48 protein-coding genes and 2 tRNA genes (1 of these 50 running past the window's edge) are annotated in these 57,671 nt (G+C 40.0%); 32 read left to right on the top strand and 18 right to left on the bottom strand.

Annotation, left to right across the window (positions count from 1 at the left end; genetic code table 11):
* The coding region (locus LU635_RS00410; RefSeq protein ID WP_240095214.1) for a T9SS type A sorting domain-containing protein at nt 1-1,642 on the top strand (1,642 nt) is incomplete at its 5' end.
* 70 nt (nt 1,643-1,712) lie between these two features.
* Here LU635_RS00410 and LU635_RS00415 read toward each other — a convergent pair.
* On the bottom strand, nt 1,713-2,855 hold the full coding sequence (locus LU635_RS00415; protein ID WP_240095215.1) for an acyl-CoA dehydrogenase: 1,143 nt from the start codon (nt 2,853-2,855) through the stop codon (nt 1,713-1,715).
* A gap of 92 nt (nt 2,856-2,947) precedes the next feature.
* On the opposite strand from LU635_RS00415, the gene LU635_RS00420 reads away from it, so the two are divergent.
* The 8 genes from LU635_RS00420 to LU635_RS00455 all read left to right on the top strand — a co-directional run bounded on the left by LU635_RS00420 (nt 2,948) and on the right by LU635_RS00455 (nt 9,890).
* Nucleotides 2,948-4,012, top strand: coding sequence for an anhydro-N-acetylmuramic acid kinase (locus LU635_RS00420; protein ID WP_240095216.1), 1,065 nt, complete (start codon nt 2,948-2,950; stop codon nt 4,010-4,012).
* 65 nt (nt 4,013-4,077) lie between these two features.
* The gene (locus tag LU635_RS00425; protein WP_240095217.1) at nt 4,078-5,304 is read left to right on the top strand and encodes a Glu/Leu/Phe/Val dehydrogenase dimerization domain-containing protein; all 1,227 of its coding nucleotides are present in this window, start codon (nt 4,078-4,080) and stop codon (nt 5,302-5,304) included.
* Between the two features lie 114 nt (nt 5,305-5,418).
* Entirely contained in the window at nt 5,419-6,120 is a 702-nt protein-coding gene (locus LU635_RS00430; RefSeq protein WP_240095218.1) for a MotA/TolQ/ExbB proton channel family protein, read from the top strand.
* Nucleotide 6,121: 1 nt separating this feature from the next.
* Entirely contained in the window at nt 6,122-6,514 is a 393-nt protein-coding gene (locus LU635_RS00435; protein WP_240095219.1) for an ExbD/TolR family protein, read from the top strand.
* Nucleotide 6,515: 1 nt separating this feature from the next.
* Nucleotides 6,516-7,340, top strand: coding sequence for an energy transducer TonB (locus LU635_RS00440; protein WP_240095220.1), 825 nt, complete (start codon nt 6,516-6,518; stop codon nt 7,338-7,340).
* Entirely contained in the window at nt 7,341-8,561 is a 1,221-nt protein-coding gene (locus LU635_RS00445; protein ID WP_240095221.1) for a bifunctional folylpolyglutamate synthase/dihydrofolate synthase, read from the top strand. It begins immediately after the preceding gene.
* A gap of 182 nt (nt 8,562-8,743) precedes the next feature.
* A complete protein-coding gene (locus LU635_RS00450) occupies nt 8,744-9,565 on the top strand; it encodes a hypothetical protein (RefSeq protein ID WP_240095222.1) in 822 nt (273 codons plus the stop codon).
* A 250-nt stretch (nt 9,566-9,815) separates the two neighbouring features.
* Nucleotides 9,816-9,890: transfer RNA gene (locus tag LU635_RS00455), tRNA-Val, on the top strand.
* 815 nt (nt 9,891-10,705) lie between these two features.
* Here the strand turns inward: LU635_RS00455 and LU635_RS00460 are convergent.
* A complete protein-coding gene (locus LU635_RS00460) occupies nt 10,706-12,283 on the bottom strand; it encodes a PAS domain-containing hybrid sensor histidine kinase/response regulator (protein ID WP_240095223.1) in 1,578 nt (525 codons plus the stop codon).
* Between the two features lie 167 nt (nt 12,284-12,450).
* On the opposite strand from LU635_RS00460, the gene LU635_RS00465 reads away from it, so the two are divergent.
* The 3 genes from LU635_RS00465 (at nt 12,451) to LU635_RS00475 (ending at nt 14,409) form a co-directional block, all read left to right on the top strand.
* Nucleotides 12,451-12,525 (top strand) — tRNA-Val (locus tag LU635_RS00465).
* 155 nt (nt 12,526-12,680) lie between these two features.
* Complete coding sequence (locus LU635_RS00470) at nt 12,681-13,082, top strand: Dabb family protein (protein ID WP_240095224.1); 402 nt, start codon at nt 12,681-12,683, stop codon at nt 13,080-13,082.
* 106 nt (nt 13,083-13,188) lie between these two features.
* Nucleotides 13,189-14,409: a CapA family protein gene (locus LU635_RS00475; RefSeq protein WP_240095225.1), complete on the top strand. Its 1,221-nt coding sequence runs from the start codon at nt 13,189-13,191 to the stop codon at nt 14,407-14,409.
* A gap of 17 nt (nt 14,410-14,426) precedes the next feature.
* On the opposite strand, the gene LU635_RS00480 is transcribed toward LU635_RS00475, so the two are convergent.
* Nucleotides 14,427-15,725: a UDP-N-acetylmuramoyl-tripeptide--D-alanyl-D-alanine ligase gene (locus LU635_RS00480; protein ID WP_240095226.1), complete on the bottom strand. Its 1,299-nt coding sequence runs from the start codon at nt 15,723-15,725 to the stop codon at nt 14,427-14,429.
* Nucleotides 15,726-15,793: 68 nt separating this feature from the next.
* Complete coding sequence (gene gldJ, locus LU635_RS00485) at nt 15,794-17,485, bottom strand: gliding motility lipoprotein GldJ (protein ID WP_240095227.1); 1,692 nt, start codon at nt 17,483-17,485, stop codon at nt 15,794-15,796.
* A 419-nt stretch (nt 17,486-17,904) separates the two neighbouring features.
* Between gldJ and porV the strand changes: the two genes are divergently transcribed.
* The 9 genes from porV (at nt 17,905) to LU635_RS00530 (ending at nt 27,241) form a co-directional block, all read left to right on the top strand.
* Nucleotides 17,905-19,053: a type IX secretion system outer membrane channel protein PorV gene (gene porV / locus LU635_RS00490; protein WP_240095228.1), complete on the top strand. Its 1,149-nt coding sequence runs from the start codon at nt 17,905-17,907 to the stop codon at nt 19,051-19,053.
* Nucleotides 19,054-19,135: 82 nt separating this feature from the next.
* Nucleotides 19,136-19,618 carry a cytidine deaminase gene (gene cdd / locus LU635_RS00495; RefSeq protein WP_240095229.1) on the top strand — a complete coding sequence of 161 codons (483 nt, stop codon included), beginning with the start codon at nt 19,136-19,138 and terminating at the stop codon, nt 19,616-19,618.
* Between the two features lie 108 nt (nt 19,619-19,726).
* A complete protein-coding gene (pdhA, locus tag LU635_RS00500) occupies nt 19,727-20,728 on the top strand; it encodes a pyruvate dehydrogenase (acetyl-transferring) E1 component subunit alpha (protein WP_240095230.1) in 1,002 nt (333 codons plus the stop codon).
* A 3-nt stretch (nt 20,729-20,731) separates the two neighbouring features.
* Complete coding sequence (locus LU635_RS00505; protein WP_240095231.1) at nt 20,732-22,387, top strand: pyruvate dehydrogenase complex dihydrolipoamide acetyltransferase; 1,656 nt, start codon at nt 20,732-20,734, stop codon at nt 22,385-22,387.
* Nucleotides 22,388-22,450: 63 nt separating this feature from the next.
* On the top strand, nt 22,451-23,419 hold the full coding sequence (locus tag LU635_RS00510) for a M28 family metallopeptidase (RefSeq protein ID WP_240095232.1): 969 nt from the start codon (nt 22,451-22,453) through the stop codon (nt 23,417-23,419).
* Nucleotides 23,419-24,102, top strand: coding sequence for an SDR family NAD(P)-dependent oxidoreductase (locus tag LU635_RS00515; protein WP_240095233.1), 684 nt, complete (start codon nt 23,419-23,421; stop codon nt 24,100-24,102). The genes LU635_RS00510 and LU635_RS00515 overlap by 1 nt, the downstream gene beginning before the upstream one ends.
* 3 nt (nt 24,103-24,105) lie before the next feature.
* Complete coding sequence (locus tag LU635_RS00520; protein ID WP_240095234.1) at nt 24,106-24,705, top strand: SprT-like domain-containing protein; 600 nt, start codon at nt 24,106-24,108, stop codon at nt 24,703-24,705.
* Between the two features lie 4 nt (nt 24,706-24,709).
* Nucleotides 24,710-25,801: a mannose-1-phosphate guanylyltransferase gene (locus LU635_RS00525; protein WP_240095235.1), complete on the top strand. Its 1,092-nt coding sequence runs from the start codon at nt 24,710-24,712 to the stop codon at nt 25,799-25,801.
* A 3-nt stretch (nt 25,802-25,804) separates the two neighbouring features.
* Nucleotides 25,805-27,241 (top strand): DUF389 domain-containing protein, encoded by a 1,437-nt coding sequence (locus LU635_RS00530; protein WP_240095236.1) that lies wholly within the window; start codon nt 25,805-25,807, stop codon nt 27,239-27,241.
* Between the two features lie 3 nt (nt 27,242-27,244).
* Here the strand turns inward: LU635_RS00530 and LU635_RS00535 are convergent, their stop codons facing one another.
* Both LU635_RS00535 and LU635_RS00540 read right to left on the bottom strand, forming a co-directional pair.
* Nucleotides 27,245-28,006, bottom strand: a complete 762-nt coding sequence (locus LU635_RS00535) for an ABC transporter ATP-binding protein (protein WP_240095237.1) — start codon at nt 28,004-28,006, stop codon at nt 27,245-27,247.
* Between the two features lie 3 nt (nt 28,007-28,009).
* On the bottom strand, nt 28,010-28,747 hold the full coding sequence (locus LU635_RS00540; RefSeq protein ID WP_240095238.1) for an MlaE family ABC transporter permease: 738 nt from the start codon (nt 28,745-28,747) through the stop codon (nt 28,010-28,012).
* Nucleotides 28,748-28,863: 116 nt separating this feature from the next.
* Between LU635_RS00540 and pafA the strand changes: the two genes are divergently transcribed.
* Nucleotides 28,864-30,492 carry an alkaline phosphatase PafA gene (gene pafA / locus LU635_RS00545; protein WP_240095239.1) on the top strand — a complete coding sequence of 543 codons (1,629 nt, stop codon included), beginning with the start codon at nt 28,864-28,866 and terminating at the stop codon, nt 30,490-30,492.
* Between the two features lie 3 nt (nt 30,493-30,495).
* On the opposite strand, the gene LU635_RS00550 is transcribed toward pafA, so the two are convergent.
* From LU635_RS00550 to gcvP, 4 genes are all read right to left on the bottom strand, one after another.
* Entirely contained in the window at nt 30,496-31,344 is an 849-nt protein-coding gene (locus LU635_RS00550) for a glycosyltransferase family 2 protein (protein WP_240095240.1), read from the bottom strand.
* Nucleotides 31,345-31,396: 52 nt separating this feature from the next.
* Nucleotides 31,397-31,918: a class I SAM-dependent methyltransferase gene (locus LU635_RS00555; RefSeq protein WP_240095241.1), complete on the bottom strand. Its 522-nt coding sequence runs from the start codon at nt 31,916-31,918 to the stop codon at nt 31,397-31,399.
* Nucleotide 31,919: 1 nt separating this feature from the next.
* The gene (locus tag LU635_RS00560; RefSeq protein WP_240095242.1) at nt 31,920-32,978 is read right to left on the bottom strand and encodes a 3-oxoacyl-ACP synthase III family protein; all 1,059 of its coding nucleotides are present in this window, start codon (nt 32,976-32,978) and stop codon (nt 31,920-31,922) included.
* 120 nt (nt 32,979-33,098) lie between these two features.
* Nucleotides 33,099-35,948, bottom strand: a complete 2,850-nt coding sequence (gcvP, locus tag LU635_RS00565; protein ID WP_240095243.1) for an aminomethyl-transferring glycine dehydrogenase — start codon at nt 35,946-35,948, stop codon at nt 33,099-33,101.
* A 132-nt stretch (nt 35,949-36,080) separates the two neighbouring features.
* Between gcvP and LU635_RS00570 the strand changes: the two genes are divergently transcribed.
* Nucleotides 36,081-36,920 carry a UbiA prenyltransferase family protein gene (locus LU635_RS00570; RefSeq protein WP_240095244.1) on the top strand — a complete coding sequence of 280 codons (840 nt, stop codon included), beginning with the start codon at nt 36,081-36,083 and terminating at the stop codon, nt 36,918-36,920.
* Here LU635_RS00570 and LU635_RS00575 read toward each other — a convergent pair.
* The 5 genes from LU635_RS00575 to LU635_RS00595 form a co-directional block, all read right to left on the bottom strand.
* Complete coding sequence (locus LU635_RS00575) at nt 36,889-37,146, bottom strand: hypothetical protein (protein ID WP_240095245.1); 258 nt, start codon at nt 37,144-37,146, stop codon at nt 36,889-36,891. The two genes, LU635_RS00570 and LU635_RS00575, sit on opposite strands and share 32 nt — an antisense overlap.
* Nucleotides 37,147-37,157: 11 nt before the next feature.
* Nucleotides 37,158-37,709: a sigma-70 family RNA polymerase sigma factor gene (locus LU635_RS00580; protein ID WP_240095246.1), complete on the bottom strand. Its 552-nt coding sequence runs from the start codon at nt 37,707-37,709 to the stop codon at nt 37,158-37,160.
* A gap of 97 nt (nt 37,710-37,806) precedes the next feature.
* Nucleotides 37,807-39,837, bottom strand: a complete 2,031-nt coding sequence (locus LU635_RS00585) for a M3 family metallopeptidase (protein WP_240095247.1) — start codon at nt 39,835-39,837, stop codon at nt 37,807-37,809.
* A gap of 193 nt (nt 39,838-40,030) precedes the next feature.
* The gene (gene purE, locus LU635_RS00590; protein ID WP_240095248.1) at nt 40,031-40,528 is read right to left on the bottom strand and encodes a 5-(carboxyamino)imidazole ribonucleotide mutase; all 498 of its coding nucleotides are present in this window, start codon (nt 40,526-40,528) and stop codon (nt 40,031-40,033) included.
* Nucleotides 40,529-40,532: 4 nt separating this feature from the next.
* Nucleotides 40,533-41,696: a 5-(carboxyamino)imidazole ribonucleotide synthase gene (locus tag LU635_RS00595; RefSeq protein ID WP_240095249.1), complete on the bottom strand. Its 1,164-nt coding sequence runs from the start codon at nt 41,694-41,696 to the stop codon at nt 40,533-40,535.
* A gap of 122 nt (nt 41,697-41,818) precedes the next feature.
* Here LU635_RS00595 and LU635_RS00600 point away from each other — a divergent pair, with 122 nt between their 5' ends.
* Genes LU635_RS00600 through LU635_RS00610 form a run of 3 tightly spaced genes read left to right on the top strand, consistent with a single transcriptional unit; the run spans nt 41,819 to nt 44,526 of the window.
* Entirely contained in the window at nt 41,819-42,931 is a 1,113-nt protein-coding gene (locus tag LU635_RS00600; RefSeq protein WP_240095250.1) for an adenylate kinase, read from the top strand.
* A 6-nt stretch (nt 42,932-42,937) separates the two neighbouring features.
* A complete protein-coding gene (gene obgE / locus LU635_RS00605) occupies nt 42,938-43,945 on the top strand; it encodes a GTPase ObgE (RefSeq protein WP_240095251.1) in 1,008 nt (335 codons plus the stop codon).
* Between the two features lie 59 nt (nt 43,946-44,004).
* Nucleotides 44,005-44,526, top strand: a complete 522-nt coding sequence (locus LU635_RS00610) for a DUF4136 domain-containing protein (RefSeq protein WP_240095252.1) — start codon at nt 44,005-44,007, stop codon at nt 44,524-44,526.
* A gap of 88 nt (nt 44,527-44,614) precedes the next feature.
* Here the strand turns inward: LU635_RS00610 and LU635_RS00615 are convergent, their stop codons facing one another.
* From LU635_RS00615 to LU635_RS00625, 3 genes are read right to left on the bottom strand one after another with little or no spacing between them, the layout of a single operon-like run.
* Nucleotides 44,615-46,291 (bottom strand): OmpA family protein, encoded by a 1,677-nt coding sequence (locus LU635_RS00615; protein WP_240095253.1) that lies wholly within the window; start codon nt 46,289-46,291, stop codon nt 44,615-44,617.
* Nucleotides 46,292-46,303: 12 nt separating this feature from the next.
* On the bottom strand, nt 46,304-47,236 hold the full coding sequence (locus LU635_RS00620; protein ID WP_240095254.1) for a PorP/SprF family type IX secretion system membrane protein: 933 nt from the start codon (nt 47,234-47,236) through the stop codon (nt 46,304-46,306).
* A 24-nt stretch (nt 47,237-47,260) separates the two neighbouring features.
* Entirely contained in the window at nt 47,261-52,306 is a 5,046-nt protein-coding gene (locus LU635_RS00625; protein WP_240095255.1) for a T9SS type B sorting domain-containing protein, read from the bottom strand.
* Between the two features lie 180 nt (nt 52,307-52,486).
* Between LU635_RS00625 and LU635_RS00630 the strand changes: the two genes are divergently transcribed.
* The 6 genes from LU635_RS00630 to LU635_RS00655 form a co-directional block, all read left to right on the top strand.
* Nucleotides 52,487-53,365, top strand: coding sequence for a tetratricopeptide repeat protein (locus LU635_RS00630; RefSeq protein WP_240095256.1), 879 nt, complete (start codon nt 52,487-52,489; stop codon nt 53,363-53,365).
* A 51-nt stretch (nt 53,366-53,416) separates the two neighbouring features.
* Nucleotides 53,417-54,769 carry a UDP-N-acetylmuramate--L-alanine ligase gene (locus tag LU635_RS00635; RefSeq protein ID WP_240095257.1) on the top strand — a complete coding sequence of 451 codons (1,353 nt, stop codon included), beginning with the start codon at nt 53,417-53,419 and terminating at the stop codon, nt 54,767-54,769.
* Between the two features lie 60 nt (nt 54,770-54,829).
* Nucleotides 54,830-55,528, top strand: coding sequence for a RadC family protein (gene radC / locus LU635_RS00640; RefSeq protein ID WP_240095258.1), 699 nt, complete (start codon nt 54,830-54,832; stop codon nt 55,526-55,528).
* An 81-nt stretch (nt 55,529-55,609) separates the two neighbouring features.
* Nucleotides 55,610-56,830 (top strand): polysaccharide deacetylase family protein, encoded by a 1,221-nt coding sequence (locus LU635_RS00645; protein WP_240095259.1) that lies wholly within the window; start codon nt 55,610-55,612, stop codon nt 56,828-56,830.
* Nucleotides 56,817-57,506: a YjjG family noncanonical pyrimidine nucleotidase gene (locus LU635_RS00650; protein ID WP_240095260.1), complete on the top strand. Its 690-nt coding sequence runs from the start codon at nt 56,817-56,819 to the stop codon at nt 57,504-57,506. Before LU635_RS00645 ends, LU635_RS00650 begins: the two co-directional genes overlap by 14 nt.
* 41 nt (nt 57,507-57,547) lie before the next feature.
* On the top strand, nt 57,548-57,671 hold the 5' portion of the coding sequence (locus LU635_RS00655) for a hypothetical protein (protein ID WP_240095261.1). 428 nt of this gene lie beyond the right edge of the window; only the first 124 of its 552 coding nucleotides appear in the window; the start codon lies at nt 57,548-57,550; its stop codon lies off the right edge, out of view.

Consider the following 57,671-nt stretch of genomic DNA (forward strand, 5'->3'; position numbering starts at 1 on the left):
ATATATCTTTAAATATACTGTGACCCCTGCAGACCAAGATTCAGAATGTGATGATGATGATGCCTTGGTGACAATAACTATAGACGATCTTCCACCCACTCCAACACCACAGGTTGAACCCGCGGATTGTATTAACGATAATAGCGACCCTCAGTCTGATCCTGTATATTTAGGTTCTGTAGCCTTTACCTATCCTGGAGATAGTGGAATTGATTCTTTCTATTATATCTATAAAGAATCAACAGAGACAGATTATTCAGATCCACCAATATTATATCCAGGACCAATCAGTCTTCCTGCAGGAACTTATGATTTTAAATTCTTATTGGAGATAGATGGATGTGAATCAGATCCTTTACAGGTTACCATAAACCAGTTGCCATCCGACCCACTTGATATAACTTTAAATCCAATTCAGCCAGATTGTGCGACAAACTTAGGAGGAATTGAAGTGACTCATATTGGTTTATTAGGTGGAGCTGATGTAAATGTTGAAGATTACTTGTTCAGTCTTTTTGATAATGATGCAGATCCATTGGATCCTCCATTAGAAGGTTATGATGGTATTGAATATCCAGAGGGTGGATTTACCAATCTTCCACCTGGAAATTATAGAGTATTTGCTTTAGGAAAGAATGGATGTAATTCAGGTACAGCTATTACTGAACTTCTGGTACCGGAATGTATGGTTTGTGAGACTGCCTTTGCTAAAAGAAATGATACACCAGACAGTCCAAATAGGTCATATTGTTTTATTGATGAGAGGCCTGATGAAACTAACTTTAACTGGACGTTAGATTTTGATGCCAATCGTTGGGGATGGACCAATTTTATAAGTATATCAGAATTTACTGTGGATAATGATTATACTTTTTCAATGGATCTCTATGCCGCCGCAGGACAATGTGATATTAATAAAGGAACATTGGTAGGATCTGTCGATGTCACTTATACTGGCGATGAAGAGGGAGGAACAGTTAGTGTTTCATATAATATGCTGCCAGGTTACTGGCTTGGAGGTGTTCATGTATATGTAGGGCAAGAACCATACATGTGGAGACAGCAGGGTAATAAAGAAGGAGAGTATACTGTGGCGCCTGGACAATATCCATTTAATTCGGATAATGCTGGGGAATATACATATTTAGAAACTATAGAACCTATAAGTGTAGAAGGTGTGACAGGATTTTACGTTATAGCACATGCTGATGTTTGTACAACAAATACTGAAGAATATAATCAGAGGTTATTAACAGAAGCAGAACCTATAACTATTCAACTCAATGAGAGAAAAAATTCAATGATTTATTCTCCGAGTTCCCGTGACAAACAGCAAAAAACAACGATCACAAGTTCAACTTCATTAGTTGAATCTGCAGACCCATTGTTCTATGTAGCTCCTAATCCGTTTACTAATAGCGAGCTGAATTTCTATTATATGTTCGACTATACTTCAAATGTGACTATTCAGATCTATGATTTGAACGGACGTTTGCTAAGGACATATACTGATACTTTGGTGAACTCGACGTCTACTTCAACATTTAATGTAGACTTTAAAACGAGGTCGGGGCAGGTTTATATTGTTAGACTGGCTACAGATAGAGAGATCTTTACTTCAAAGATCCTTTCAGGAAATTAATTATTAACCAACCAAAAAAGAAAGAGCAGCCAGATGGCTGCTCTTTTGCTTTATAATATTTCCGAAATATTTAGTCTTTTAGAATACTTCTCGAAATAACGATCTTCTGAATTTCAGAAGTTCCTTCGTAGATCTGTGTGATCTTGGCATCACGCATCAATCTTTCTACATGATATTCTTTTACATACCCGTTTCCTCCGTGAACCTGAACAGCCTCAATGCTTACATCCATCGCTGTTTGAGAAGCGTGAAGTTTTGCCATCGCACCTGATAGGTCATAGTTCTGTCCCTGGTCTTTATCCCAGGCTGCCTTCATTACCAGATGACGGGCCGCTTCTATCTGTGTATGCATATCGGCCAGTTTAAAGGCTATCGCCTGGTGGTTGGAGATTTCGGTTCCGAAAGCTTTTCTCTGTTTTGAATAAGTTTTTGCCAGTTCATAAGCTCCGGAAGCAATTCCCAGCGCCTGTGCGGCAATACCAATTCTTCCACCTGAAAGGGTCTTCATTGCAAATTTAAATCCGAATCCGTCTTCTCCAATTCGGTTCTCTTTTGGAACTTTTACATCGTTGAAGTTAAGAGAGTGGGTGTCACTTCCTCTAATTCCCAGCTTTTGTTCCTTAGGACCAATCTCAAAACCTTCCCAGTCTTTTTCAACTATAAAGGCATTAATCCCTTTATGTTTTTTCTCCTTATGAGTTTGTGCGATCACCAGGTAGAAATCTGCAGAATTACCATTGGTGATCCAGTTTTTTGTTCCGTTTAATATGTAATGATCTCCCTTGTCTATGGCCGTGGTGCGTTGAGAAGTGGCATCACTTCCTGCTTCCGGTTCAGAAAGACAGAAGGCTCCCAGTTTTTCACCTGTAGTAAGTTTGGAAAGATATTTTTTCTTTTGCTCTTCGGTTCCGAAAGTATCCAGTCCCCAGCAAACCAGGGAATTATTTACAGATATCATTACAGAAGCTGATGCGTCTATCTTTGAGATCTCTTCCATGGCCAGAACATAAGATATGGTATCCATCCCACCTCCACCATATTCCGGAGAGGCCATCATTCCAAGGAAACCAAGATCACCCATCTTCTTGACAAGTTCCTTTGGGAATTCCTGTTTCTCATCTCTTTCGATAACACCTGGCAGTAATTCGGTTTTGGCAAAATCACGGGCCGCATCGCGTATCATTATATGTTCTTCGGTAAGTTTAAAATCCATCTGAAAAGAAATTTGTAAAAAACTAATTTTTGGATGGCAAAGATAGCCTTTTGATGCCTATTTTTCAATTGATATTGATTATTTTTACGAATATGAAAAAAACGGACTATAGATTGATCGGCGTGATGTCTGGTACCTCCCTGGATGGTATAGACCTGGTACTCACAGAGATCAGTTTTTTGAATAAAACCAGTTTTAAGATCATTATCTCTGAAACCTTTCCCTATTCCCGGGAATGGCAGAAAAAGCTGGAAGCAGCTATTAACCTGGAAGCAGCTGAATTAAACAAACTTGATAACGATTATACATTGTATCTCGCGGAAGTTATTAAACGTTTTATTCAGAAATATGATATAGATCTCATTGATGCCGTATGCAGCCATGGCCATACGGTAAAACACAGGCCCGATCAGGGCGTGACCTTTCAGATAGGTAACCGCCCAAACCTTGCAAAACTCATAGATGCTCCTGTGGTTTGTGACTTCCGTGTACAGGATGTTGAGCTAGGCGGGCAGGGAGCCCCTTTGGTGCCCATAGGAGACAGATTGCTTTTTAACGAGTATAAATACTGTATAAATCTTGGTGGTTTTGCCAACGTTTCCTTAGAACATGACTCTCAAAGGATAGCTTATGATATTTGTCCTGTAAATACGGTTTTGAATTTTTTTATGCGGAAACTTCAAAAAGATTATGACGAAGACGGTAAACTCGCCAGGGCAGGAGAGCTTGATGAAGAATTATTACAGAAACTTGATTCTTTGAATTTCTATAAAAAAGATCCGCCGAAATCTTTGGGGATTGAATGGGTTAATTGTGAAATTATCCCTCTCATTGAAAGAACCACCCATGAAATTCCTAATATCCTGAGAACCTTTACCGTGCATGTAGCCCGCCAGATCGCGAAATGTCTCGATAATGATCCGGAATCAAAGGTATTGCTTACAGGAGGAGGTACTTTTAATTCTTTCCTTATTGAAGAACTCAGGTCTCTGTCTAAGTGTGATTTTATAGTTCCCGATAAGGAACTGATAGATTTTAAAGAGGCGCTGATATTTGCACTTTTAGGAGTATTAAAATTACGAGGAGAAGTGAACGTTCTTCATTCGGTTACCGGGGCTAAAATTGATCATTCTTCAGGGAGAATCTATATGCCTTGAAAATTTTATCAAATTCGGAATTTAGCCTGCCTAGTTTTTTATATTTGCTGCAAAATACTCCAAAAATGAAAGAATTACTCAAATTATACGAGAATAAGGAACCTGAAATTGTTTTCAACTGGAAGGATTCTGAGACAGAGGCTGAAGGCTGGACCGTTATAAATTCTCTTCGAGGCGGTGCCGCCGGCGGCGGAACCAGAATGAGGCTGGGATTGGATCAAAATGAAGTGCTTTCATTGGCCAAGACTATGGAAGTAAAATTTACGGTCTCAGGTCCACCTATTGGAGGTGCGAAATCCGGGATTAACTTTGATCCCGCCGATCCTCGTAAAAAAGGAGTTCTGGAACGCTGGTATAAAGCTGTATCCCCGCTTTTAAAAAGTTATTATGGCACAGGAGGAGATCTGAATGTTGATGAAATAAATGAAGTGATCCCAATTACCGAAGACTGTGGGGTGTGGCATCCTCAGGAAGGGGTTTTTAATGGACATTTCCGGCCAACCGAAGCAGATAAGATCAATAGAATTGGTCAGTTAAGACAGGGTGTTATAAAAGTTCTGGAAAACACCAATTATTCTCCTGATGTGACCCGGAAGTATACCGTGGCCGATATGATCACTGGTTATGGTGTAGCCGAGGCTGTACATCATTATTACAGCATCTATGGAGGCGATATTAAAGGGAAAAGGGCCATAGTCCAGGGATTTGGTAATGTTGGTTCGTCGGCTGCATATTATCTGGCCCAGATGGGAGTGAAAATAGTTGGGATCATAGATCGGGATGGCGGACTCATAAACGAGCAGGGGTTCAGCTTTGAAGAGGTAAAAGAATTGTTCCTGAACAAAAAGGGAAATACTCTGAGTCATAAAGACCTTATTCCATTTGAGGAGATCAACGAAAAGGTATGGAAGCTCGATGCCGAGATATTTGCGCCCTGTGCAGCTTCCCGTCTTATTTCACAAGACCAGATCACCAGCCTTATAGATCGAGAGCTGGAAGTTATTTCCTGTGGAGCCAATGTTCCTTTTGCCGATAAAGAGATATTCTTTGGGTCCATCATGGAATATACCGATGAACGTGTAAGCCTGATTCCCGACTTTATTTCGAACTGTGGGATGGCAAGGGTATTTGCATACTTCATGGAACGAAGGGTGCAAATGACAGATGAAGCTATTTTCAACGATACTTCCATGACCATAAAAAATGCCATCCAGAATACTTTCGACAACAATAGCAGCAAAACGAACATCAGTAAGACTGCTTTTGAGGTCGCTCTTAAACAACTTGTTTAAAAGTTTGTGTAAACATTCTTGAAATATTGCTATAAGCGTCCTGCTGATTATTTAAATTTGGTTTACAATTAAAATCATATTAGCACGTTACATTAAAAAACCTATTTAAATCATATGCTTAACTTTTTTCAGGAGGACGACGTGGCTGATGTTGCTCAGGCAGCAGAGCCGGTCGTAGAGGAAAAGACCCTATCATTATTTGAACTGATGTTTAGCGGCGGTCTTGGAGGCCAGATTATTATTATCATCCTTTTTGTTTTATTATTTGCCGCAGTCTATATCTATTTTGAAAGGCTCTTCGCAATAAAAGCGGCTGGTAAGATTGATAAGAACTTTATGCTCCAGATCAAGGATAGTGTTCTCAACGGCAATATCGAATCTGCCAAGATAAGATGTGCACAGAGTGATTCTCCCGTTGCAAGACTTACCGAAAAAGGGATCTCCAGAATTGGAAGTCCTTTGGAAGACATTAATACCGCCATAGAGAATGCCGGCCGTCTTGAAGTATATAAACTGGAAAAGAATGTAAGTATTCTGGCGACTATTGCTGGTGCTGCGCCTATGATTGGTTTCCTCGGAACCGTAATTGGTATGGTGCTTGCATTCCATGAACTGGCCACAAGCAGTGGTCAGGCTCAAATGGGAGCGCTTGCTGAAGGAATCTATACTGCGATGACAACTACCGTTGCCGGTCTGATAGTGGGTATTATAGCCTACATTGGTTATAATCACCTGGTTGTGAAGACCGATAAAATGGTTCATCAAATGGAAGCTACCGCGGTTGATTTCCTTGACCTTCTAAACGAACCTGCTTAATATGAATCTAAGAGGAAGAAATAAAATAAGTCCGGAGTTTAGCATGAGCTCGATGACAGATGTGGTTTTCCTTCTGCTCATCTTTTTCATGCTAACCTCGCCGGTGATCACTCCAGAGGCTTTGGATCTTATCCTTCCAAAAGCAAAAGGAAAGACGACCACCAAACAAACCCTTTCAGTAAGTATAACCAAAGACCTTCAGGTATATATCAATAGTGAACGAATAAGTAATAGCGCTCTGGAAAGTACTTTAAAAAGCCGTTTGGCCGGAGAAGAAAATCCGACTATTATACTAAGAGCTGAGGAAGGAGTGCCGATTGAAAAAGCGGTGAATGTGATGGATATTGCAAACAGAAACAAGTATAAGATCGTACTGGCCGTAAAACCTGAGTAAAATGTCGATGCTGGAAACAAAACATGAGAAGAAATCTTTTACGATCACGGTAGTTATACATGTGATACTGATACTTCTTTTGATTTTTTTCGGACTTACCTATCTTGATCCACCCCCGGAGAGTGGAATAGCTATCAATTTCGGAACTTCTGAGGTTGGTTCAGGAAATGAGCAACCCAAAGAGCCGGTGAAATCTGCTCCCAAACAAAGTACCGCGCAGCCTGTGAAATCAGAGCCGGTGATAGAAAAGGAAGTGGTGACACAGGATATTGAGGAGGCTCCGGTTATTGAAAAAAAGAAAAAAGAACCAACACCTGTTGAAACTAAACAACCAGAACCTCCAAAAGAGGAGCCTAAGCCGGTAAAGAAACCTGATCCGAAACCAGATAAGTCTACCAACGATGCTTTGAGTAGTATTCTTAACGGGCCGGAAAAATCGGGAACTGCTACCGGAGGTGAAGGAAATGATAACGTTGCAGGGGATAAGGGAAGTCCTGATGGCGACCCGAACGCAAGTTCTTATTACGGGCAGGGAGCCGGCCTTGACGGTGATGGAAATTACAGGCTTGGAGGAAGAAAAGCCCTGAACAAGGAGAAATTTGTTCAGGATTGTAATGAATCTGGGATCGTGGTTGTTCGTATCGAAGTGAACAGAGAGGGAAGGGTAATAAATGCCACTCCGGGTGTAAAAGGCACTACCAATAATGTTCCATGTCTTACCGATCCGGCCAGAAGAGCTGCTATGGCTACCAGGTTCAATAGTGATGAAAATGCCCCATCAAGACAGGTTGGAACAATTATTTACAATTTCAAACTCACCGAATAAGTGAAATCCTATAAAGAAACTGTTGAATGGATGTTTCAGCAGTTGCCTATGTTTCAGCGAATAGGGAAAGATGCTTTTAAAAAAGACCTTTCCAATACTATAAAACTGGCTGAGGAACTTGGGCATCCCGAGAATAAGTTTAAAAGCATTCACGTAGGTGGCACTAACGGAAAGGGATCAGTTAGTCATATGCTGGCTTCCGTATTTCAGGCAACCGGATATAAGACAGGGCTTTATACTTCACCACATTTAATAGATTTCAGGGAAAGGATGAGGATCAATGGCCAGGTGATATCCCGGAAGGAAGTGGTCTCATTTATTGAAGAAAATCAAAATTTCCTCGCTTTTAACAGGCTGAGCTTTTTCGAAATGACTGTAGGGATGGCATTTGATTATTTCGCCAGGGAAAAAGTGGATATTGCAATTATAGAAGTGGGCATGGGTGGCCGCCTGGACTCGACAAATATTATTAAACCTGAACTATCGGTGATCACTAATATAGGGCTTGACCATACTGCCTATCTTGGAGATAACCTTGCCGAGATTGCTCATGAAAAGGCTGGTATAATCAAAGAAGGGGTACCGGTAGTGATTGGTGAGAGGAGAAAAGAAACCACTCCGGTTTTTGAGGAAACTGCAAAAAAAATGAAGTCAGGCCTTTTCTTTGCCCAGGACCATAAACTTCCACACTATTATACCGATCTGAAAGGTGACTACCAGAAAAAGAATTTAAGGACAGTTCTTACTTCTTTAAAGTTACTGAGAGACAATGGCTGGAATATTTCTGAAGAAGCCATAATGAATGGTCTAAGTAACGTAAAACTACATACCGGGCTGCAGGGACGATGGGATGTGATAAGAGAAAAACCAAAGGTGATCTGCGATACCGCACATAACGCGGAAGGGATTATGCTGGTAATGAAGCAGTTGAAAAATGAGCATTATCAACATCTTCATATGGTTATTGGGGTGGTGAACGACAAGGATTTAACCAAAGTATTACCTCTATTTCCTAAGGAGGCTGTTTTCTACTTTGCCAAACCTAACGTGCCACGAGGTCTTGAAGCCAGCATTTTACAGGAGGAAGCCAAAAAGAATGGTCTTGAAGGCCGGGTTTATTCTTCCGTTCATGAAGCCTTTTTAGCTGCCGAAGAAGTTGCCCTGGATGAGGATTTAATATTCGTCGGAGGGAGTAATTTTACGGTCGCTGAGGTTTTATGAATGAAAAAAGCTGTTAATATTTTCTAAATTCAAAAATTCGTTTATCTTTATAATTCTCTGTAAGAGAGGTGTTTAATTAGATTTCATTTTCTATTTTAATTCATCTTTAGCTATTCCCCAACCTATATCATGCGTTAACTTTTTTAGCTATGGTCTTTTATTAACTAAAAAACCAACTAAAAATGAAAACAACTGCAAAATTACTTGCATTCGTATTGGTATTTGCTTTATGTGCGAATGTATCAAGCCAGGAATCAAATGAGGAAAAGGCAGAGGACTTCAAGCCTGTGTATATCACAATGACTACTACCCACTGGAATGATGATCCCGACACCGATTTTTCCGACTGGCTCGAAACCGAAAAGGAATATTTTGAAAAAGTGGTCAAAAAGAATGATCTGATTATGAGTTCAGGGGTTTATACTCATTACTTTACTCCAGACAATTCTGAAATCGTTATGGTAAATGTATACGAGAACTGGTCAGATATTGAAAATGCAAATGAAATAAATCAAAAGCTAATAGAAGAAGCCTGGCCAGACGAGAAAGACAGACAGGCTTTTTTTAAAAAGCAGCGTAGCTATTACAGGCCAGATCATAAAGATGAGATCTACCTTTCAATGCCATTTATGATCCCAGAATCTCAGGATTCTCAGGAATCAAAAATCTTTTATGTTAGGAGCAGTGATCTTGCAATGAATGGAAATGGTAAACCTGGAAAATTTAAAGAACATTTTGAAAAGGTAACCAAGAAAAGCAAAAAACTCAAGGGATATTATACCCACAGGCATTTATGGGGCTCCAATGGCCGAGAAATGACGGAGGTATTTGTATTTGATAAGCTGGCTGATATTGAAGATTTCTTCGATGAAGAGGAAAATATTATTAAGGCTACCTGGACAGATGAGAAAGAGAGAACAGCATTTATGCAAGATTTAGGATCAAATTTTACAGGGAAGCATGCCGATTATGTTTATCGAAGTGTTCCTGAATTACAGAAATAAACCATTAGGTTTTCAGGAGGCAGTCTGAAGGACTTTCAAAAAATCAAGAATGGAGAGGCTGTGGAATATTCCATGTTTGCTCCAATGTTAAATTTGTTTTAGCCAAAATTGAAATTTAATTTGATTTTCAGTTGTTTAGATTGCCTCTTTTTTAATGTGTTCTGAGCCCGGAAAAAATAACTTTATTTTTTTCTTTAATTGTTTTGTGTAATTCAAAATCTAGTCTATATTTGCATCCGCAATCACGCAAGGGCGCGTAGCTCAGTTGGTTCAGAGCACTTGGTTTACACCCAAGGGGTCAGGGGTTCGAATCCCTTCGCGCCCACAGAAATTAAAAAAAGGCTTCCAGAAATGGAAGCCTTTTTTTATTGGATGAACTTAAAAACTCTCCAGGTATCTAGTTTAATTATAAGTTTGACATGTTATTTAACGAAGTACTACTAAAATACCATTAAAGGGGTATTGTAAGGACTAGTGAAACCTGATAATTTTACAAAAGAAGTCTTCGTGTTGTGGACATCATTTGAAGGTTATTTATAACCCTACTTTTCCAAAACTAATTTTAGGACCTGGTTCTTGGTAAAAAATTACTCTTCAGTGGCTTGTATTGGACCTAACTATTAATGCTTTAACGTATGAGTGTTTCAACTGGTTTTTAAATAAAATTTTTTAAAGGAATTATAGAATTAAGTGATCAATGGGTTGCTGTTACCAAAATCTAGTTTTCTCTTAAGTAAGAAAGTAACTCCCAGGGATTTATATGATGTTTTTTATCTGAATGCATCTATCTACTAAACGAAATAGCCATTATCCTTGGGAGTATTTTAAGGAATATTTCCGATGAAATGTTGCCTGAATTTACAGAGGTTTAATTCTCTCATATCCTGATTTAGATTTTATCTAAAATTTATCTGTCTATAGTTTGTGTCTTCATTGGAGATGAGGTAGAAAATCTGACTTTGGATATGCTTTTATATTTAGATCTTCCAGAGGAGATTTAAAATATTCATCTTAAGAATAAGGTGGTCTTTTAATTTTTCCAAATTATCTTAATCCGATAGCAGGAATTTAATATAACTGAGATCAAACTTCCTGTAAGAAGATTTTGATATTAATGTTCTACCCGTAATCCAAATTAATTTAATGGGCTGATTTCTTCAGGTTGTCATATATGAGCTTCAGTAATTTTTCCTTATCAAATGGTTTAGTGAGGTAGCCGTCAAATCCTGTGCTTATAATTTGTTCCTTAAGCTCTTTTGAAGTGTATGCGGTTTGAGCCAGAATGGGTAATTGCGGTCTGTTTTTTTTAATCTTTTTAGCAGCTTCCATTCCGGAAATTCCAGGCATCTGTATATCCATTAATACAAGCTTTATCCTGTCGTTTTCGAGAGTTTTATTAATAGTTTCATCGCCGGTGATAGTATTGAGAACCTGCAGATTATTCAAATGTAAAAGCCTCTCAATATATTCAAAACTATAAGGGTCATCTTCTGCAACCAGTATTAATTCCCCTTTAAATTGATAATCTATAGCTATATCCTTATCTGGTTCCATTACACGGTCTGTCTGGGAATTTTCTGGTATGGAGAAGAAAAAAGTGCTTCCTTTATTTTCTTCAGATTCGAACCAGATTTCCCCGCCCAGAAGCTTCGTGCAGGCTAAAGCTATGGCAAGTCCCAGGCCTGTTCCTTCATAAATCTCAGTAGCTTGTGTAGCCTGTGCAAACCGATTGAAAACAATATCTTTATACTTTTCCGGGATTCCAATACCACTATCTTTCACATAGAATTTAAGGTTTTCCCCGTCTTGATCAAATCCAAATTCTATAGTTCCCTCTTCGGTGAATTTAATGGCGTTATTAAGGAGGTTATTCAGGATCTGCCGAAGTCTGGATTCATCAGATACAATAAAAAATTCTGAAGAAGGAATCTTAAGTATTAATTGAATATGTTCTTTGTTTTTGGTTTTCAAAAAGGATTTAAAGAACTCATATAAATCCTGCATCAGCGAATTTACATTTATATTGGCATTCGACACCTTTAATTGCCCGGCCTCAATTTTTGCTATATCTATGATATTATCGATTATTGAAAGAAGATGACTGGCGCTATCTGAAATGATTCGGGTGTATTTATGAAGTTTTTCTTCATTGATGCCGGGAGTTTTTAGAAATGAGGTAAAGCCCATTATTGCAGTCATGGGAGTTCTGATTTCATGACTCATATTTGCAAGGAATGCAGATTTTAAACGATCGCTTTCCCGGGCCTTTTCCAGTGCCTGTGCGATATTCTCTTCGTTTCTTTTGCGTTCCGTAATATCCTGTATGTATACATGGATTATAGGGGTTCCATCAAGGATATATTTAGTGGGAGTTACTGCTGCAAAAAATATCGAGCCGTCTTTTCTTCTAAAGCTTGTTTCCACACTCAATTTATCTGTTTCCTTCATCTTTTCACGTACACTTGCAGAATTCTCTAATTCTGATTCTGTATGCAGTGCATAGACCTTTTGCTTAAGTAGTTCCTCTTTGGAATAGCCAAATAGTTCAATAGCCTTGTCGTTGACATCGATAATATTCATGTTAAGATCATGAATAAGGATTGCAATTACCGAGTGCTCAAACATTTGCCTGTACAGGTTCGAGTCTGGTTTAAGTGTGCGAAACTGCTCCTTTTGTTTCTGGTTCTGAGGGATGTCTGGTTTAGCGGGTTTTTTCATAATTAGATTCAGACGATTCCCTTTTCCTTATTAGATTGAAGAGTGTTGGGAATATTATAAGATGGTGGAATTAAATAAATTCTTGATTCACAATATAAAAATATTTTAAATATGTAGTTCTTTCTTTCTTTTGTGAAACCAGCTTTTTGATATATTTGCTGCATTAGGAGTGATTAGCTCAGTTGGTTCAGAGCATTACCTTGACAGGGTAGGGGTCACTGGTTCGAATCCAGTATCACTCACGGTAATATTTTATGAAGCCCTACAAGCATTGAGTTTGTAGGGTTTTTCGATTATTAAGGCCTTATTTATCATTTTTTTGGTTGTGTCTACCCGGACTTCTTCACTATCCTGGAGAAAATATTTATTGTAACTTAACCACATAAAATTTACTGTTATGAAAAGATTTGTGATGTCTTTGTTTATTTTATTTTTCCTTGCAAGTACACCGTCGGTTTTCGGTCAGGAGAAAAAGGTAGAATTCGATAAAAACTTCAGCCATGTGGTTTATTTCTGGTTAAAGAATCCGGAAAATATTGACGACCGCCAGGCTTTTGAGGCTTCATTGAAAAAATTCCTAAGAAATAGCAAATATGCGCAGACAAAATTTATTGGTGTTCCTGCCCAGACCCCAAGGGAAGTAGTGGATAACTCCTATACGTATTCGTTGATTCTCAGTTTTCCATCTAAGGAGATCCAGAATAAATATCAGCAAGAAGAGGCGCACCTTAAATTTATTGATGAGTCATCCTCATTGTGGGAGAAGGTGCTGGTTTATGATTCTATAGGGATCGATTAGTAGGGGTCCGATTCCTTTTCCTGATGGTTAGAAGCTGTAGGCTCCGGGAATAATACATCTTTTTTTATTTCGGGATCTTCCGGTAATTTTTTAATTTATAGAAAGAATGGAAAGGAAGATAATTAGACGTGCTTCTCAAATTATTGGTGGATTATTCTTTTTGGTCTTCAACTTTTCTTTTTCTCAAATATCGAATGAAAAGATGAAATCATCCGGCCCTCAAAGTGATAATACGCTAAGGCTTTTTCTGGCCGGTGATGTAATGACGGGAAGAGGGATAGATCAGGCCCTGCAGCATTCAGTTCCTCCCGCCCTTTATGAATCTTACGTAAAGGATGCCCGCAGGTATCTTCAAATAGCTGAAAGGGAAAACGGAGATATAGAGACTCCCGTTTCTTATGAATATATATGGGGAGATGCCCTTGAGGTCTGGAAAGAAAATGAAGCTGATTTCAAATTAATTAACCTTGAGACAAGCATTACTACATTTTACGAGCCCTGGCCGCGCAAAGGGATTCATTATCGTATGCATCCGCAAAATATAGAACTTTTGAAAACCGCCGGGATAGATTATTGCAGCCTGGCTAATAATCATACTTTGGATTGGAGCCGACCGGGCTTGACACAAACTATACTCACTCTTAAGAAAGCCGGGATTAAATTTTCAGGTGTGGGCGAAAATGGAGTAGAGGCTGGTGCACCCTCGATTCTTCAAAAGAGTGGTACCCGGATTCTGGTGTTCTCCTATGGAGCCGGGAATAGTGGGATACCTTCGGCCTGGGCCGCAGATAAGAACCAATCAGGAGTGAATTATATAAGGGGGTTAGGAGAGATAGATCTAGAAAGAATAAAAGAAAATATCCGGACTTATGAAAGGCAAGGTGACCTAGTGGTATTATCTATTCATTGGGGTGGTAACTGGGGATATGCGATTCCTGAAGATCATAAGACCTTTGCGCATCAGCTTATCGATGAGGCAGGAGTGGATTTGATATTTGGGCATTCATCCCACCATCCTCTGGGAATGGAAGTCTATAATGAAAAACTGATTATTTACGGGGCAGGGGATTTCATCAATGATTATGAAGGTATTCGTGGACATGACCAGTATCGGCCTGAGCTAAGCTTAATGTATTTTCCGGAGTTGAATACCAGAAGTGGAGCGTTGAAATCCATGTGTATGATTCCTATGGAAATAAAGAAATTTAGCCTTCATCGCGCTAACCGAACTCAGACGAAATGGCTGGCGGCAGTCTTAGGTCGGGAAGGAGAAAAACTTGATACTACTGTAAGGATGAGCGGAGATAGACTAATCCTTGAATGGTGAAAATTAATTATATGGGCTTATTGATTTTTTCTAATGGAATCCAGGGTTCTTTCCAAAGCCATTCCTCTTGAGCCTTTAATAAGGAAATAACATTTTTGAAAATCACTTTCTTTAAGGTGTTCTTTCAGGCTTTCCATGCTTTTGAATTTAAAAATAAAGTCACTGCTGGTATTCGTGCTCCTGAAATTCTCACCCAGTAGGTAAGTTTCCGCAAAGTCACTATTCTCTATGAAATTGGTTATCACCTGATGTTCCGTGGCTGCTGCAGCGCCCAGTTCGAACATATCTCCCAGAATTACAATTTTTTGTTTGCTGGTTTTAAGTTCTCTAAAATTCTGAAGTGCGGCAAGCATACTTGTAGGATTGGCGTTGTAAGCATCCATAATGATAAGGTTGCTTCCGCTTTCAATCACCTGTGAACGGTTGTTCTGCGGGGAGTACTCTTCTATCGCTTTCCGGATTTCATCGAACTCAACTTTAAAGTAGAGTCCTATGCACAATGCTGCAGCCATGTTGGTAGCATTGTAGTTCCCTGTAAGTTTGCTTTTGAACTGAGTTTTATTATATAAGAGCTGAGCCTTAGGAAGGCCCGTCTGGTATTCCAGTTTTACATCGGCCAGCCTGCTTTCTCCAAAAGTAAAAGTATGCTTATAATTATGGTGTTTCCTTTGAACCTCATCGTCCAGGTTCAGGAATATAAGCTTGTGTTTTTGCTGTAGATGTTTGTAAAGTTCCGTTTTTCCCTGTATAACTCCTTCAAGGCTGCCAAACCCCTCTAAATGTGCTTTTCCGAAATTGGTGATATAGCCATAATCAGGATTTGCGATACTGCAAAGGAATTCTATTTCCAGCAGATGATTAGCTCCCATTTCCACGATCCCGAATTCCGTTTGATTATCCATTGAAAGCAGGGTAAGTGGAACTCCAATATGGTTGTTCAAATTGCCTTTGGTGGCTACTGTCCTGAACTTTTTTGATAATACTGCGTGTACCAGTTCTTTGGTTGTGGTCTTGCCATTGCTTCCGGTAATAGCCAGTACAGGTAGGCCAAGATAATTCCTGTGGAAGATGGCAAGATTCTGCAGACTTTCCAGAACATCCTTCACCACTATATATTGCTCTTTGTTTTCGGCATATTGCTTATCATCTACCACAGCATAGCGGGCTCCCTTTTCAAGAGCTTCGGCGGCAAATTCGTTGCCATTGAAGTTATCTCCCTTAAGAGCAAAGAAAATGCTGTCTTTTCTAATGTTTCTTGTGTCGGTATCTGCACCTGAACAAAGAAGAAAACGCTGATGGAGTCGGGCTGAATTCATGATTTAAAACTATAAAAAAAGCCCTAAACAAGTTAGGGCTTTAAGTTTATTTTATACTATGCCGGTTTCTAATTGCTTCGGGCAGTTTTATTCTTATCTAAAGATTTTGAACCTACTCTGGACATCGCGTTTCTAAATCCTATATAATCGGTAGCCATATCCTGAGGGAAGTAACGGCGTTGTGCAGGGTCTAACCAATATGCTCTGTCTCTCCAGCTACCTCCTTTGTAAACTCTTACTTCGTCACTAATAAGTGTAGTTCTCTTTTCCTTGTCGTAACCTCTTTCCTCCAGTGTAGCATTTGCACTGCTGTCACTATAGGTAAAATTATCATAAGTAGGAGAGTTGTACATTCTCTTGGAAGGATCGTCTACTTCCTGGAAAGGCTGATAATATCTGCTTGAACTCTTGTCACCATCACGAAAATCCCTCTGGTCACTTTCAGTAAAGTTGGTTCTCATATAAGTGTCTTCTTCGGTAACGGGCACCTGTGCGATCTCTCCTGGAAGATTTCTCGCTACAAGTTTACCGTTGCTCAAAGTATCATATACGATATCTTCAGTACCAACAACCTTCACCGTTCCGTCTTCAGTGATCGCATGCTTGGTATAAACGTTACCACGATAATAGTTGAAGTCGTTGAATTCGTCATCCACAATAGGACGGTAAACATCTGCTACCCATTCGGCAACATTTCCTGCCATATCGTATAGCCCAAAGTCGTTAGGCTCATAAGATTTAACTTCAGCGGTGATATCGGCACCATCATCACTCCATCCGGCTATTCCACCGTAATCACCATCTCCCTGTTTGAAGTTGGCAAGCTGGTCTCCCATTTTCTTTACATCACCATTTCTGGTGTACTGTCCGTCCCATGGATATTTCTTTCTACCCCGGTAGATGTTATAACTTCTTATTCCGGTAAGCCCCAATGCGGCATATTCCCACTCAGCTTCGGTTGGTAGTCTGTATTCAGGATAGATAAGTCCACTTTCACGACCGGGATATACCTTTTTTACAGGATCTCCGGCTTCATTTGTTTCGTTAAGCCTGTCCTGAGCTTCATCACCACCCTGGCTTATTTCGGTGTTGCCACCATATGCCTTACTGGGGGTGTGAATATAAGTTTCGGTGTTGAATGTTGAAGAAGCGTTTACATCTGTAATATGAGCACCTTCCTTAATATAGCCTTCTTCTTCCAGGCGGTATTCGTTTACACGATCTGTTCTCCATTTACTGAATTCCACTGCCTGGATCCAGCTTACTCCAACAACCGGGTATTCTGCATAGGCCGGGTGGCGAAGATAGTTGGTTACCATTGTTTCATTGTAGCCAAGACGGTTTCTCCATACTAGAGTATCAGGCAGGGCGCCATTATAAATGTTCTTGTAATTTTCCTCGCTTGGAGGAAAAACTCTTCTTAACCAGTCCAGGTACTCGAGGTACATCTTATTGGTTACCTCGGTCTCATCCATATAAAAGGACTGGACGTGTTGCTGGGTTGGAGTGTTGTTCCAGTCATGCATAGGGTCGTCCTGTACACGTCCCATGGTGTAAGTTCCTCCTTCAACAAACACAAGTCCCGGAGCTGCCTCCTGTTCCTTATAATCTGTATTATACTGGAACCCGCCTTCATCCGAATTTATATCCCATCCGGTTGCGCGGGAAGTGTTTTTGTAATTGTTGGATTTATTACAGCTTAGTAAGCTAACGCCACAAACAACAGCAATAACGGCTTTTAAAGCTACATTCAATTTCATATTATTTCCTTCTTTATGATAGAAATTTAGGCCTTGCAATATACTAATTAACGCTAAATGTACAAGATTATTTTGTTAATTCTAAAACAGTGAAATATTGTATAACTGTCTGATACGCTACAACCTAAGCTAAATTTATATCGGGTTAATTATTAGGCTTTTAGGTTTTCTGACTTTCCGGCATTGATTAACGATGGAATTCAGCTTAAATTGTATTCACTTTTTAGATTTTATCGATTTTTTTGGTCTCTTGTCAGATGCTTACAATAATTTCATTTTTTTTGAGTTATCTTCATTAACCCCTAGCATAGTTACAATCAAAAATTTACTGAGTTTATTCTTTTTAAGGATGCTTTTTCTTTAAATGGTCCTTTCTTAACAGGAATATTACTATATATTTGTTATCATTAACTGCTATAATGAAAAAAATTACATTCTTTCTGATAGTGGCAATAACTTTTGCCGATTTCTCCACGTTTGCACAGGGACAAAGGGACAGGGTTATCACTACTGCTGTTCCGTTTTTGTTAGTAGCTGCTGATGCCAGGGCTGCCGGGATGGGAGATCAGGGGGTAGCAACTTCTCCTGATGTCTTTTCACAACAATGGAATCCTGCGAAGTATGCATTTGCAACCCGTGAAAATGGCGTTTCAATTTCCTATTCTCCTTACCTGAGTGAGATTGTAAACGATATCTTTTTAGGGAGTCTTAATTATCATCATAAAATTGATGACCGTAGTGCAGTAGCGAGTAGCTTAAGGTATTTCAGTCTGGGTAATATAGAGACTCGAAATACATTTGAAGAAAATCCACTTATTATTAGCCCGAATGAATTTACTTTTGATCTATCATATTCCCTGAAGCTCAGTGAAACCTTTTCCATGGCTGTGGCAGGGAGATATTTAAGATCAGATCTTCGGGTTGATTTAAATGAAGATACGTCCGGATCAACTTTTGGAGTAGATGTGGCCGCCTTCTATCAAAGTGATCAGCTTACTTTCAGTGGTTTTGACGGAATGTGGCGAATAGGTGCCAATATTGCCAATATCGGGCCCAAAATGAAATATGACGATGCCGGACAGGAGAATTTTATTCCTACCAATCTGAAGGCTGGAGCAGGCTTTGATTTTATTTTTGATATAGATAATCGTTTGGGAACCTATATCGAATTTAATAAGCTCTTGGTTCCTACTCCACAGGACTTTGATGGGGATGGTGATATTGATGCGGAAGATGATGAACAATATAATGATATAGGTTCTATTGAGGGTATTTTTAAATCTTTCGGGGATGCCCCAGATGGATTTTCCGAAGAACTTAAAGAATTCACCCTGGCCCTTGGAGCTGAATACTGGTACCAGGATAAGTTTGCGCTTAGGGCTGGTTACTTCAATGAAAGTGAAGAAAAAGGATTTCGAAGATTTTTCTCACTGGGTGCTGGCTTCGCCTATGAATCAGTAATTATTGATGCTTCTTATCTTTTTTCCACCTCTTCGGTGCCAAGTCCGCTTGAGGGGACGCTTAGGTTTGGTTTAAGTTTTAATTTTGGTGACAGTTTCAATAATTAATCACTTTTTAAATCTTAAAACTATCTTATCGGGGTTTGAAACCGCAAAGGTTTCTTTTACCTTGTCTTCCCAATAAAATTTTATGAAGCCACTTACCATTACTTCCCGGCTGGAAGTTTATGAATCGCCAGAGGAGCTTCCTCAGGATGTACAGGAACTAATGCAGACTGCTGTTGAAGCCCGGGAATCTGCTTATGCACCTTATTCGAGGTTTAAGGTGGGTGCTGCAATTATTCTGGAAAATAATAAAGTGGTTATTGGGAGTAATCAGGAAAATGCTTCTTATCCTTCGGGCCTTTGTGCTGAAAGAACTGCGGTTTATGCGGCAGGAGCAAGATATCCGGATGTACGTATTTTAAAGATAGTTATAACCGCCAGATCCCTAAGGCATCAGGTCGTTTCGCCGGTACCGCCATGTGGTGCCTGCAGGCAGGCCCTGGTGGAATACGAAGTGAAACAGGATGAGCCAATTGAGCTTTATTTTATGGGAGAAACCGGTAAGGTGGTAAAGGCAGATTCGGTTAAAGATCTGTTGCCGCTGGTTTTTGATAACTCCTGCCTATAAGGTTTTCGTATTTTTGCCATAAAACTGTTTTCGTTTCTTATTGAAAATAGTATTTTTGTTACCCGCTTGGCAAAACCAATCTGTCTGGCCTTAAAATATAGATTTTAAATGAAGAAAATAACAAAAGCCACCTATCTGAAGTGGTACGAGGAGATGTTGTTCTGGCGCAAATTCGAAGATAAGCTTGCGCAGGTTTACATTCAGCAGAAAGTTAGAGGATTTTTACATTTATATAACGGGCAGGAAGCCATTTTGGCGGGAGCACTGCATGCGATGGATTTGGAGAAAGATCGTATGATCACTGCTTACCGTAATCACGTTCAGCCAATTGGGATGGGTGTAGACCCTAAAAGAGTGATGGCCGAGCTTTATGGAAAGGGAACAGGAACCTCCCAGGGGCTTGGTGGTTCTATGCATATTTTCTCTAAAGAGCATAGATTCTATGGAGGTCATGGGATCGTAGGAGGTCAGATTCCTATCGGAGCCGGACTTGCTTTTGCAGATAAATATCACAAAAGGGATAGTGTTACCTTAACTTTTATGGGTGATGGTGCTGTGAGACAGGGCTCTCTTCATGAAACCCTTAATATGGCTGTAAACTGGAATCTTCCAGTGGTCTTCTGTGTTGAGAATAACGGATATGCGATGGGTACTTCTGTTGCGCGTACTTCTAAGGACACCGAGATCTGGAAATTAGGAAATGGTTATGAAATGCCATGCGGACCGGTAGATGCCATGAATCCGGTAAAAGTTGCCGAAGCTTTTGATGAAGCTATCAAAAGAGCAAGAAAAGGTGATGGACCAACTTTCCTGGAATTAAAAACTTATCGTTACAGAGGTCATTCAATGAGTGATGCTCAGAAATACAGAACTAAAGACGAAGTGGCTGAATATCAAAAACTTGATCCTATTACCCAGGTACTTGATATTATCAAAGACAAAAAATACGCTTCAGAAAAGGAAATTAAAGAAATAAATAAACGCGTTAAAGACAGGGTTTCAGAATGCGAGAAGTTCGCAGAGGAATCTGACTTCCCTGATAAAAATGTTATGTATGACGTGGTTTACGAACAGGAAGATTATCCTTTCCTAGCACATAAATTAGATTAGACTATGGCAGAAGTTATCAAAATGCCGCGCTTGAGCGATACCATGGAAGAAGGTACCGTTGCGAAGTGGCTTAAGAAAAAAGGAGACAAGGTAGAAGAAGGTGATATTTTAGCCGAAATCGAAACCGATAAGGCAACCATGGAATTCGAATCCTTTTATGAAGGGACTTTGCTTCATATAGGTGTGGAAGAAGGTGATGGCGCTCCGGTTGATGCGCTTCTGGCCATTATTGGAGAGGAAGATGAAGACATCTCAGACCTTATCAAAGGCGGGGGTGATGACTCTGCTGATAAGAAAGAAGATAAAAAAGAAGAGGAATCCAAAAAGGAAGAATCTTCTGAAGAGGAAGGTGATGATGAAGGGGGAGAGATCCCGGAAGGAGTCGAGATAATAAAAATGCCACGTTTAAGTGATACCATGGAAGAAGGTACTGTGGCTTCATGGCTTAAGCAGGAAGGTGATAAAGTGGAAGAAGGAGATATCCTTGCCGAGATAGAGACCGATAAGGCTACCATGGAATTTGAATCTTTCTATGAAGGAACTCTTTTAAAGATAGGAATCCAGGAAGGTGAATCGGCTAAGGTAGATAGTTTACTTGCCATTATTGGCCCTGAAGGAACTGATGTTTCCAAAATAGATACTACCGGTGGTGGTTCTAAAAAGAAGACCTCTGATTCAGCAAAGGATAAACAAACCGATACCTCTAAAGATTCCGATAAGGAGGACGCCGAAGAGAAGAAATCCGGTTCTCAGTCACAAGGAAAAGATGGAGAGAGAATTTTTGCTTCTCCTCTTGCTAAGAAAATGGCAGAAGATAAAGGGATAGATCTTTCTGATGTCAAGGGTTCTGGGGAGAACGGAAGAATTGTAAAGAAAGATATTGAGGACTTCAAAGGAGTTGAAAAACCTGCAGAAGCGAAGAAAGATACGGCGGCCGAAACAACGGCAGCGGCACAGCCTTATGTGCCTGCAGGAGAGGAGAGCTTTGATGAGCGTAAGAATTCGCAAATGCGTAAAGTTATCGCCAAGCGTTTAGGTGAATCTAAATTTACTGCTCCGCATTACTATCTTACCATAGAGGTTGATATGGCAAATGCGATGGCATCGCGTAAGCATATCAATGAGATGCCAGATGTTAAGGTTTCTTTCAATGATATGGTGATCAAAGCATCTGCGATGGCCTTAAGAAAACATCCGCAGGTAAATAGTCAATGGACAGGAGATACTACTAAAATTGCCAAGCATATCCATATGGGAGTTGCTGTGGCGGTTGAAGAAGGTCTTGTGGTACCGGTGCTTAAATTTGCAGATCAGATGTCTCTGACCCAAATAGGAAGTAATGTAAAGGATCTTGCGGGGAAAGCACGTAACAAAAAGATCCAGCCAAGTGATATGGAAGGCAGTACCTTTACCGTGTCGAATCTTGGAATGTTTGGAATAGTTGAATTCACCAGTATTATAAATCAGCCAAATTCAGCCATTCTTTCTGTTGGAACGATTGTAGAAAAACCAGTAGTGAGAAATGGAGAGATCGTTGTAGGTAATACCATGAAGCTGACCCTGGCCTGTGACCACCGTACGGTAGACGGAGCAACGGGAGCTGCTTTCTTGCAAACTTTAAAGACCTATCTTGAGAGTCCGGTAACAATGCTGGCTTAAGTTGAAGCTCTAATAAATATTCTGAATCCCGCTTAATCGCGGGATTTTTTTATCTTTAGCGATATGAGAAGATATAGATTTTTACCAGCCCTGGGGGCGTTGTTACTGATGATTCTTATAGTCCTCCCGGTTCATTCCCAGGCCTTAAAAAATATAGAAGGAGAAATTTTGCCGGATGAGGTCAGGCTGTCTATGGAGTATCTGGCTTCTGATGAACTGGCGGGCCGTAATACGGGATCCGGGGAGATCGATATGGCTGCTGAATTTATTGAAGATAAATTCAGCGAATCTGGGCTGAAACCTTATTTTGAAACATATCGGGATAGTTTTATGATAGACGATCTACACGCTTTCAATATAGTTGGGATAGTCGAGGGGGTCGATGAAGAACTTAAAGATGAATATATAATAATAGGTGCGCATTACGACCATATTGGTGAAGGTGAACCGGTTGATGGAGATAAGATCGCCAATGGTGCCAATGACAATGCTTCAGGTACAGTTGGAGTTATTGAACTGGCAAAATACTTTGGGACATTAAAGGAGAATAAAAGGAGCCTCATGTTCGTCCTGTTCTCAGGTGAGGAAAAAGGATTGAAAGGATCTAAGCATTTAGCCGAAAAACTAAAGGGAGAAGATCTTGATCTTTATGCCATGGTAAACCTAGAGATGATTGGTGTTCCTATGAAGGCTAAAGAATACCTTGCCTACATTACAGGTTATGAGAATTCAAATCTCGCAGAGAAATTCAATGAATATTCCGGTGGAGAAGAAATCCTGGGCTTTCTGCCTCAGGCAAAACAACTCAGTCTTTTTAAGAGAAGCGATAACTACCCTTTCCATGAGGAGTTTGGAATACCGGCACAGACTATTTGTACATTCGATTTCTCAAACTATCCATATTATCATCATGTTAATGATGAAGCAGAATTTATGGATTATGAGCATATGGCTGCATTGGTAGAAAAACTTTTGCCGGGACTGCTTAAAATGGCCAATACCGAAGAAAAGGAAATTAAACTCACGGATTAATGAAGAATGTTGTTATAACAGGAACAAGCAGGGGAATAGGCCTTGAAATGGTTACCATTTTTTCAGAAATGGGATTTAATGTGCTGGCTTTGTCACGAAATAAGAAACCTGTAGCCAATAAGAACCTGGAAAATGTAAGTTGCTTTTCCTTTGATATTACAGATGAAGACTCTCATATCAGGGCTGAAAGCTTCATTGAAGAGAACTGGAATTCACGGGTAGATATTCTTATAAACAATGCAGGAGCTCTTTTAAACAAGCCTTTTAAGGAAACGAGATCAGATGACTTCAGGGCTATTTTCGAGGTAAATGTATTTGGGGTAGCCACCATCACACGAAAATTTCTTCGCTTTATGAATAAAGATTCTCATGTGCTAAATATCAGTAGTATGGGAGGGATTCAAGGCAGTATGAAGTTTCCCGGCCTTGCTGCCTATAGTTCAAGTAAGGGAGCTTTAATTACGCTTACCGAATTACTGGCTGAAGAATACAAGGAAAGTGGTCCTTCTTTCAATGCACTGGCTTTGGGAGCTGTTCAAACCGAAATGCTCGAAGAGGCATTCCCGGGATATAAAGCTCCGGTCTCTGCAAAGGAGATGGCTGAATATATTGTTGATTTCAGTTTAAAAGGAAATAAATATTATAACGGAAAGATCATGCAGGTGTCTAATAGCACTCCCTGACCCATGAAAGATATCCTTAAGAAATATTTACCGTTAAATTCAGTTGAGCCTGTTTCTGAGCTTATCAAGATGAATGGGGTTCATCTGAAGATCGTTAATGAAAGAGTGACTCGCCATGGTGATTATCGGCGAATGCCAGATGGATCTCAACAGATCACCATTAATGCAAATCTTAACAAATACCGGTTTCTGATTACCACCATACACGAGGTCGCCCATTTGATCGCATTCGAAAAGTATGGAAGGCATATCAAACCTCATGGCCCTGAGTGGAAACATTGCTTTAGGAGTTTGATGCTTCCTTTTATCAGACCCGAGATATTTCCAAATTCATTACTCCCGGTAATTGCCAGTCATTTCAGGAATCCCCGGGCAAGCAGTGATACTGATGCTCAATTATCGGTTGCGCTAAAAACATTTGATCCGGAGAATGATAAAAACTATATTTTTGAGATCCCATTAGGAAGCATTTTTAAGATACATAACGGAAAAACCTTTAAAAAGGGTCAGAGGAAGATAAAGCGTTATGAATGTCTTGAAGTGGATACGGGGAGAATTTATCTTTTTCAGCCAAACGCTGAAGTACATTTATTAAAGTTTTGAATATATGCTAGGAACCAAGAAGGATAATTATTATGCGATTGTTATGGCTGGAGGTGTTGGATCCAGGTTCTGGCCATCCAGCAAAGCCTCCAATCCCAAGCAGTTTATAGACATTCTTGGTGTTGGGGAAACCCTTTTTCAAACTACGTTCAATAGACTTTCCACGCTTATTCCTTCAGAGAACATCTATATACTTACTAATAAAAAGTATGTGGAGATGATAAAGGATCAGGTTCCGCAAATTAAGGATGAGCAAATAGTCCCTGAACCTGAAATGAGGAATACAGCACCAAGTATATTGCTTGGCGCATTAAAGATCTTTGCTAAGAATCCTGACGCTCTTACTATCGTAGCTCCAAGCGATCACTGGATCAAAGATGAAGCTGTCTTTCTGGAAACCATTCAGTCGGCATTTGACGGAGTCGAGAAGGACGATAGGCTGATAACTTTAGGTATTGAACCAACTTTTCCCAATACGGGATATGGGTATATTAAATATGATAAATCCGAAAAAAATTCGCTTAAAAAGGTAGAGGAATTCACCGAAAAACCAAATCTCAAAAAAGCCGAAAAATTTCTGGAGGCGGGTAATTATGTGTGGAATGCTGGAATATTTGTTTGGAGTGCAAGGTTTATAATAGAGAATTTCAAAAAACATATGCCAGAGATGTATGGCATTTTTGAAAAAGGCGAAAAGCTATGGAATACAGCCAGTGAAAAAGATTTTCTTGAAAAGAATTATTCTCGGGCCAGTAATATTTCAATTGACTATGGAATAATGGAGAAAGCAGATTCGGTCTATGTGATTCCTGTGGATTTTAAATGGAGCGATCTGGGTGCCTGGTCTTCAGTTCAAAGTGAGCTGCCGTCAGATGAAAAAGGAAATACCCTTATCAATGCAAGGCTTCATAGCCACGATGCCAGCAATAATATTATTTCGAGTTACAATAAAAAGATCGTAGTTCTTAAAGGGATTTCAGATTATATTATTGTGGAAGATAAAGACGTATTGATGATAGTACCAAAATCTGAAGAGCAGGAAATAAAAAAGTTAAGGGAAGAGGTGATGAAGGAGTTTGGCGACCAATTAGGTTAAAAAATGGCAAATACGAATAATAAGGAGAATAGCGGAAAAGTTAATTCCGATCGTGAGATCATGGCTGAAGATGCCAAGCAGATGCGCGACCGTGCAAGAAGTTTCTTTAGTCGTTTACTCGATATAAGAACAGATACCGACAGGGAATCTACTATGGAAGCGGTCCAGAAAGATATCTCCTTTAAAGGTCATAATGCATGGATCCTTATATTTTCAATATTTGTCGCTTCCATTGGGCTTAATGTAAGCAGTACTGCGGTAGTGATAGGTGCAATGCTTATTTCTCCTTTAATGGGGCCAATTGTTGGTGTGGGCATGTCTGTTGCCATCAACGATGTGGATACACTTAGAAGATCGTTTGTTAACCTGGGTATTATGGTAGGGCTAAGTGTTTTAACGGCTACCGTATACTTTTTCATTTCGCCGGTTAAAAATGAAACGCCCGAGCTCGTTGCACGTACCTATCCTACAATTCTTGATGTTTTAGTGGCAATTTTCGGTGGTTTGGCCCTCATTGTGGCCAAGACAAAAAAAGGAACTATTGCCAGTGTTATTCTGGGTGTTGCTATCGCTACAGCCCTTATGCCTCCTCTATGTACGGTTGGTTACGGTCTGGCAAACGGAAAATGGCAGTTTGCTCTTGGGGCGATATATCTTTTTTCGATTAATGCGGTGTTCATTGCCCTGTCGACTTTTGTGGTTGCAAAACTCCTTGGTTTTCCTCTGGTAAAATATGCTAACAGCAGAAGACGCAGAAAAATAGCGCAGGTAGCCTCTACTATTGCGATAATAGTCATGATTCCCAGTGTGATTCTTTTTGTCAATTTGCTGAGACAACAGGTTTATGAGAGCAAGGCTGATGAGTTTTTTAACGAGACGGTGCAATATGCCGGTGCAGAAACCATCAAGGCAACCAAGGAATATAAGACCAGGACGCTTGAGGTTTATCTCATAGGAAACCAGGTGCCTCAGGGAACTATCGAAACCTGGGAGCAGCGTATGGGGGAGATTGAAGCTTTAAAAGAATCAGAGTTGATAGTGCATCAGGGAAATAATCAACCCCAGGATATTAATAGGTTGTCTACAGAGGTTAGGAGCGGAATCCTGGAAGATCTATATGTAAAAAATCAGGAAGTACTGGAAAACAAGGATAAGAGAATTGAATTACTGGAAACAGAACTCGCCAAGTATCGCGGGGATCAATTTTCTTTTTCAGACCTAAGCCAGGAGGCGAAGATCAACTATGAGAACATTGAAGAGATAGGCTACTCTAATCTTATTACAACCAATTTTCAAAAACTGGATACTATCCCCACATTTACCGTCACCTGGAATTCTGAAATACAAAGTGCCGAGCTTAGAGAACAACAACAGAAATTTGAGAACTGGATGAAGTTGCGATTAAAGCTGGATACGATCGCTATAAAGAATGTTAGATAGGTATTATTCTTTTTGCTGGGCGTCCCTAACTTTCTGAAAAAGATCAGATGAATATACAAAGTCGGTTACGGTCTCATCTGTAGTTTTGAAAATCTCGTCTTTAGTGCCTTTCCATGCAAGTACTCCATCTTTAAGAAACGCTATACGTTCACCTATCTCAAGAACGGAATTCATGTCGTGAGTAATGAGTACCGTGGTAATATCATTTTCATGGGTTAGTTCCTGGATGAGATTATCGATTACTGTGGCAGTTTTAGGGTCAAGGCCAGAGTTTGGTTCATCACAAAAGAGGTATTTTGGTTTGTTCACAATGGCTCTTGCGATCGCCACACGCTTTTGCATTCCTCCGCTAATCTCAGAAGGCATTTTGTCACCGGTTCCTTCAAGGTTTACCCTTTCAAGAACTTCACGCACTCTTGATTGCATCTCGCTTTTTCGTTGTTTGGTGAACATTTTAAGCGGGAACATTATATTCTCTTCCACGGTCATGGAATCGAACAGGGCACCTCCCTGGAATAACATTCCAATTTCTTTCCTAAGTTCTCTTTGTTCTTCATCTGAAAATGAAGAGTAGGGCTTTCCGTCATAGGCAATGGTTCCTTTATCCGGCTTAAACAGCCCAAGCATGCATTTCAGGAAAACACTCTTTCCGGAACCTGACTGACCAATTATTAAATTAGTTTTACCTCTCTCAAAAGTATAGTCAATACCCTTAAGCACTTCCTGCCCGCCAAAAGATTTATATAAATTCTTTACTTCAATCATGCTTTAGCTTAATAAGAGTTGCGTAACAAGATAATTAGTTACGATAAGTACTACACTGGTCCAGACAAAAGAGGTGGTGGCAGCCTGGCCAACTTCAAGTGCTCCTCCCTTCATATAATAACCATGATATGCGGGAACCGTGGCAAGGATAAAGGCGAATAAAATTGTTTTTAAAAAGGCGTATGTTAAGTGAAAAGGAATGAATTCATCCTGTAGACCTGTTATAAACTGGTCTGATGTAACAAAGCCTCCTAAAACAGCCGCTGTATAGGCGCCAGCTATTCCCAGGAACATGGATATGGATATAACAAAAGGATAGGTAAGCATCGCTATTACCTTAGGGAAGATCAGGTAGTTCTTCGAATTTATTCCCATGACTTCCAGTGCATCTATCTGTTCAGTCACCCGCATGGAACCAATACTGGAGGTTATAAAAGATCCAACCTTACCCGCCATGATAATAGAGATGAAAGTAGGTGAAAACTCGAGTATCACAGATTGTCTTGCCGCATATGCCACCAGTGATTTGGGGATTAACGGATTGTTCAGGTTTAGAGCCGTTTGGATTGCTACTACTGCTCCAATGAAAAATGACAGAAATGCAACAATACCCATAGACCCCATGATCAGATCATTGATTTCTTTGAGGATCAGATTCCGAAGTACCGAACCTTTGGTCATCCGGCCAAAAACTCCTTTAAGCATTAAAAAATATTCCCCAATGGAGTGCAGGTAGGTCATTAATCGAATTTTGAAAGGCTAAAATACTAAAATTTCATTCGAAAGTATTTAACGTCTAATTAAAGTTTAGCGTTTCAAGTTTAGTATTTTTGAAGTCTTAAATAAAATTTGCATTGATGATACGGTATTTTTTAGCTTTTATAATGCTTTTAAGTTTTGCTTCAAAAGCACAAATCGTAGAAAATAAACCTAAACTTGTTGTTGGAATTGTAGTGGACCAGATGAGGTATGATTACCTAACCCGTTTTTGGGATGATTTTGGCGATGAGGGTTTCAAACGGCTGGTCAATGATGGTTATGTCTTTAAGAATAATCATTTCAATTATATTCCTACCTACACCGGACCCGGTCACGCATCAGTATTTAGCGGAACCACTCCGGCTTCCCATGGAATAATTAGCAATAGCTGGTTCAATAAATTTGAAGATCGGGAGGTCTATTGCGCCGGGGATGAATCTGTAGAGCCTGTGGGGACTGAAAGTCCGGCAGGGAAGATGTCTCCTCACAGGATGATGTCTACCACTTTTGCTGATGAGAACCGCCTGCACACCCAAATGCGAGGAAAGACCATTGGAATCGCATTGAAGGATCGCGGCGCAATACTGCCCGCAGGGCATACAGCCAATGCCGCATACTGGTTTCACGGTACTGATGAGGCAAAATGGATTACGAGTAGCTTTTATATGGATGAATTGCCTAAATGGGTAAAAGATTTTAACAGCTCAGGAAAAGCCAGATCTTATTTGAAGCCATGGAATACTTTAAGGGATATTAAGAACTATAATGAAAGCGGTAAAGATGAAAATAATTTTGAATTAGGTTTTCGGGGGAAAGAAAAGGCAAGATTCCCATATGATCTGCCGGAATTAGCCTCCAAAAATGGACAGTTTGATATTATTAAATCCACACCATATGGAAACGATCTTACTGCCGAATTTGCTAAAGCGGCCATTAAGGGAGAATCTCTGGGTGAAGATGATATAACCGATGTTCTTACTTTAAGCTTTTCAAGTACCGATTATGTGGGGCATAAATTTGGTGTTAACTCCAAAGAGATCCAGGATACTTATTTAAGGCTTGATCTTGCTCTGGCAGATTTTCTCAAATATCTGGACCAGGAAGTGGGGGAGGGACAATACATGGTATTTCTTACTGCCGACCATGGAGGAGTAGATGTTCCTTCATACTTGAGGACGCAAAAAATTCCTGCCGGCTATTTTGATGATATAAAGAGTAAAGAAATGCTTGAAGAATTTGTAAAGCAGGAATATGACGTGGACGATCTTATACAAAATGTCTCCAATACTCAGGTATTTTTTGATTATAATGTCCTGAAGGAAGAAGATCTGGATGCTAATGAGGTACAGGATAGAATAGCACATTATCTCCTACAGCAAGAGAATATATCCCATGTTTTTACCAGGGAGCAACTGCAAACCGGAAATTATAATAATGGGATAGGTTATCTTATTCAAAAAGGTTATAATCAGAAACGCAGCGGGGATGTAGTATTTGTACTGGATCCGGGTTATATAGTTTATCCTGAAAAAGGAACTACTCACGGGAGTGGTTTCTTATATGATACTCATGTGCCACTCATCTTTTATGGAAAGGGGATAAAAAGCGGAAGTACCTATGAGCGATCTGAAATTCCCGATATAGCACCAACTGTTTCCGCTTTCTTAGGAATATCCTTTCCGAATGCAGCGACCGGTAGATTATTGACCGAGATACTTAAAAAATAACTTTCAGGCGAATTTTTTCCTGATATTCGCCCAGCGAAGTTTTCTTATAAAGCGGCCTTCTTCTTCAGATACTAGAAAAGGCCGTTTTTTATTTTTAGCCTTAAAATAGCCTGCCATATAATGAGCAAAAGCAAAAGGGTTCATCTTCATTGCGGCTAGCTTGGCTGAAGCAATAATACTGAGAAGGCTTCCGTATCTCAATCTGTAAAAAGCTTCTCCCTGTTTGCGCCCGGAGTGTTCAAAATAATTCATCCCGGTGGGGCGAAGGTGCTTCACCAGTAACGACTCATCAGTAATCACCTTCCAACCATGAAATCTTGCCAGTAATTCATCAGCGGTATCCCATCCCATGGCCGGTTTGAGCTGTCCTATTTGAATAAAGCAATGTTTTCGGTAAGCTTTTAAAGCGCCTCGAATATGGTCTTTCCCAGTTAGATTTTCGGGTACCCATTTATTTTTTCTTTGTACACTACAGAAACCACCAACCATCCCGGCCTGGAAATCATTTTCAAAATAGGAGGCGATCCTTTCAAGGTAATTTTCGGGGAAGATAAGATCGGCATCAAATTTACATATTACATCAAAGTCCTCATCCAATTTATAATATCCTTTATAAAAAGCATTTACCACCTTACTTCCTGGTGCGTGTTCTGTAGAAGAGTTATTTTTTACCAGTTGAATGAAGGGATATTTCTTTACATATTCTTCTACTATGGCTGAAGTATTATCGGTAGATCCGTCATCTACCACAACCAGTTTATCCGGTAGAAGGCTTTGCCTGGACAGTGACTCAAGAGTTTGCGTGATAAAGCCACCTTCGTTATGAGCAGGTATTACAATATAGATCTTCAATGGAACTGAAATTCTTGTGAAGTGCTAAGATATAGTTTTGCCAGTAGAAGCTCTATATTCTTTCAGCATAAACCGCATAATAGCGGGGAGTGAATTTTCTTAGGACGGGCCGAATTCCAATCTTATTTACAGGATGAGCCCATTTTATTCTTTGCTTAATTTCCCAGCCGCTTTTTTCTAAAAGCCAATCGAACTGCCAGTCTTCAAATTCATGATAATGCCGGTCCCATTTATCTGTTTTACTTCGATATGCAGAGGAAAACCATAATTTTAAAGGTATGCTTGCTATAAGTTTATCGGCTCTTATTTCCTTTAAAATATTATATGGAGCAACCAGATGTTCAAATATTTCGAAAGCCGTAACCAGATCAAATTCTTCATTTTGCACAGCGGTGAAATCATCATCCAGGTCTTCGCCTGTAGTGTTTTGTACTTGATAGCCTTCTTCCTTCATGATATATGTAAAAGGATTTTTAACTCCAAGATCAAGTACCCTGGCCGGTGGAGGAACTGATTCTTTTAAAAATTCTAAGGTTTTTTTATATCGCTTTTCAGGAAAGTTTGTCTCGTACATTCTAGATCTGATAGGTGATCGCATTTATATTCATTCCCGCTCCTACACTGGCAAACATAATGATGTCGCCTTTTTTCAAATCCTGGTTTTTTATCTTGCCTTTTGAAACGAGATCGAACAGGGTAGGAACTGTGGCAACGCTGCTGTTGCCTAATTCATGAATGGTCATGGGCATAACGTCTTTTGGAGGCGTTGTCCCGTGAAGTTTATAAAAACGGTCTATAATAGCCTGATCCATTTTCTCGTTAGCCTGGTGAATAAAGACCTTTTTTAGATCTTTGATGGACTTTCCGCTGTTTTCCAGGCAGTCTTTCATAGCCTTGGGAACATTCATTAGGGCAAATTCGTAGATCTTTCGCCCGTGCATTTTTATGTACCTGATATCTTCGGGTGCCGTTGATTCATTTGACTTTCCAAAATAAATGTATTCAGCTTCCTGAAAAGAATAGGTTGCCGATTCATGAGAAAGTATTCCACCGGGATCATTAGAAGCCTCCAGAACCACAGCTCCGGCACCATCAGAAAAGATCATGGAGTCGCGATCATGTTTATCGACCACTCTGGAAAGTGCTTCGGCTCCAATCACAAGACATTTTTTCGCCATTCCGGCTTTAATGAATGCCTGCGCCTGGATCAATCCTTCTATCCATCCGGGACATCCAAAAAGTACATCATATCCTACACATTTTGGATTTTTGATCCTTAAATGAGATTTCACCCTGGTAGCCATGCTGGGAACAGTGTCACTCTGGATGGAGTCTGTCTTAACGTCTCCATAATTATGTGCCACGATGATATAATCAAGGGTTTCAGGATCTATACCTGAACTCTCAATAGCTTTCTGACTGGCAATGACGGCAATATCTGAAGTATTAAGATTTTCATCAAGATATCTTCTTTCTTCAATTCCTGTGATGGCCTTAAATTTTCTAATAGTCGTCTCATTATCATGAGGAAATGTAGTACCATCTACATTGTAGAATTCATGTTGACCAAAATCGGCATTCGTAGTCACTACATTTGGAATATAACTTCCTGTTCCCGTGATTTTGCAGTTCATGGCGCTCTTATTTTATTGGGTTTACAATTTAATTAAATAGTCGTAAAATCCTCTTTAAATCCCTAAAATATTAGAACATAAAAAAACCTGTCTTGTCATTGATTTTTGTTGTAATCTATCTTAAGCTTCAGCATATTCCTCAGTAGGAGGGCAGGTACACATCAGGTTTCTGTCACCAAATGCTTCATCCACCCTTCTTACACTAGGCCAGAATTTGTTATCATGTAGATGATTTAGCGGGTATGCGGCTTTCTCACGTGAATAAGGAAGATTCCATTCATCTGAGGTCAACATGTGAATTGTATGCGGTGCATTTTTCAAAACATTATTGCCGTCATCTGAAGAGACTTCGTCTATCTCATGACGAATAGAGATAAGCGCGTCGCAGAAACGGTCAAGTTCCGGTTTACTTTCGCTTTCAGTAGGCTCTATCATAATAGTTCCTGCTACCGGGAAGGATACGGTCGGCGCATGAAATCCATAATCGATAAGCCTTTTAGCGATATCTGTAACCTCAATTCCTTTCTCCTTGAAGGGACGGCAGTCTACGATCATTTCATGAGCTGCACGGCCTCTTTCCCCCGAATAAAGGGTTTTATAGTGATCTTTAAGTCTTTCTTTAATATAGTTAGCGTTCAGAATGGCATATTCGGTCGCTTTCTGGAGTCCTCCTGTTCCAAGCATCTTTATGTATCCGTAGGAAATGAGGCAAACCAAAGCAGATCCCCAAGGGGCAGAAGAAATAGCGCCGATGGCATTTTCTCCCCCGGTCTTGATTACAGGATTTCCGGGCAGGAATGGTTTTAACTGTTCTGCAACACAGATTGGTCCAACTCCAGGACCACCGCCTCCGTGAGGAATAGCGAAGGTCTTATGCAGGTTCAAATGACAGACATCAGCGCCAATTCTACCTGGATTTGTCAATCCAACCTGGGCATTCATGTTAGCTCCGTCCATATAGACCTGACCTCCGTTCTCGTGGATGATATTTGTGATCTCGCGAATAGCTGATTCAAATACTCCATGCGTTGAAGGGTAAGTTACCATCAATGCCGCAAGATTATCTTTGTATTTTAAAGCTTTTTCTCTAAGATCTTCCACATCGATATTTCCATTCTCAGTAGCCTTGGTGACAACTACTTTCATTCCAGCCATTACTGCAGAAGCGGGATTGGTTCCATGTGCTGAAGAAGGGATCAAACATACATCTCTGTGTCCCTCTCCGTTTGCTTCATGATAAGCTCTAATAACCATCAATCCAGCATATTCTCCCTGAGCGCCAGAATTTGGCTGAAGAGAAGTTGCCGCAAAGCCGGTAATTTCGGTTAGCTGATGTTCCAGCTCTTTTAGAACAACCTGATAACCTTCAGCCTGGTCTACCGGTACAAAAGGATGTAAATTTCCCCATTGCGGATTACTTAACGGAAGCATTTCTGAAGCTGCATTCAGTTTCATGGTGCATGATCCTAGAGAGATCATTGAATGATTCAAAGAAAGATCCTTGCGTTCCAGTTTCTTGATGTAACGCATCAGCTCGGTTTCCGAATGGTATAAATTGAATACTTCATGCGTAAGGAAACTGGTTTTTCTCTGTAGATTCTGGGGGATCGCACTTCTTTCAGGAAGTTCTGCAATCTCCTTTTTAGCTTTACCTGCTAATTCAGCAAAAACAGCGATAATGGCATTGATATCGTCGGTGGTTGTGGTTTCATTTATAGAAATACAGGCACTTTCGGCATCCGGATAGAAGAAATTGATCTCATTTTTCTCTGCGATCTCTTTCAGCTTTTTCGCATCTGCCTTTACATGAAGGGTGTCAAAATAGGCAGAGTTCAATTGCTCAAATCCAAGATCCTTTAAATTATCTTCCAGTCCAACCGCAGAAGCATGAACGATATCTGCAATATATTCAAGACCTTTTGGACCATGGTACACCGCGTACATTCCAGCCATTACTGCCAACAAAACCTGGGCAGTACAAATATTTGAGGTAGCTTTATCTCTTTTTATATGCTGCTCTCGGGTTTGTAGAGCCATCCTTAATGCGTTATTCCCGTCAAGGTCTTTGGTAAGGCCAATTATCCTTCCCGGTAAATTACGCTTATATTCTTCTTTGGTAGCAAAATAAGCCGCGTGAGGACCTCCGTAACCCAATGGAATTCCAAATCTCTGGGTAGTTCCCACAACTACATCCACACCAAGCTCACCAGGAGCCTGAAGTTTTACAAGGCTGAGTATATCTGCTGCAACCGCCGTCTTTATATTAGATTTCTTGCAGTTTTCGACAAAATTTGAGTAGTCATAAACCTGTCCGAATTTGCCTGGGTACTGAACTAAAGCACCAAAATATTCTTCAGAGAAATCAAAATCTTCATGATCACCTACTACCATGTCAATTCCAAGGAAGTTAGCCCGGGTTTCCATTAAGGAGATGGTTTGCGGCAGGACCTGTTGCGATACAAAGAATTTATTTACATCGGCCTTCTTCTGCTTTCTATCCCGAACAGCATACAACAGCGCCATAGCTTCAGCAGCTGCAGTAGATTCATCAAGTAATGAGGCGTTTGCAATTTCCATTCCGGTAAGATCGCTTACCATAGTCTGGAAGTTCAGTAAAGCTTCTAAGCGACCCTGAGCTATTTCAGCCTGATACGGAGTATAGGCTGTATACCAACCCGGATTCTCCAGAATATTACGCTGTATCACAGCCGGTAAAATAGCCTGATGGTATCCTAAACCAATGTATGTCTTAAAAACCCTGTTCTTTTCAGAAAGTTTTTTAATGTGTTCGGCATACTGATTTTCGCTCATTGCCTTTGGAAGGTCCAGAGGTTTGTGAAGGCGAATATCATCTGGGATAGTCTCGTAAATTAACTGGTCTATGGTCTCAACACCAATAGTGTCCAGCATTTCCTGTAGATTTTCAGCTTTAGGACCTATGTGGCGTAATGCGAAAGAATCTGTTCTCATTAAAATATAGTTGTGTTTTTTGTGCTGCGAAAATACATAATTTCAGACTATTTTTTTATTGTTTAGTGACATACAGTTGTTAAGATTTTTAGGTCGCATTCTACAAAAGGATATAATATGTAATTTAGCAGGATGAAGTATTTACAAAATGCTTTTGAACTCTACATAAATAGTAGCATTCATGTTTCGCTGGCTATAGTCGCTTTTACCCTGATCACCTTTCTTAAATATGACCAGGAGATTGATAAAGATCTTTTATTCTTTATATTTTTCGCGTCCATTACCGGATACAACTTTGTGAAATATGCGGGGATAGCAAAACTTCATCATCTTAGCCTGGCAGGGAATCTGCGTTTTATCCAGGTATTTTCTTTTTTAAGTTTTGTAGCGCTGGTCTATTTTACTTTTCAGATGGAAATCAGGGTGCTTATTGCAACCGGGTTTTTAGGTCTTTTTACAATATTCTATGCCGTACCGTTTTTAGGAAAGGATAAGAATTTAAGAAGCCTTCCCGGATTAAAGATTTTTATTATTGCAGTGGTTTGGGCTGGCACTACGGTACTTCTACCTCTTATTAATGCCGAAGCATACTTAGGAACCGGGATTCTGGTGGACTTTATCCAGAGATTATTCCTGGTGATTGTTCTAACTCTTCCGTTTGAAATAAGAGACCTGAAATATGACGACGAGGCACTGGGAACCATACCTCAAAGGCTGGGAGTTTTTAAGTCAAAAGTTTTTGGCCTTTTTTTGATCCTTCTGATTTTTTTTTCAGAGATAATTCAAAACTCATTTAGTTCAGCTGAATTTCTGGCCTTTATCATAATTCTTTTGGTAAGTGGGATATTGCTTTGGAAAGCTGGCAGGGATCAGAAGAAGTATTATTGTTCGTTCTGGGTAGAGATGGTTCCTGTATTTTATTTAGGTTTCTACTGGGTATTTACACATTATCTTCCGCAAACTCCTTTTTAATCTGTTCACGCCAGGCCTGTTTTTGTTCTTCAGAACAGGATTGAATTTTGGATTTTTTGATGGCTTCGGTGAGTTTGGAATTTTTAGAGGAAAATTTGCGGCAGGCCTGGCAAAAAGTAAGGTGGAGAAAGAGCTTCATTTTGTCCAGTGGCTTTGCTTCCTTGTACTGTGACTTATTACAGCACTCGGCCGCTTTGGAACAATCGATAAAAAAAAGTTTTCTCATCCTACTCATAATTAGAACCAATTTTTTTCCAAACAGGCTGCAAGGGCAGTGCGGGCTCTGTGAATGATAACCCAAAGGTTAGACGGTGTGATATTAAATTCATTACAGATAGTTTCGGTATCTGCACCATCAATTGTCTTTCTTTTAAAAATGGACGCATGCTTTTCGTTGATACTGTCCAGACATTCCAGAATGGCCAGCCCCAGTTCATTGTTTTCCATTTCATCTTCCGCCGTGCGGTCAAACTGGTCTGGCACCTGTTCTTCCAGCCATTCACCTTCGTTATAATCATCAGTATAATTGACCCTGACCTCGGCCTTTCCCTTTCGCGAATTTATTTTGCGATAGTAATCTATGATTTTTCTTTTTAAAATCGAAATCAGCCAGGTACGTTCGCTTGCCTCTCCTTTGAAATATTTGGCTGATTTGAGTGCGGCAAGAAAGGTTTCAGAAATAAGATCATTAGCTACCTCACGATCGTTTACGCGAACGATCGTGTAATTGAACAGGTAATCCGAATATTTATCGACCCATTTATTAGGGTCGAGTTCGTTGGCTGGCATGATCTAGATCTCTTCGGTTCTACTCAAAAATAGCAAAAGAAAGGCTATCAAAAGTTATAGAAACGATAAGATTTACAGATATAGCCTTAGATAGGAGCTATTTTGAGATCAATCCGGCTCTTCTTAACAGCGCATCCGGTTTTGGTTCTTTTCCGCGGAAACGTTTATAGAGTTCCATTGGATGTTCCGTACCACCTTTTGAAAGTATATTTTCCCTGAACTTATCTGCAATATCCTTACTGAAGATGCCATTTTCCGTGAAATACTCAAAAGTATCAGCATCCAGGACTTCGGCCCATTTATAAGAATAATAACCGGCAGAATAGCCTCCCTGGAATATATGCGAAAATGCCGTACTCATGCAATTTGAAGTAACATCCGGATATAATTTCGTTGGCTCAAAAGCCTTGATTTCATGTTCCTTTACGTCTACTACTCCCGAAGGATCCACAGCATGCCAGCTAAGATCAAGCATTCCGAAGCTTAATTGTCTAAGGGTTGCCATTCCTTCCAGGAAGTTTGCCGATTCTTTGATCTTATCGATGTATTCCTGCGGAATTGCCTCGCCTGTCTTGTAATGTTTAGCAAATAGCTGAAGGGATTCTTTCTCGTAACACCAGTTTTCCAGCACCTGGCTGGGCAGTTCCACAAAGTCCCAGTATACATTTGCCCCTGAGAGGCTTGGGTAGGTCGTATTTGCCAGCATTCCATGCAGGGCATGCCCAAATTCATGGAACAGGGTGGTAACCTCATTAAAAGTGAGCAAGGATGGTTCCTTTTCTGTAGGTTTGGTGAAATTACAGACTATGGAAATATGCGGCCTTTCATTTACATTATTCTGAACGTACTGTTGTTTGTAGATAGTCATCCATGCACCATCTCTTTTGCCAGGTCGCGGATGAAAATCAGCATAGAAGAGGGCTATATTTTCTCCGGATTCATCTGTGACCTGAAAGGTTTTAACATCCTGATGATATTTATCTATATTGTGAACTTCTTCAAAGTTTAGTCCGTAAAGTTTCTGTGCTACGGTAAATACCCCACTGATTACATTCTCAAGTTTGAAATATGGCTTTAGTTTTTCATCGTCAAGATTGAACAGTTTCTGTTTGAGTTTTTCACCATAGAAGGCAGCGTCCCATTTCTGAAGCTCGTCTATTCCATCCAGATCTTTTGCGAAATTCTCCAGTTCTTTAAACTCTCTTTCGGCAGCAGGTTTTGCTTTTTCCAGCATTTCATTCAGGAAAGAATCAACCTTTTCCGGGGTTTCCGCCATTCGCTCTTCTAAAACAAAGTGAGCATGGGAGTCAAACCCAAGGAGTTTAGCTCTTTTGTATCTTAATTTGGCAATTCTAAGAACGTTCTCCTGGTTATCAAGTTCGTCATTATGGAAGCCGCGGGAACCGAAGGCAAGTGCCAGTTCCTTTCTCAATTCCCTGTCGTTGGCATATTTCATAAAAGGAATATAACTTGGATATTCCAGCGTGAATATCCAGCCGTCCTTATCTTTAGATTTGGCTACAGATCTTGCTTCATCTTTGAAACTTTCAGGTAGACCTCCTAATTTTGACTCATTGGTCACCTGCAGTTCATAGCGATTAGTTTCTGCCAGAACATTTTCTCCAAATTTCAGCTTTAGTTTGGAAAGCTCCTTATCGAACTCCCTAAGCACTGTTTGTTTGTCCTCAGAAAGGTTTGCGCCGTTCCGGGTAAAAGCTTTATACTTTTTCTCTAAAAGCATGTTCTGCTCTTTGTTGAGGTCCAGCGTGTCTTTCTTCTCGAAAATGCTTTTTATTCTTTTAAAAAGACCTTTATTCAATATAACGTCGTTCTTGAATTCTGAAAGGACCGGAGATAACTCCTGTGCGATCTTCTGAATTTCTTCGTTGGTTTCTGCTGAATTTATATTGAAAAAGATACTGGTGACCCTGTCAAGTTTCTGACCTGAGTACTCCAGGGCTTCCAGGGTATTTTCAAAAGTCGGGCTCTCTGTAGAATTAACAATTTCATCTATTTCCTTCCTCGCGAGCTCCACGGCTTCCAAAATAGCCGGCTTATAATCTTCGGTCTTTATTTTGGAAAAAGGAGCATAATCAAATTCTGTAAGTAATATATTCTGAGAATCCATTTAGTAATGTTGAGTTAACGTTATCGATAAATATTTTTAACGTAAAAGCCATATTTTAAATTTTTTATCTATTTTAGTTATGACTAATATAGATTTAACTTAAAATTCACATAGTAGTTTACAAAGTTCTGGTTTTATATTTAGAATGGTTAATAAATAATAATACAGATTAAAACTACTTGAAAGGCCGCTTTTAGCGGTCTTTCTTATTTTTTAGGGATTTTGCACCTTCTATGACTTTTGTCTTAAGTCCTTCTTTGTAAACCAGGATCTTATCCAGTACACATTTATCTGAAGAACCTATGATCTGGGCAGCCAGGATACCTGCATTTTTAGCACCATCCAGGGCCACAGTGGCAACGGGAACCCCGCCTGGCATTTGAAGAATGGAAAGTACAGAATCCCAGCCATCTATGGAGTTTCGGGATTTTACAGGAACACCAATTACGGGTAGGGGAGACAATGAAGCTACCATCCCTGGTAAATGTGCGGCGCCTCCTGCTCCTGCAATGATGACCTGAATACCCTTTTCATGCGCTGTTTTACTAAATTCAAAAAGTTTTTCGGGGGTTCGGTGTGCAGAAACTATATCTACTTCCACTTCAATATCAAAGCCTTTTAAAATATCTATAGCTTCCTGCATTACAGGCATATCGCTTGTGCTGCCCATTATTACTGCTACTTTTCCCATTCCTTTATTTATTATCGCTTATTACTTTTATACTGTTCTTGACCTTTTCGGCGATCTTTCTGGCTTCTGCCAGGTCCTTATTTGCTATGGTCACATGGCCCATTTTTCTGAAAGGGCGTGTTATTTTCTTACCATAGATATGAGGAGTTACGCCATCCATTTTCATAATCTCTTCGATGTTCTTATAAACCACATTTCCTTCATGACCTTCGGCTCCCACCAAATTTACCATAATTCCACCTACTTTACTATCTGTATTTCCAAGCGGTAAATTGAGGATTGCGCGTATATGCTGCTCAAACTGATTGGTGTACGAAGCTTCAATGCTGTAATGACCGCTGTTATGTGGTCTTGGAGCAACTTCATTTATCAGGATCTCATCATCTTCTGTCTGAAACATTTCTACAGCAAGTAAACCAACATGCTGGAATGCTTCAGAAACCTTTTCTGCAGTCTTTCTGGCTTTTTCAGCTACTTTTTTATCGATCCTCGCCGGACATATCACATATTCTACCTGGTTTGCAGTCGGATGGAATTCCATTTCCACTACCGGATAGGTTTTCATCTCCCCTGAAGGATTCCTGGCTACGATCACGGCAAGTTCATTCTTGAAGGGAATCAAGTTTTCAGCAATGCATTCTCCTTCTGATAATACCTCCAGATCTTCCTGTTTTTTGATTACCGAAACTCCTTTGCCATCATAACCTCCTGTAGCACTTTTCCAGACAAAAGGGATGCTAATTTTTCTATCTTCTATCGCTCCTTTTAATTCCTTGATGGAATCAAAAACCTCGAATTGCGCAGTTGGGATATTTTTCTCCCTGTAAAATTTCTTTTGGGTGGCTTTATTCTGAATCTTTTCCAAGGTAGTGGCTGATGGATAAGTTTTTATTCCTTCCGATTCCAGTTGTTTGAGGGCATCTACGTTCACTCCCTCAATTTCAAAAGTGACAACATCGGCCTTTCTTCCGAAATTCAGAACGGTTTCATAATCCATAAGATCTCCCTGTTCAAAGTAATTACAGGATATTTTACATGGGGCCTCTGCGCTGGGATCCAGAACAAGTGTCTGAATATCATATTTCCGGGTTTCATATAACACCATTTTCCCGAGTTGTCCACCACCGAGAATTGCCAGTTTAAAGTCTGATGAAAAATAATTTACCATAAAATGAATAGCCTTTTCGCAAAAATAACCTATTCGTAATTCCTGCAATGCATATTCGGTAAGAAATCGGGCTGTTGGGCTTATCGAGATTCCTTATCTTTGCCACTTAAAATCTGAGAATTTTGATAAAGCTGCATGATCTTGAATTTGAACCTTTTATTTCAGAAAGGGAAATTACTAAGTCTATAGAGAGGATTTCAGATAAACTAAATCAGGATTTTGGTGATAAAAAGCCTGTTTTCATTGGGGTTCTGAATGGTTCTTTTATGTTTGCTTCCGAAGTGATAAAAAGATTTCACGGGGATTGCGAAATCAGCTTCGTTAAACTGGGTTCTTATGAAGGAACCGAAAGCACAGGGAAGGTCAGGACTCTGCTTGGATTGAACCAGGAGCTTAAGGGAAGAAGCGTAATCTTGCTGGAAGATATTGTAGATACAGGGAACACACTGGTTGAGATCGATCAGATTTTAAAAAAGGCTGAGGTTGAGGATTACAAGGTGGTTACCCTGTTCTATAAACCGGAAGCCTATAAAAAGAATATTCCGGTGGACTATATCGGAATGGAGATACCCAATAAATTTATTGTTGGTTTCGGTTTGGATTATGATGGTCTTGGCCGTAATCTAACTCAAGTATATAAACGCAAAGAAAATAAAATGACAAATATTGTATTGTTTGGCCCTCCGGGTGCAGGCAAAGGAACTCAGGCGACAATTCTAAAGGATAAGTATAATCTTGTGCATATATCTACGGGAGATGTGTTCAGGTATAACATCAAAAATCAGACTGAACTTGGTCTTAGCGCCAAATCGTATATTGATAAGGGACAGCTGGTTCCCGATGAGGTTACCATTAATATGCTGAAAGCAGAAGTAGAGAAGAATGAAGGTGCCAATGGTTTTATTTTTGACGGTTTTCCGCGTACTGAAACCCAGGCTGATGCTTTGGAGGATTTCCTTGAATCTAAAGGAACCATGGTGCATGCGATGATAGCTTTGGAAGTTGAGGATAATATATTGGTAGAGCGTTTGCTGGAAAGGGGAAAGACCTCGGGAAGACCTGATGATGCTGATGAAGACGTGATTAGAAATCGTATAAAGGTATATTACGACGAAACTGCTATTCTTAAGAATTATTATCAGAAGCAGGACAGATATTTTGGCGTAGACGGGGTAGGAAGTATTGAAGAGATCACTGAACGACTAAGTACTGTGATTGATAAGCTAATGAAATAAAATAGAATGACTGAAGGGAATTTTGTTGACTATGTGAAAATGCATGTTTTTTCCGGAAAAGGAGGGAAGGGCTCTGCTCATCTCCATCGTGAAAAGTACATTACAAAAGGAGGGCCTGATGGAGGCGATGGCGGTCGTGGAGGACATGTGATTATAAAAGGGAACAAAAATCTCTGGACCTTATTCCATTTAAAATTCAAAAGGCACGTAAAGGCTGAGCATGGGGAAAACGGCGGAAAACAAAGAAGTACCGGTGCGGATGGTTCCGATGAATATGTTGAGGTGCCTTTGGGTACAGTGATAAGAGATTCTGAAACTAATAAGATTATAAAGGAAATCACCGAAGATGGTCAGGAATTCATCGTTGCCGAAGGAGGAATGGGAGGTAGAGGAAACTGGCATTTTAAAAGTTCAACTAACCAGACGCCTCGTTATGCACAACCAGGAATAGATGGTAAGCAGATTGATATTACTCTTGAATTAAAGGTTCTGGCAGATGTTGGACTTGTAGGATTCCCAAATGCCGGCAAATCGACCTTGCTTTCGGTTATTACGGCGGCGAAGCCAAAGATAGCCGATTATGAATTCACAACTTTAAAACCCAACCTTGGGATTGTGAAGTATCGGGATTTTAAAACTTTTGTGATCGCTGATATTCCCGGGATAATTGAAGGCGCAGCGGAAGGCAAAGGGCTTGGACACAGGTTTCTTAGGCATATTGAGAGAAATTCAACTTTGTTATTTCTTATTCCTGCAGATGCTCCTGATATAGAGAAACAATATGAGATTCTTGTTGATGAACTTAGGCGTTATAATCCTGAGTTAATGGATAAGGATAGACTTATTGCTATCTCAAAAAGTGACCTTCTGGATGCTGAGCTAAAGGAAGAACTGGAAAAGGAACTGGACGATAATCTTGGGCTGCCTTATATTTTTATTTCCTCGGTTGCTCAAACTGGGCTTATCGAATTAAAGGACAGATTGTGGCAAATGCTTAATAAAGAGGCTGTTTAATTCCTGTTAAACCATTTAGGTCTGGAACTGATTTTGCGTAATTTTAGTAAAAATCAGTTATGCGACTACTTAAATATTCTCTTTTTTTATTGTTTTTAGCGGCCTGTAATGCTCCACAGGCTGTTTATGACTACGATCAGCAGGTTAACTTTTCCCAGTATTCAACCTACGCATTATTTCCTGAATTTCAATCCGGATTAAGTCAGTTAGATGAAAGCCGGTTAATAGAAAGTCTCCATAATAAAATGCAGGCAAAGGGATTTTCCAAGTCTGAAGATCCCGGAATCTATGTTAATGTTTATACAGAACGCTTTGAACAGGATAACCGAAGCCGGGTTGGAGTTGGTATCGGTGGAGGTGGAGGAAATGTCGGTGTTGGTGTATCCGGAGGAATTCCTGTAGGACAAATGGATACTTATCTTAAGCTTAGCTTTGACTTTATTGATGTTGAAAAAGATGCTCTTGTCTGGCAGGCAGTGGTGGAAAGTCCTTTTAATATTAATGCCGAGCCTCAGGAAAGGCAGGAGAGGTTTGATAAAATTGTGGAGAAGGCTCTGGCTGGTTATCCTCCAGAAAAATAAAATATTACTTTTCTTCTAAAAAAAAATCCCCATGCATTGCATGGGGATTTTCACTTTTTGATTGGTTAGTTAGTATCGGTTAGAAAACTTAGTTTTCTTCTTCGTTCTCCATTTCCGGGTTCTCTTCCATATCCCTATTTGTAGAGTTTCCATTATTGGAAACTACAAATGTACTTCTACGGTTTTTAGCGTATTGTTCGCTTGTGCATCCTGTTGGCTCCGTACAGTCATTTACTGGTCGGCTTTCACCAAATCCTTCAGAAGTTAGTCTGCTTCTGTCAATACCGTGTTCTACAAGGTAGTCAACAGTAGAAGCGGCTCTTCTCTCAGAAAGATCCATGTTATACTGGTCAGTTCCTCTTGCATCTGCATGAGACTCGACCTTTACTTTAATCTTCGGATAGTCGTTCATGTAAGTTACCACAGAATCAAGTACTGGTTCGGACTCAGGCTTGATGGTAGACTTGTCGAAGTCAAAGTAGATCTTGCTTCCATCGATAGGGATAATATCCTGACCACTGGTCTCATCAGTTACGGTTGGAGCTTCAATGATCTCATTCTCTTCTCTAACGAACTGATAAAGGTTATCAGTGCCTCTTCTGTTTGAAGCAAAGAATCCTTCTTCGTCACCTTCCTTAATCACAAAAGCGAAATCGTCATGACCACTGTTGATAGAGGCTCCAAGGTTCTCAGTTTCTGAGAAGTCACCTTCAGTTCTGTAGATATCAAGATTTCCGAATCCCTGGTGTCCATCAGAAGCGAAATAAAGAATATCTTCTTCACTAATGAAAGGGAATTGCTCTCTGTGAGCAGTGTTCACCCCGGGACCAAGATTTTGAGGAGAACCATAGGTTCCATCCTCATTTACATCTACTACGTATAGATCGAAAGATCCACTACCACCTGGCATATCACTGGCAAAGTATAGTTTACTGCCGTCAGCGCTTAAGCTAGGATGTTCTACTGAATATTCTTCACTGCTAAATGGCAGTTTCTCGATATTTGTCCATTCTCCGTCTACTTTTTCGGCACGATAAAGGGAAATATGGGCAATACGAACATCTTCTTCATTCTTCACTCTGTCTGCATTGGTCCTGTCAAAGAACATTACATTTCCGTCCTGACTAAAAGTTGCAGAACTTTCATGTTGATCTGTATTGATCGCATCAGAGAAAAGAACGATATCGCTCATTTCTCCTTCATCGTTCATTGCAGCACTATACAGGTCCAAAGTTGGAAGTTTGTTCCATGGATAGATAGGTCGCTCCTGATTTCTTGTAGAAGCGAAAGCTACACGGTCCCCATAGAATGCAATTCCAAAATCTGAAGAAGACTGGTTATTCATTACCTGGTCATATTTGAATTTGTGAGGAACAAGAGTGTCAAGCTCATCAGCAAATTCTTCATGGTTCCAGTTTTCACCAGTTACCTGGTTCATGTATTCATCAGCTTTTACATAGTTGCCAACTGCCATAAGGGCGTGGGCATATTTGAACTGATATTCCGGTTCAATATTTCCGGAATGTCTCAGGAATAATAGCTCATATACTTCAGCTGCGTTTTGCATCTGGTTAGTATAGAAGTAGGAATCTCCTAGATTTTGAAGAACTTCCTGAGACTTGTCATTTACGTTCTCATAAGCATCGGCGGCATCAATATAGGCTGCCTGGGCGAAAAATTTATTTCCATCCCGTATATCCGACTTCTGAGCGAAGGCAGTAATGCTTATAGAAATTATTAAAAGTGTACTATATAATTTTTTCATGTTAGTCGGGTTTTAGAAGAATCTCGGTGATTTGTCATATCCTTTTTTAAGTCCAAATAGATCAAGATCAAATAATAGCATGATCTCGTGTGATCCATCATCACTTAAATCGTAGGTTGGATAATCGTAAGCATAACCTATCCTTAATGCAGGAGTGATTCTGAAGTTTATCAAACCGGTAATGCTCTCATCAAATCTATATCCTACGCCAGCCTCTAAACGATCGTAAAGAAGAACATTGGCATTCACATCTACTGAAAGAGGTGCCCCCTGAACTCCTCGGGCCATAAAAGATGGCTTGAGTTTAAAGTTATCACTGAGTCCAAAAACATATCCCCCAGTTAAAAAGTAGTGCACTTCTTCAGATCCTAGATCCTGAAGCCCTGAACTGTTTTCGATATGTTTTGATGTGAACAGGTTAGGAGCAGAAACACCCAAATAATGCTTGTCTCCAAACCAAAATGCACCAACTCCGAATACAGGAAAAATCTCATTTTGGTTCTCAAAAGCGGGATCGTTAGGATTGTTAAGGTCTAATCCGGCAAGATTAGCATCCCAGGTTGTTAAACCAGCTTTAGCACCAAATGATAATTTAGTGGTCTCTCCGGCAGGAATAACATAAGCAAAATCTGCGGTTATGTTATTCTCCTTAACCCAGCCTCCAATTTCATCGTGTACAACGGTTAGGCCTAATTCCACACGCTCACTTACTGGAGTGTGAGCGAAGAAGTTTAGGGTGCGAGGTGCACCTTCAACATCTACCCACTGAGCTCTATAGATTCCACCCATGTTCAGCATACCAGGGTCATCGGTAGCATAAGCCGGGTTGATAACACTCATGTTATACATGTACTGAGTGAAAAGCGGATCCTGTTGAGACATTCCTTTTATGGAGAAAAGGATAATGCCTGCGAATATTAAATATTTTGTGATTATTTTTTTCATTACTTTCTCGTGTTTATCCTTTTATTATCTACTTAAGTATACTTTTCCTCTTCTTGGAGCAGTAACTCCATCATTGAAGTCGAGGAGATAGAAATAAACTCCAACAGGCAATACGTCATCGCCTAAAGTACCTGATTGGGTGGCGGCTGTGCCATCCCATTCCGGGGTGTTGGCGTTTCCTTTGTATACTACATCTCCCCAACGGTTGTAGATTTCAATAGTATAATTAGGATATTCTCTTTCTATATTTTCGATATCGAATATATCGTTCATTCCGTCTCCATTAGGAGAAATACCTTCAGGGAACAGTAATGGACAATCTTCGATAGTAACGGTTACAGCAAGTCTATCTGAACTATCGCAGTCTGTTTCCGAATCATACAATGATGCATAATAAGTAACTCCATCCTGCAGGGCAGTTCCTGTACTCAATGGCTCCATACTATCTTCAGAATCATACCAGGTAATATTAGCTGTCTGATCTAGAGAAGCTGTTAAATCTGCAATTGTTGCATCATCATATTCACAGAATTCAGGATTAGTATCATCTGTAGTTGGTGTGCCAGGGTCTGATATAGTCACTTCAACTTCAGCTGCATCAGATTCACATCCGGCATCATTAGTTTGAGTAACATAATAAGTACCTGCAACCAGTTCTTCTTCTGCTGTAAGCATCATAGAGAGTGCTTCATCAGTATAGAAAGTCAGGCTGTCATCATCACCCAAAAGATCGGCTCCTGTTGGCGATTGGATCGCACAGAAAGGAACAGTATCCGCTACATCCGGAGCGTCCGGAGCTGCATTGACCACAACTGTAATTTCTACTGAATCATCCCCACAATCGTTGACTGCAGCAACTGTATAAATAATAGTATAAGTATCAGCATCAAATTCAGCCGGGTTCATCATACCACCTTCAATTTCTTCCCCGTCAAGAGTGAATGTTCCATCCATATCAGCATCTGCTGAAATTGCATTTTCAAAAAGATTGATTTCTGCATCCGTAGTACATACTGTTAATGGATTCTCTGGAGAGGTGATTTGTTCACCTGCGTTAGCTGCATCTGATATTGTAAGAGTGAAAGTTGAAGAACCTTCAGTACAATTAGCATCGTCTTCAATTGTATAGGTAATATCATAAGTGTCCGGATCCAAACTGGATGGGTCTAATGTTCCATCTTCATAACCCTCAAAAGCTCCGGAAGCATCCATTCCATCAGGTAGATACGAGAATAGATCAACTTCTGAATCATTCTGGCATACCGGATCTGGATCTGGTATTGCGCCTATATCTATAGTCTCAAGCTCTAAGATTTCAACTGTAAGATCTACGAATGCTGAACATTCTCCTTGAGTTACTGTGTATCTAGTAGTGAAATCACCAGTTTTGGTAACGTTGTTGTACCTATTAATCAACTCCTGAATAGTAGGTTCAAACTGACCATCCTGAGGAACATCATCTGCTAACATATCAAGGTAAAAAGCTCTTACTGTTGAAGCAGGATTAGGAAATAATTCGTCAACATTGCTTTCGCAAATCGGAATTCTATCTGTATCCGCTTCTATAGTAAAGCTATCATCAACAGTTATGGTAAATTCAACGCTGTCTTCTGTTCCGTCTAATACGCAGGAAGCTGAATCATCAACTGTATAAGTAATATTATAGCCAGTTCCATTATCGCCGAGGGAGGAATCAAACTCTCCATCAATAACGCCTTCTCCTGTAAAGGTTCCTCCAGGTGTAGCATCGGCGCTTAGATAGTTGGCTAGAATAACCATCCCACTATCAGAACATACTGTAAAGCTGTCAATGTTTCCGGCATTTGCTGCTTCCTCGGAGAATACTTCAATCTCGATAGCTACAGAATCCTCGCAATCTCCACTACCTAAAGTATAGGTAGTTTCATAAGTTTGAACAGCTTCTTCGTTATAGTCTTCCATTAAATCTGCTACAGAAGGAGCAAAAGTTCCAGCTGAAGAATAGTTTGATCCTATAAGACCAGCTAAATAATCTGTTAGATCATCTTCATTATCAGGAAAATCATCAACACAAACTCTTCTTGTAATAGTTGGGCCTAATTCCCTGCTTCCGGTTACAGTAATTTGGAATTCTGTAGAATCACTGGTTCCTGGAGTAACACAGTCTCCTGAGGCATCTACTTCATAGGTGATGGTATAAGTATCTACTCCAATTGAAGGATCGAATTCATTATCACTTACACCTTGTCCTGAGAAGGTTCCACCAGTAGTGGCACCAGAGCCAACTAAATAATCGTTTAGGTCTATATTTCCGTCTCCAATGCAAACGGTTCGAGGGGTTATTTCACCGGCTTCAGCATCCTGAGTCGGAGTTATCGTGATCTCAAGATTGATAGCACCATCACTACAGGTGTTGGTGGAAATCGTCTCGTATGTAAAATTAAAAGTTTCAGGATCTGAAGTTGGATTTTCTATATAGTCTGCCATTCTTTGGGCTTCAAGAGTTGGATCTGGATCAAACTGCATCGGATTCACAGTTTCAATTCCAGTTTCATCAAGAATACCTAGGATATATGCATATCCTTCACTTGGATTTGAAATCAAACTTTGCGCTTCTGTCACACATAGGCTTCTGCTAATATTAGCAGAGATTGGTGATTCTTCAACAGTGATTTCAAATTCTGCAAAATCTTCTCCATCAACACAAGGGACAGAGCTGTTAACTGTATATGTGATCGTATAAACTCCGGCACCATCAACTTGTGAAGGATCAAAAGTATTATTCAATACACCTTCTCCGGTAAAAGTTCCACCTTCCTGCGCATCAGGATCGTTATTAGTTAAAGTAGTTAAATCTAACGGTTCATCGCTAGTACATAAAGGTGTAGGGTAATCATCAAAGCTTCCTGCCTCTGCTGCTTCTCCTGGAGTTACTGTGTAGCTCAACAAGATAGAATCAGGGCATCCATCAACTGTTACGGAGTAGGTAGTTGCAAAGGTTTGAAAGTTATCAGCATCATAGCTTTCAATGATGCTTTGAATAGAGGGATCAAATTCTCCTCCTTCAGGAGCACCAGGAATCAAGTCCATATAAAGCTGGATTACATCTTCAGGAATCTGATTAACAAGTCCCGGTATATCATCATTACATAAAGGGACATTGGTTACACCCGTACTTAGTGCATATGAATCCAGATCTGCACCATTATTGACTGTGAATTCAAATTCTGCTGTATCTGGGCAGGGTTCTCCTTCGCCAACTGTATAGGTTGAATTAAAAGGTCCTTCGGAGCCTGCATTAATATCATTTGTGATAGAGGTTAAATTTGAAAATTGCCCTCCCTCATCAGCATCATCACTTAACAAAGAAGTTAAGTAATCTTCTACCTCTGTTTCAGTTACGGTTTCTGAAAACTCAGCACGGCAAACTTCGTTACCTTCGGTGTTACTTTCACCAGCATTATAATCTGGAATAATTTCAATCGAAATATCTACTGAAGATGTACAACCATTTTCAGTTGTAATAGAATAGGTCGTAGAGAAGGCTCTTGTTCCATTACCATATGAAGTAACAACCTCTCCTAAGGTCATGTTTTCAAAATCCCCATCCTGAGGAACACTAGGATCCAGTTGCTCCAGAAAGATTTCTCTTGCCAAAGCTTCATACATTGTTGTTTGTGCAAGTCTTGAATCTATTTCAGATTGACAAAATATTCCATCTCCAATCTGCACTCCTAAATCTTCTGCTTCGTCAACTTCAAACGCCAAATCAGCACTATCTTCACAAGGTTGGCCGGCCCCAACGGTATAAGTTGAACTGAACGGACCTTGTAGTCCATTATTGATATCATTTGTAATTGAAGGAACATTGGAAAAATCTCCTCCTGGGTCATTACCAGATAGAAGAGATGTTAAATAATCTTCAACTTCCGTCTCAGTTACTGTTTCAGAGAATTCAGCACGACAAACAACGTTGCCCTCAGTGTTATTTTCTCCGGCATTGTATGAGGGATTTACATTGATAGTAAAACTAACATCATCAGTACATTCTTCCGGAGAGGTAAAAGTTCCTGTAAACTCCAGAAGATTGTCTCCAGCTTCAAAGTCGTTAATAACTGAGGTTAAGGTTGGATTAAAAGTAACCGTATTGTCTTCAAATAATCCTGGTCTCGGTGGATCTATAAAGTTAGATAGGATAGTTGCTGCCGAAGTGCCACTATTTATAAGGTCTTGTAAATCATCCCGGCAAATTTCACCATTTACAGGTCCTCCGGCATCAAAAGAAACCACGGTTACCTGTACAGCTGTTCTTTCTTCACTTTCACATGGAGGGCCATCAACTGGTACTATTTGGGTAGCCCAGTAGGTCTCGCCATCCTGGACAACATAATCATCAGATAAAGCAGGTTCAGAGGTTTGTGTTCGGTACCACATATTTACACCTTCAGCTTCAAGCTCACTGACGGTAGTGCCTTCACAAACTGTTTGAGGGGAGGTTGCTGCTGGCGCAGGTGCATCCACAGGTTCGAATCGAACAGGTTTTCTTCTTGTTTCACATCCTGAACCATCACTATAGCCAACATAATAATTGCCTACAGTAATAGGTTCGGTGTCATTTAGAGGGGTTTCCTCTGCAGTATATCTTGTTTGAAAAACTTCTAAGGTATAGCCACTCGGTGCTGGTTCAGCATCAATAGCTTCCTTTAGGTCTCCTACATCATAGGGACCTCCACCGCTACAGGGTGTGAAAAAGTCATCCTGAACCACGGGAGCTGCAGTTGGTCCTGTAATTGTCACAGTGACCATTCTGTCACTCCTAGGAGTTGTACAGTCTGGGGAATCAGCATAATAATCCTCCCCGTCAATCAATAATTCATCAGCTGGGAGTGGTTGACTGGAGGTTTCATCTGCGTACCATGTGGCACCCATAGGTTGAAGGTCTGAAACTGTGTACAGGGCATTACAAAAACTTTGCGCTGGATCAGTAACAGTTGGACATTGCCCATAGATAGAGGGGATTGTTCCAACAAACAATAGAAAGGAAAAAAAGAACCATTTGATTCTTCTTCCCCTTAAAGTAAAATTTTGCATAGGCTAGGTGTTAATTTCAATTAGTATTAGGTTAAAACTCATTAAAAGTTGCACAAATATTAAAATAATTTTTAATATGCCGAGTTGTTTTAAGTAACATCTTAACAATTATTAGCATATTAACCCAATTATATTGGTAAACAGGGTCTTGGTCGGACTAAATTTAAGAAAAATTTATCTATGTTAACAAAATTTAAGCACCTCATCGGTTTATTTTACCTTTTTGTAGGTATGTCATTCGCTCAAACCAGTATGGCTGATGGGGAAAGGAAGCTGAACAATGGAGAAATCGATGAAGCAAAAGAAATATTTCAGGAACATGAAAATAAGCCGAAGGCTATAGAGTTTTTGGGAGATATCGCCAGTTTTAATAAAAACTGGGATGAAGCCATTGGATATTATGATGATCTGGTGGAAAAGGACCCCGGAAATGCCATGTATAATTTCAAACTGGGAGGAGCAATGGGAATGAAGGCATATTATGGTTCTAAATTCGAGGCAGCATTGCTCCTGGGAGATATTAAGAAACATTTGAATAAGGCTGCTGAACTTGATCCGAAACATACGGAGGTAAGAAGAGCCTTGGTTGAATTCTATATGCAAATTCCCGGGTTTATTGGGGGGAGTAAGACAATTGCTGAAAGCTATGCTTCAGATCTGGATCGCTTAAATGAAGTTGATGCGCTTTTAGCTGACGCTTACATCTATAAAATTGAAAAGTACCGGGAGTTGGCCAAAAATAAATACAACGAAGCTATCAGAATAGCTGTGAGGAATCCTGATTTACTTACCAGGAATTATCTAAAATATGAATTGGGAGAAGCAGCTGCTATCTATGAAATTAATCTGGAAGAAGGTAAAAGGTTGTTGGAAGAGTATATTGAAAATTACGGATATAAGGATCTTAAGAGTCCTGCATGGGCATACCTCCGGCTCGCTCAAATAGAACGGGTGCAGAACAACCGTCAGGCCGCACTGGATCATATTGAAAGATCACTTGCTATAGATCCTGAATTCGAAAAGGCATTGGCAGAAAAACAAAAAATTCAGAGACTCTAATATTAGTCCTGCCAGCTCTGTCAAAATCTTATATTTGCACAAAAAATTTCCATGAAAATTCATTTTATTTCCATTGGGGGAAGTGCCATGCATAGTCTGGCAATTGTTTTAAAACAAAAAGGTCATGAGGTAACAGGAAGCGATGATGCAATTTTTGAACCTTCCAGATCAAAACTGGCTAAATATGGATTACTTCCGGAGGAAATAGGATGGAATGAACAATATATTACTGAAGAGCTTGATGCCGTAATTCTCGGGATGCACGCTAAAGATGATAATCCTGAATTGATTAAAGCTCAGAACCTCGGTTTGAAGATATATTCATATCCGGAGTTTCTATACGAACAATCTAAGGATAAAACCCGGGTTGTTATTGGTGGTTCTCATGGAAAAACAACTATTACATCTATGATCCTCCACGTGATGAATTATCACGAAAAGGAGATCGATTATATGGTGGGGGCAGCAGTGAATGGGCTGGAGAATCCTCTCCATTTAACAGGTGAGAACGATTTTATAGTCATAGAAGGGGATGAATATCTTTCTTCAGCGATAGACCGAAGACCAAAATTTCATTTATATCAGCCAAATATTGCTCTCTTGAGCGGGATCGCCTGGGATCATATCAATGTGTTTCCAACCTATGACAAATATGTGGAGCAGTTCAGAATTTTTATTGATTCCATAGTAAATGGCGGAATCCTGGTTTATAACGAGGAAGATCCTGAAGTGAAAAGGCTGGCGGAAGAATCTGAAAATCCCATTAGAAAACATCCGTACCATACTCCAGATTATCATACAGAAGGAAATGTGACCATCCTGGACGTTCCGGAAGGAGAATTGCCTTTGGAAATCTTTGGGAAGCATAATTTGAATAATCTTGCAGGAGCTAAGTGGATATGTCAGCATATGGGAGTGGATGAAGATGATTTCTATGAAGCGATTGCTACTTTCAGCGGAGCTTCCAAACGACTTGAGAAAATTGCCGAAAAAGGTTCCTCGGTCATCTTTAAGGATTTTGCGCATAGTCCTTCCAAGGTAGCTGCAAGCACGGCCGCAGTCAGGGAACAATATCCAAATAAAAAGCTTGTAGCCTGTCTGGAATTACACACCTATAGCAGCCTGAATTCAGAGTTTTTAAAGGAATATAAAGATAGTCTGGAGCCTGCAGATGAGGCTTTGGTTTTTTATTCACCCGAGGCAATTGCTGTTAAGAAGCTGGAGCCGGTATCTATAGGTCAGATCAGCAAAGCCTTCAATAAAGAAGGGCTTAAGGTCTTTACTACATCAGAAAGTTTCAAAGAGGAGTTAAATAATCTTTCGCTTAAGGATTCGGTTTTACTTATGATGAGTAGTGGTAACTATGGAGGTTTAGATCCTGAGGAGTTAAAATCACTCATTTAACTTTTTGATATACAATTGTTTTTGTTCTGATTTCGATCCATTGTTTATCTTTAGCATAAGATGAGCGATGAACAAGTAAACCTCAGTATTAAGAAATGGGCCGAAGCTGACCGGCCCAGGGAAAAACTTCTCCAAAAAGGAAAGGCCAGTCTAAGTGATTCTGAACTGATAGCCATACTTCTTGGTTCAGGTAGCAAAAATGAAAGCGCGGTAGAACTAAGTAAAAGGATTCTTTCTTCAACCCTTAATAATCTTAATGAACTGGGGAAACTTTCTGTCAATCAGCTGTGTAAATTCAAAGGTGTGGGTCCCGCAAAAGCTGTGGCAATTGTGGCTGCACTTGAGCTGGGAAGAAGACGAAGGCTGGAAGAGGCTCTGGAACAAAAGAAAATAACATCCAGCCGTTCCGTATATGAGATCATGCTTCCCGTTATTGGTGAATTACCTCATGAAGAATTCTGGATAATCTATCTCAATAATAGCAATAAGGTAATTGAAAAATTTCAGATAAGTAAAGGTGGGATTACAGGTACTCTGGTTGACGTTAGGATAACGCTCAGAAAAGCCCTGGAGCTTGGCGCAGTTTCGATTATCCTTATACACAACCACCCTTCAGGAAATTTAAAAGCAAGTGAAGCGGATAAGCAGCTAACCAAAAAATTGAAAACTGCGGCAGAAAGTCTGGACATCAAAGTCCTTGATCATATTATTGTAACTGAAAAGTCCTACCTTAGCTTTGCCGATGAAGGTATGCTTTAAGATAGCTTTTGAATGTTATTAATCTACACCCAAAAAGTTACACCTAGGATAATATATGTGTTCAAACATATTTGTACACATATGCTTGGTATTCCAATTAAATTCACTTCCAAGATAGAGGAATTTATAGCCCATGACGGAGCAAAATTATCTTATGGGCGGCAGGCTCTGGGAAATGAATTTTTTATTCAGAAAGTAGATCTTTTAATGGAACAGGGGTTTTCGGAACTTGAGATCAAAGTTCAGCCCTGGGATGACACAATTTGTTTTTTTCCGTTGCCTGAAGCCAGTGATCTGCCTTTTGATATTTTTGCCGCTTCCTTCTACCTTTTAAGCCGATATGAAGAATATCTTCCTCATGTGAAAGATGAAGCCGGTCGTTTTCCTGCTGCCGAAAGTCTCGCTTCCCAGGAAAGCTTTTTACATAAACCGGTAGTAGATATCTGGGCGATAAAGTTCCGGGATATACTTCTGGAGCGGTTTCCTAAACTTGAGGTTGCCAACCGGCAATTTAAGGCTGGAACAATTATAACTTCTGAACACACTTTTATCTTTAAGAATAAAGGTTTTCTCAGAAGCTTTATCGGGATGTTGCTGGATCTTTTCAGTTTGAATTTAGGTAAAGTGGCAGACAGGCTTCAGGTATGGGTAAGGTTAAAAGATGATCCTTTCGATATTTTCGAAGATCTGATAGAGCTTATCAAAAAACATAAGATCTATATGCTGTTCATGTTCCAGTTGAGCGATTTTTCTATTCATGATCGCAATATTAGCCATAACCGTATTCCTCACAGGGCGGTGATCAAATCTGTAGCCGATTACGCTAAGGTAGGCTTATTAATGGGCTATTATGCCATGGAGGAAATTAGAAGCCTTAGGAAGGAAAAGCTGAGGATGGAAGAAATTGTGCATAGTCCGGTTGAGCATGCTATGAATTCAAAGTTTAACCTCAGGCTGCCCGATAATTATAACGATCTGATAGAACTTGAGATCAATAATGACCATTCTATGGGTTATCCTGAAATGCCTGGGTTCCGGGCAGGAACTTCCACCCCCTATCTTTTTTACGATATCAATATGGAAGTCACCACTCCATTGAAGGTTCATCCTTTTGCGTTTCATTCTTCGGTGGTGGAAACCATGTCAAAAACAAAACTTCGGGAAGATCTTAGTCGTATGCTCATGGAGGTCAAAGCTGTTGGGGGTATATTTAGAGGCGTTTTTCGGAACCATGATTTTTCAAGATATTCAGATAAAAACTTATATTATTCTTTTTTAAAACAGATTCATGAGGTTGAGTGATATAGAGCATGTGTTTTTTGACCTTGATCATACCCTTTGGGATTTTGACCGGAATTCCGCACTGGCGTTCAGGGAAATATTCAGGAAACAGAAGATAGAAATAGATATAGATGATTTTCTGCAGGTCTATAAACCTATAAATTTCAGGTATTGGGAGCTATATCGGAATAATTCGGTCAGCAAGGAAGATCTGAGGTATGGCAGATTAAAGGAAAGTTTTGACTCATTGCGATTTGAGGCCTGCGATACAACGATCAATTTAATAGCAGATGATTATATTGAATATTTGCCAAATAACAACCATCTTCTGGAGGGTAGTCTTGATGTTCTGGCCCATTTAAGCAAAACCTATAAGCTTCACATAATTACGAATGGGTTTGAAGAAGTCCAGCAACGGAAGATGATGAATTCCGGGATTTTGGATTTTTTTCAAACAATTACCACTTCTGAAGAGGCCGGAGTAAAGAAACCGCATCCTCAGATCTTTGAAAAGGCTTTACAAAAAAGTGAAGCGCTGCCTCAAAAGTCGGTGATGATAGGTGATAATCTGGAGGCTGATATCATTGGGGCTTCCAGGTTTGGTTTGTATGCCATTTACCTTAGTTCTGAAGATCAAGTTTCTCAAAATCAGTTCCCTCAGATCCAAAAGTTAAAAGAGCTTCTTGATTATTTATAACAATAAAGAATAGGTATTTTCGTTGGGCAAAGAAAGCCTTCATGTTTCCTTTAAAACCACGTATCATATCATTTTTTATGATCGGGCTTAGTCTGATGCTGACTTCCTGTTTTAAGGATGTGGATTTTGAACAGGCTCAGGATATTAAGCTTGCTCCTGATCTAC

This window comes from Christiangramia crocea (assembly GCF_022410465.1).
Lineage (GTDB): Bacteria > Bacteroidota > Bacteroidia > Flavobacteriales > Flavobacteriaceae > Christiangramia > Christiangramia crocea.

Coding starts and splice junctions, on each gene's coding strand:
- LU635_RS00415 (WP_240095215.1), bottom strand. CDS start 2,855: ATGGATTTTAAACTTACCGAAGAACATATAATGATACGCGATGCGGCC.
- LU635_RS00420 (WP_240095216.1), top strand. CDS start 2,948: ATGAAAAAAACGGACTATAGATTGATCGGCGTGATGTCTGGTACCTCC.
- LU635_RS00425 (WP_240095217.1), top strand. CDS start 4,078: ATGAAAGAATTACTCAAATTATACGAGAATAAGGAACCTGAAATTGTT.
- LU635_RS00430 (WP_240095218.1), top strand. CDS start 5,419: ATGCTTAACTTTTTTCAGGAGGACGACGTGGCTGATGTTGCTCAGGCA.
- LU635_RS00435 (WP_240095219.1), top strand. CDS start 6,122: ATGAATCTAAGAGGAAGAAATAAAATAAGTCCGGAGTTTAGCATGAGC.
- LU635_RS00440 (WP_240095220.1), top strand. CDS start 6,516: ATGTCGATGCTGGAAACAAAACATGAGAAGAAATCTTTTACGATCACG.
- LU635_RS00450 (WP_240095222.1), top strand. CDS start 8,744: ATGAAAACAACTGCAAAATTACTTGCATTCGTATTGGTATTTGCTTTA.
- LU635_RS00460 (WP_240095223.1), bottom strand. CDS start 12,283: ATGAAAAAACCCGCTAAACCAGACATCCCTCAGAACCAGAAACAAAAG.
- LU635_RS00470 (WP_240095224.1), top strand. CDS start 12,681: ATGAAAAGATTTGTGATGTCTTTGTTTATTTTATTTTTCCTTGCAAGT.
- LU635_RS00475 (WP_240095225.1), top strand. CDS start 13,189: ATGGAAAGGAAGATAATTAGACGTGCTTCTCAAATTATTGGTGGATTA.
- LU635_RS00480 (WP_240095226.1), bottom strand. CDS start 15,725: ATGAATTCAGCCCGACTCCATCAGCGTTTTCTTCTTTGTTCAGGTGCA.
- gldJ (WP_240095227.1), bottom strand. CDS start 17,485: ATGAAATTGAATGTAGCTTTAAAAGCCGTTATTGCTGTTGTTTGTGGC.
- porV (WP_240095228.1), top strand. CDS start 17,905: ATGAAAAAAATTACATTCTTTCTGATAGTGGCAATAACTTTTGCCGAT.
- cdd (WP_240095229.1), top strand. CDS start 19,136: ATGAAGCCACTTACCATTACTTCCCGGCTGGAAGTTTATGAATCGCCA.
- pdhA (WP_240095230.1), top strand. CDS start 19,727: ATGAAGAAAATAACAAAAGCCACCTATCTGAAGTGGTACGAGGAGATG.
- LU635_RS00505 (WP_240095231.1), top strand. CDS start 20,732: ATGGCAGAAGTTATCAAAATGCCGCGCTTGAGCGATACCATGGAAGAA.
- LU635_RS00510 (WP_240095232.1), top strand. CDS start 22,451: ATGAGAAGATATAGATTTTTACCAGCCCTGGGGGCGTTGTTACTGATG.
- LU635_RS00515 (WP_240095233.1), top strand. CDS start 23,419: ATGAAGAATGTTGTTATAACAGGAACAAGCAGGGGAATAGGCCTTGAA.
- LU635_RS00520 (WP_240095234.1), top strand. CDS start 24,106: ATGAAAGATATCCTTAAGAAATATTTACCGTTAAATTCAGTTGAGCCT.
- LU635_RS00525 (WP_240095235.1), top strand. CDS start 24,710: ATGCTAGGAACCAAGAAGGATAATTATTATGCGATTGTTATGGCTGGA.
- LU635_RS00530 (WP_240095236.1), top strand. CDS start 25,805: ATGGCAAATACGAATAATAAGGAGAATAGCGGAAAAGTTAATTCCGAT.
- LU635_RS00535 (WP_240095237.1), bottom strand. CDS start 28,006: ATGATTGAAGTAAAGAATTTATATAAATCTTTTGGCGGGCAGGAAGTG.
- LU635_RS00540 (WP_240095238.1), bottom strand. CDS start 28,747: ATGACCTACCTGCACTCCATTGGGGAATATTTTTTAATGCTTAAAGGA.
- pafA (WP_240095239.1), top strand. CDS start 28,864: ATGATACGGTATTTTTTAGCTTTTATAATGCTTTTAAGTTTTGCTTCA.
- LU635_RS00555 (WP_240095241.1), bottom strand. CDS start 31,918: ATGTACGAGACAAACTTTCCTGAAAAGCGATATAAAAAAACCTTAGAA.
- LU635_RS00560 (WP_240095242.1), bottom strand. CDS start 32,978: ATGAACTGCAAAATCACGGGAACAGGAAGTTATATTCCAAATGTAGTG.
- gcvP (WP_240095243.1), bottom strand. CDS start 35,948: ATGAGAACAGATTCTTTCGCATTACGCCACATAGGTCCTAAAGCTGAA.
- LU635_RS00570 (WP_240095244.1), top strand. CDS start 36,081: ATGAAGTATTTACAAAATGCTTTTGAACTCTACATAAATAGTAGCATT.
- LU635_RS00575 (WP_240095245.1), bottom strand. CDS start 37,146: ATGAGAAAACTTTTTTTTATCGATTGTTCCAAAGCGGCCGAGTGCTGT.
- LU635_RS00580 (WP_240095246.1), bottom strand. CDS start 37,709: ATGCCAGCCAACGAACTCGACCCTAATAAATGGGTCGATAAATATTCG.
- LU635_RS00585 (WP_240095247.1), bottom strand. CDS start 39,837: ATGGATTCTCAGAATATATTACTTACAGAATTTGATTATGCTCCTTTT.
- purE (WP_240095248.1), bottom strand. CDS start 40,528: ATGGGAAAAGTAGCAGTAATAATGGGCAGCACAAGCGATATGCCTGTA.
- LU635_RS00595 (WP_240095249.1), bottom strand. CDS start 41,696: ATGGTAAATTATTTTTCATCAGACTTTAAACTGGCAATTCTCGGTGGT.
- obgE (WP_240095251.1), top strand. CDS start 42,938: ATGACTGAAGGGAATTTTGTTGACTATGTGAAAATGCATGTTTTTTCC.
- LU635_RS00610 (WP_240095252.1), top strand. CDS start 44,005: ATGCGACTACTTAAATATTCTCTTTTTTTATTGTTTTTAGCGGCCTGT.
- LU635_RS00615 (WP_240095253.1), bottom strand. CDS start 46,291: ATGAAAAAATTATATAGTACACTTTTAATAATTTCTATAAGCATTACT.
- LU635_RS00620 (WP_240095254.1), bottom strand. CDS start 47,236: ATGAAAAAAATAATCACAAAATATTTAATATTCGCAGGCATTATCCTT.
- LU635_RS00625 (WP_240095255.1), bottom strand. CDS start 52,306: ATGCAAAATTTTACTTTAAGGGGAAGAAGAATCAAATGGTTCTTTTTT.
- LU635_RS00630 (WP_240095256.1), top strand. CDS start 52,487: ATGTTAACAAAATTTAAGCACCTCATCGGTTTATTTTACCTTTTTGTA.
- LU635_RS00635 (WP_240095257.1), top strand. CDS start 53,417: ATGAAAATTCATTTTATTTCCATTGGGGGAAGTGCCATGCATAGTCTG.
- radC (WP_240095258.1), top strand. CDS start 54,830: ATGAGCGATGAACAAGTAAACCTCAGTATTAAGAAATGGGCCGAAGCT.
- LU635_RS00645 (WP_240095259.1), top strand. CDS start 55,610: ATGCTTGGTATTCCAATTAAATTCACTTCCAAGATAGAGGAATTTATA.
- LU635_RS00650 (WP_240095260.1), top strand. CDS start 56,817: ATGAGGTTGAGTGATATAGAGCATGTGTTTTTTGACCTTGATCATACC.